Origin of the sequence: Flavicella sp. (assembly GCF_029238425.1) — a bacterium.
Taxonomy (GTDB): Bacteria; Bacteroidota; Bacteroidia; order Flavobacteriales; family Flavobacteriaceae; genus Flavicella.
In genome coordinates this window covers 1-54,312 of the sequence record NZ_JAQWGB010000032.1, presented here as the reverse complement: position 1 = coordinate 54,312, position 54,312 = coordinate 1, and the positions used below count along the sequence as shown (strand labels likewise).

Below are 54,312 nucleotides of genomic sequence, written 5' to 3'. Positions count from 1 at the left end.
GTGAATCACAACTTATAAGTTATTCACTCTTATGTGATCACTTCTTATTCTTTTACTAAACAAGCTTTGCTTGTTAGCGGCTGCAAATCTAAAACCTTTTTTCGTTATAAAAAAATAAAATTTTAATTATTTTTTTAAACCTTAAGTTTTCGATTTAATCAGCATTTAAAAGAACTTTTGCCTTAAAAAAACAACACTAGCTGTTTTCCTTAGCGGATGCAAAACTAGACCTTTTTATCGTTACAACAATGACTTTTTTTGCCTTTTTTGGTTTTATTTTGAAATTCTATTTTACAGCCCTAATAATCTGCTATTTAAAAAGGACAACTAATTTAATAAAAAATCATGAATTAAAAAATAGGGCAAATTTTAGTAGCCAGAAGCATACAACATACTTATAAAAACTAAAAAATCCTTTCTCTTTAAACAGAGAAAGGATTTTAAAATTATTCATATAAAGACTACACTACAAAAGTTGTAATCTTAAGATTTTTATGTTTTTTAGTCATTGAGGAATACGAAATGTCAGTTAATCTGTTTTCTTCTTGAAAGAAACTTCCTTGAAAAAAGCGGGTCATTTTTTTCACAACTTTTTCCAAATCTTGAGTAAGGTCCGTTTTTTTTACAACCAACACTAAATGACGACTCTTTCTTAAAACTTCTTTGAAAGAAACCAAACTATCTTGAATCCAAACTCCTGTTTTTCCTGCCTTTACATTATCACAGTTTAACACTAGAACATCCACGTTATTCAATGCATTTATATCCTTTTCAGAAACGGTATTAAAATAAGGAGTCCCTCTTAAATTAGAATATCTAGTTATAGCCTGTGGAAACAATTCCTCTACTTGACTCATTACATCTTGATTGGATGTTGCTGGAAACACTTTTGTTCCCATTTTTTTCATTTGTCTTTTAAATAATTTCAGCCCACCTGATTTTTCTAAATCTACAAAATCAACTCCTTTTGCTTTCGCCAAACTAATATTCGGCAATACATTTTCATTTTGTCTCATAGCACATGATTTTAAATTTAACTTTTCATAGTAGCAAGTTCTATCAAGGTTTAAACCACCCTACAACCACTTACAATCAGTAAGTTAAAAATAAAAATTTAAAAAAACAAAAATCCTAAATAAAAATCACACTATTCAAGAGATGTCAACCAAGCAAACATTTCTTTAAATGCATTTTCCCTAACCCCTTTAGCTGATAAAAACAAATCATGCATTCCATCTTTTACAGAAACCATCTTCACATCACTTCCTAAGTTTGGACCTATACGCTTCATATCCTCAACATCCAAAACAGTATCTTTAACAAAAACTTCTTTGAAATGCTTTCTAGGCTTTAATGATTCGTTTGAATGCATTAATAAAACCGGCACCTTTACATCAGAATTCACAAGTTTTTTTTGTGCCTCAACAATTGCTGTAAACCATTTAAAATACACAGGAAACCCTGCAGTCGGTTTCCATTTTAGATTGAAATCCCATTCCCCTTGGAATTCACGATGAACACTCTCTGCATATATTGGTGACAAACCTTTGTTTGAAAACCCGTTTGGGAATAGCCAACTCATGGTTTTCACAACACTATACATCACTCCGGTCAAAATACTAGATTGATTCATATCTAGAAACGGGGAATTTAAAATCAGTCCTTTAATATCCTGTTTATTCCTCCCTTCATTCATATAAGAAGCCCCGATCAAACCGCCAGTTGAATGTCCTAACAAATAAATATTTTCATTATTTTTTTTAATTCGATCTATGGCAATATCTATCTCTTTAAAATATTCATTTATGTGTGAACAGAAATTTGGCTTATTTCCTTCTTGCAATGACCTTCCATATCTTCTTAAATCTACAGCATAGAAATCAAAACCAGATTCATGAAACTTATCTGCTACATGAGGGTGAAAAAAATAATCAATATACCCATGTATGTACAAAACAGCTTTCTTGCTTTTATTATTTAATTTTGACTTGATCAAAGTCGCACACAAAACGCCATCATCTTCACTTTCCAAAGAAATGTTCTCAAATTCAAAATCAGTATTCAAATCTAATCCCATATTTTTCCCAATTTTAAATTAATGTTTTTTCAAATGCTTTTCTCGGACTTTTCCTCATTTCAACAATACCTCTGAAAGAATAATTGTGCTTATCAAATAAATGTAACATGGTATCATTATCATAATTAGTGTCAGCTCGAATACTATTGATATTATTTTGTCCAGCAAACACCTCAACCTCTTCCAGAATAATTCCCGCCATTCCCTTTCCTATAAAATTTTCAGAAACTGCCAATCTATGAAACACCACATAATCTTGATTTGAAATCCAGGTCCCTTTTATTTTTTCATAAGCTGGCTCATCGTTAATCATCAAAGCAATATAGCCAGCAATTTCGCTATCTACCACTAGCACAAAGCCAGCATTCTTTATCAAATCTTTTTCAACCACCTGCAAATTAGGATATCCATCTTGCCATTGGTCACTACCTTCCAATTTTCTTTTAGAAATAGAAGATTTCAATATTTCCCAAATACCATCTATATCATTAAGGTTTGCCTTTCTAAACTCTCTCATTCCTTCAAATAAAATTATATTTCTTTACTCAATATTTTATCCATCACCCAAGTTGTTTTTGTTGCACTAGCTCCTGTTGAAGGATGCTTTAATCCATAAATTAAATCTTGTTGTATATTTTTTACATGATGCAATTGTATTGGATCAGGATTCTCAATAAACAAAGTATCTTTTTTTTCGGCTGATTCTATACTGATCTCTTCCTCATTAAAAACTGAAAATCGGATCACTCCTTTATTTCCCAATATCTCAACCCTATCATTACGCTCATTGGCTCCAAAATTCCAAGAACCAGATCCGGTTACACCATTACTATGTTTCCAATAACCAACTACGGCATCCATCGCGGAATATATATTTTGCTGATTCGTTGACATTCCGCTTGCGTTCTCAATATCCCCCAATAAAAACATAAATAAATCTAAAGCATGACTTGCTAAGTCGTCAAAATAACCACCGTAAGCAATTTCCTTGTCTGTTCTCCAGTTATAAGAATCCGACAAATCTAATGGGCTTGCCGTACGTGTATACAAGTAATTTACATGACGCACCTCTCCTATTTCATTAGAATCCAACCATTCCTTAATTTTTAAAAATCTAGGTAGTGACCTTCTATAATAGGCTACATATAAAGGAATAGAAAGTCTTTGAAAAGTATCTGTAATTTCAATACAGTCCTCGTATGAAGGAGCCATTGGTTTTTCAATACAACAAGGTTTCCCTGCTGCTGCAACTTTTAAGGCATAATACTTATGTGTATCTGGCGGAGTTGCAATATACACGGCATCAATCTCTGGATTCTGTATCAACTCATCAGCATTCGAATAAAAGAAAGGCACCGCATGCCTTTGCGCATAATCTTTCGCTTTTTTTAAATCTCTTCGCATCACTGCATGCAATCTAAAATTGTCCGTTTGTTGATACGCCGGACCGCTCTTCTTTTCGGTTACATCCCCACAACCAATTATTCCCCACTTGTACTCTTTCATCTTTGCTTTTCGTATATAAATTATTCTAGAATAAAGTTAAACAATATACAATGATATCTTTTAGAAAAAACGTTCTAAAAACATTTTTAACCTACTTAGTCTATTAATTACTATTTTTGTGACAAATTTTAAGAATGTCCTCAAAAAAAGATTGGTTTACCGATTGGTTTAACACCAAATATTACCACATATTATATCAACACAGAGATGATTACGAAGCGCAGGTTTTTATGACAAACCTTGTCAAGTATCTTGAGATTCCTAAAGGGAATTCTATCCTGGATTTAGCTTGTGGTAAAGGAAGACATTCTATTTTTTTAAATTCTTTGGAGTACAAAGTAACGGGTGCAGATTTATCTATTAACAGCATCAAACATGCAAGCGAGTCTAAAAACGAATCCTTAGATTTTATTGTTCAAGACATGAGGCTTCCTTTTCCTGTAAAAGTAGATGCTGTCTTTAACTTATTTACAAGTTTTGGTTATTTCGCTGATGATACTGAAGATATACGTGTCATTGAGAACATAAAAAACTCTTTAAATAAAAACGGAGTTGCTGTGATCGATTATTTGAATGTGCAAAAAACTATTGAGAACCTGATTCCTAATGAAACTATATTCCTAGATGATATAGAATTTCAAATTAGCAAAGAGGTGAAAAATGATTTTATCATCAAAAAAATTGAATTCACGGTTGAAGGTAAATACCACAATTACTATGAGCGTGTTAAATGCCTGACTCTTGAAAGGTTTGAAAAAATTATTTCGGCGGCAGGTTTAAAAATAAAAAACACTTTTGGTGATTATAATTTACATAGTTACGATCGCGAAAACTCAAACAGATTAATTCTAATTATAGCCGAATGATCTACATATTATTAATCACATCTGTGTTAATTGGGGCTGTTTTAGTAAGTATCTTTAAGCCTAAACAAAATGCTGTTCGGCTTTTACTTTCCTTTAGCGGCGCCTATTTACTAGCCATTACCATTCTGCATTTGGTCCCTGAGGTATTTGGACCAGCTCATATTGGACATGCACACGACGTTGTGGATCCGAAAACAGTAGGTACCTTTATTCTTGCTGGGATTTTAATTCAATCCATCTTAGAATCATTTTCTAAAGGGGCCGAACATGGACACATCCATCATCATTCGAATTCCTCTGAATTTCCATGGTTACTTTTTATCAGTTTAAGCCTTCATTCATTTTCAGAAGGAATTCCAATTAGCTACCAAGAGGACTCTGAACTGCTCTGGGCTATTATCGTACATAAAATCCCAATTAGTATTGTTTTGGCGACTTTTTTATTAAATTCTAAAATATCAAAATCATACAGTTATCTTTTTATTTTTCTGTTTGCTCTTATGAGTCCATTGGGATTATTTGCTTCAGAAAAATTTGACTTTTTTATTCATTATCATAAAGAAATCACTAGTATTACTATTGGAATATTTTTACATATATCAACCATCATTCTTTTTGAGAGTTCAAAAGATCATAAATTTAACTATTCAAAATTTATCGCAATCCTAGTAGGAATGGGAATTGCATTTATTGGTTCGTAAAATTTAAAATGTTTTTTTTATCTTACGTTTAAATTAAACTTGGTTTCCTAAACTTCTTTTTATATATTTGATCTTTATCAAGTAATCTGTAAACTAATATTACCCCCTTGTTAGTACTATGGCACAATACAACACCAACACCTCGAAGGCTTCTTTAAAGCCACTTAAAGCAAATAACCTTTTCAACCAGTATTTATCAATAAAAAAATCCAAGAGAACTCTTATGGATATTTTTCTTTGGTGGGAAAGGAAAAGAATCGCTTTTAATATTATTGTTTTAGCACTTTGCTACACATGTTTTGAAATTCAAAAAATAGCAACACATTCTACCGCTGATCTTTTCACCAAAAGAGAAATGATTTTATTCATCGTGGGTTATAATGTCATCTATTCTAGCTTTTGTGTTTTAGAATTTTTCATCAAAAAAAGTAACAGTTTTGCACCTAACATGTTCAAAAACGCTTTGTTTATTTGTACAGTGGTGGTAACCATTCCTACTTTATTTCATATTTTAGAATCTATCGCTTTTTAAGAACTTACCTTCACTTTTAGGCATTCATTAGAATCTTTTAATTTGTTTCTGATTTATTTTAGGAACAAATTCTAAAATGTATCTTTGCGTTTCGAAAACAAACAAGAAGTTTTCCATAAAACACAAGATCAATCATGTCCTTTTTAGAAGAAATACAACGTAGACGTACCTTTGGAATTATTTCGCATCCAGATGCCGGAAAAACAACTTTAACAGAGAAATTACTGTTATTTGGTGGAGCGATCCAAGAAGCTGGAGCTGTAAAAAATAATAAAATAAAAAAAGGGGCTACTTCCGATTTTATGGAAATTGAACGCCAGCGTGGTATCTCTGTGGCGACTTCTGTACTTGCTTTTATTTACAGAGACAAAAAAATAAACATTCTTGATACTCCAGGACACAAGGATTTTGCTGAAGACACCTTTAGAACACTTACTGCTGTCGATAGCGTTATTGTTGTAATTGATGTAGCCAAAGGTGTAGAAGCACAAACAGAAAAGCTTGTTGAAGTTTGTAGAATGCGTAAAATTCCGATTATTGTATTTATCAATAAACTGGATAGAGAAGGTAAAGATGCTTTTGACTTATTAGATGAAGTTGAGCAAAAACTTGGCTTAACTGTTACTCCAATGAGTTTCCCTATTGGAATGGGATATGATTTTAAAGGGATCTACAATTTGTATGAAAAGAAAATCAATCTTTTTTCAAACGATCAAAAAACAACGGTAGCTGAAGGTATCGAATTTACCGATATAGAAAGTCCTGAGTTGGATGAAATTGTTGGAGAAGACTCTGCAAATACGCTTCGTGAAGAACTTGAAATGGTAGAAGGAGTCTATCCTGCATTTAGCCAAGAAGAATATCTTAGTGGTGATTTACAACCTGTATTTTTTGGATCTGCTTTGAATAATTTTGGAGTCAAAGAACTTTTGGACTGTTTTGTTGATATTGCACCTACTCCACAACCAAAAATGTGTGATACACGCTTGATTGATTCCAAAGAAGACAAACTTACTGGGTTTGTATTTAAAATACATGCCAATATGGATCCGAAACATAGGGACAGACTTGCCTTTATTAAAATTGTTTCTGGTACTTTTAAGAGAAATCAGCCCTATTTACATGTAAGAAACAATAAAAAAGTAAAATTCTCTAGTCCAAACACCTTTTTTGCTGAAAAGAAAGAAATTGTTGATATCTCTTATCCGGGTGATATTGTTGGACTTCATGATACTGGTAATTTTAAAATTGGTGACACTTTAACCGAAGGAGAAAAAATAAACTTCAAAGGAATTCCAAGTTTCTCTCCTGAGCATTTCCGATATGTCAACAACGCTGACCCTTTAAAAGCCAAACAACTTTACAAAGGTTTAGATCAACTAATGGACGAAGGTGTTGCGCAATTATTTACACTAGAACTTAACGGAAGAAAAGTGATTGGTACTGTTGGAGCACTTCAATACGAAGTTATACAATACAGATTAGAGCATGAGTATGGTGCAAAATGTACCTACGAAAACTTACCAATGCATAAAGTTTGTTGGGTTGAACCATCTGAGAACAACGAAGAATTTAAGGAATTCAAAAGGGTAAAACAACGATATCTAGCAAAAGACAAAAGAGGACAATTGGTATTCTTAGCAGATTCTGCATTTACCATTCAAATGACTCAAGATAAATATCCGTCAGTAAAACTTCATTTCACAAGTGAATTTGAATAGAACTATTTAATTTGAAACAACTATTCCTCTTTTTATTTTTTATGTCAAGCCTTTTACTAAAAGGCCAACAAGAGATACACTCTCTTTCAGACCTAAAAGAATATAAATTGACAAATAGTATTAAATTATATCCCTGTAGATATTCAAGCAGGAGAATTAGGTCGATCTGAAATCCCTACGGGAGTTCTAGGCTTGCACTATGATTTTACTCTCAATAAAATTCTGTTACCACTACTAGTTTCGGAAAAATGATTGCTCCATACGGAAATTTGAACTCTACTTTATTCGGTATTGGATTCACATACAACATGGCAAAACTGAACGTAAAAAATCGCTAAAAAACTCTTTTTTTTTCGTATTTACTACTATAAAACATAGAATTTCCTTACAGACATCAACCTTTAACCTATAAGGGCTCATATCCTTATTAGTGTATTGATAATAAGCCTCTTAAGAACTTAATAAATCCATGAAATTTTATCCCAAAACAAGAATATATTTATTTATGTAACTAAATAATTATGATAATGTTATTTCTTTCATATGATCTTGTAAATATTTTTTTTAAATTTAGTTTATCTTTAAATTTGTAAAAAAATAAAACATTATTATCATGGCTATCAAAAAACAATATTTAAAAAGCAAACCTGTTTGTAAAGTAACTTTCGAAGTACCAGCAAAAGAATCAAAAACAGTTTCTGTAGTAGGAGACTTTAACGCATGGGACACGGAAGCATCACCCTTAAAAAAATTAAAAAACGGAAATTTTAAAGCGGTTTTCCCTTTCAAAGCAGGAAACTCTTACGAATTCAAATATATTATTGATGGAGAGTACATCAATGAAGAAAAAGCTGATTCTTTCACTTGGAATGATTTCGCTAATTCTGAAAACAGTGTTTTAGAACTGTAAAACAAATTATATAAAATATTGAAAGCCTGATTCTATTTATTTAGAGTCAGGCTTTTTCTTTTTTAATTTGTTATAAAGAAAATCTATATAAAAATCGATTATTAAAATTGAACAGAGAGCCAAGGGAAACATGGAATAGGGTATATTTGTAATCGAAAAATTAAATCATTTTAAAACATATATATTATGGCAGTATTAGTAGGAAAAAAAGCTCCTCAATTTAGTGTACAAGCAGTTGTTAACGGAGGTGAGTTTGCTGAGAACTTCACATTAGAACAATTCCAAGGAGAGAAATATGTATTATTATTCTTCTACCCGAAAGATTTTACTTTTGTATGTCCAACAGAATTACATGCATTCCAAGAAAAATTAGCTGAGTTTGAGAAAAGAAATGTACAAGTAATTGCTGCTTCTACAGACACAGAACAATCTCACTGGGGATGGTTACAGGTTCCTAAAGACCAAGGAGGAATCCAAGGAGTAACATACCCAATCATTGCTGATACTAACAAAACAATCTCTAAAAACTATGACGTTTTAGCTGGAGATTACTTCTACGACGATAACGAGCAATTACAAGCAGAAGGAGAATTAATCGCTTACAGAGGATTATTCTTAATCGACAAAGAAGGTGTTGTACGTCATCAAATTGTAAACGACTTGCCATTGGGTAGAAATGTAGACGAAGCTATCAGAATGGTAGACGCTTTACAATTCAACGAAGAGCACGGTGAAGCTTGTCCAGCAAACTGGAACTCTGACAAAAAAGGATTGACTACAACTCACGAAGGTGTAGCTAGCTATTTAGCAGAAAACTAAAATTTAATGATAATTTCAAACTCGAGTAGAGCTTTGAAAGTTTATCTTAAATAATTAATAAAACTCTCGAATAACTTCGAGAGTTTTTCTTTTTAATGTATTTTTGAAATCAAATAATAAAAATAAACTATGGCAACTATTACACTTAAAGGAAATCCTTTTCAAACTATTGGTGAATTACCTAGCGTAGGTTCAAAGGCTACAGACTTTTCACTTAGAACAGTAGAATTAAATAATATTTCTTTGGCAGATTTTGCTGGAAGTAAAGTAATCTTAAACATTTTTCCAAGTGTTGATACAGGTACTTGTGCTACCTCTGTGCGAACATTTAATAAAACAGCAAGTGAATTAGAGAATACGAAAGTAATCTGTATTTCTAGAGACTTACCTTTTGCTTTTGCTCGTTTTTGCGGTGCTGAAGGAATTGAAAACGTGGTTAGTGCATCTGACATTTCTGGAGATTTCGCTGCTGACTATGGTCTGAAAATTACGGAAGGTCCACTAGAAGGTTTATGTTCACGTTCTATTGTTGTTCTTGATGAAAATGGAAGTGTTGTGTACACAGAACAAGTTCCTGAAACAGTTGATGAACCAAACTACGAAGCTGCAATCAACGCTTTGAAATAATGACAACTAAAAAAGACAATTTTGTTGTAAACAGAATTAAGAGTTTTTCTTTTGTATTCAAAGGAATATCAATTCTTATTAAATCTGAAAACAGTATAAAAACTCAATTATTCATTAGCTTTTTAATGATAATCTGTGGTTTTGTCTTTCAAATTTCTACCACGGAATGGGCCATTCAAATTTTATGTACAGGAGCTGTGCTAACTGCTGAATCCCTGAATACCGCAGTAGAAAAAATAGCAAATTTTGTTCACCCCGATTATCATAAAAAAATCGGGGTAATAAAAGATGTTGCAGCTGGTGCCGTAGGCTTTGCTGCTCTTGCTGCTTTAATTATTGGTGCGCTTATATATGTTCCAAAAATTATGGCTCTTTAGTCCAAACTAAACCTAATCTTCTAACCTCAGTTATTTTTGAATGAAAAAACCTAAGAAAGAAAAAGAAGTCAAAGAAAAAAAAGAACGCTTTGTAAAAACTAAAGAAATTATACAAAACAGACAGTTCCAGACTTTGGCTGGTGTTTTTACCTTTCTCTTTGGTTTATTTTTATTTATTTCTTTCTTATCCTTTCTTTTTACTTGGCAAGAAGATCAAAGCATGCTTACTGAGTTTGCTGACAAATCTATTGAGTCAAAAAACTTATTAGGGAAAATTGGTGCAAGCATAAGTCATTTTTTTATTTATGACGGTTTTGGAATTGCTTCCTTTATGGTTCCATTACTCATCATGGTAGCAGGGGCTTATATGCTTTTGATGATTCACTTAAAAAAGATTTTCAAATCTCTTAATTGGGCAATCTTAGGAATGATTTGGGTTTCAACATCATTTGCTTTTTTAAGCAAAAAATACAGCATTGTTGCCGGAACTATTGGTATTGAACTTAACGAATATTTAAATACTTATTTAGGAAATACAGGATTGGCTATCATCTTGATTTTTGGGTATAGCTGCTATGCTGTCATTCGTTTTAAAATCACTCCAGAAAAAGTAAAATCTTGGTTCCCTGAAAAACCAATAAAACCTAAAACGGAGGAAGAAAAACAGGAAAACACCGAAGCTACTCCTGAAAAAACAGAAACGACTGAAGCAAATTCTACAGTTGAAGAAAAGCCTGAAACGGAAGAACCTGTGCTAAAGGAAATAGTTACTGAAAAGAAAAAGGAAGCTGAAGAAACCAAAAAATCTGAATTTGAATTATCGGTTGAGAATTTACAACCGACCATAAAAAATCATTCTTCTATCGACAAGGAAGAAACCAAAGAACCGTCTGCTTTGGAAATAATTATTCCAGAAGAGGAAACTGCAAAAGAAGATGTCGCCATCGCTATTGAAGAAACTGCAAAAGAAGAAAAAGTAGAAGAAAACCTTGCAAATAATTTAGTAGAGAAATTTGGCGAATTTGATCCTACTTTAGAGCTTGGAAGTTATACCTTCCCTACTTTGAACTTACTAAAAGAATACAACGAAAGTATTGCTGTAGATGCAGAGGAACTTGAGTTGAATAAAAACAAAATTGTTGATACCTTAAAAAACTACAAAATTGGTATTGCGCAAATTAAAGCCACCGTAGGTCCAACAGTTACCTTATATGAAATTGTTCCAGAAGCGGGAATTAGAATTTCTAAGATTAAAAATTTAGAAGATGATATAGCACTTTCGTTAGCCGCTTTAGGAATCCGTATCATTGCTCCAATTCCTGGAAAAGGAACCATTGGTATTGAAGTGCCGAACAATAAACCTAGTATCGTTTCTATGCGATCTGTTATCGCTTCTACCAAATTCCAAGAATCTAAAATGGCATTGCCAATTGCCTTGGGTAAAAATATCTCAAATGAAACCGTAGTTATTGATTTAGCCAAAACTCCTCACCTACTAATGGCAGGGGCAACAGGACAAGGAAAATCTGTTGGTTTAAACTGTATTCTAACTTCTTTATTATACAAAAAACATCCTGCAGAGGTTAAGTTTGTATTGGTAGATCCTAAAAAAGTAGAGCTTACCTTATTCAATAAAATAGAACGTCATTACCTAGCTAAACTTCCAGATGAAGCAGAAGCTATTATTACTGATACAACCAAAGTTGTCAATACCGTGAACTCACTTTGTATTGAGATGGATGATCGCTATGATCTGCTGAAAACTGCAATGGTTAGAAACATCTCAGAATACAATGAAAAGTTCAAAGCAAGAAAATTAAATCCTGAAAACGGACATAAATACTTGCCTTATATTGTGTTGGTGATTGATGAGTTTGCCGATTTAATTATGACAGCTGGTAAAGAAGTAGAGACTCCAATTGCTCGTTTGGCTCAACTTGCCAGAGCTATCGGTATTCACTTAATTGTTGCAACACAAAGACCTTCTGTAAACGTAATTACCGGTATGATCAAGGCCAATTTCCCTGCAAGGATTGCTTTTAGAGTAATGTCGGCTATCGATTCTAAAACCATACTTGATGCTTCTGGTGCCAATCAATTGATTGGTCGTGGTGATATGCTATACACCGGAGGAAACGAAAGCATTCGAATTCAATGTGCCTTTGTAGACACCCCGGAAGTTGAAAAAATCACAGATTTCATTGGATCTCAACGTGCTTATCCTGAAGCGCATATACTACCAGAATATGTTGGTGAAGAAAGTGGCACAAATCTTGACGTGGATATTGATGATCGCGATAAATTATTTGAAGAAGCGGCTAAACTTATTGTCATTGCGCAACAAGGTTCCGCATCTTTATTACAAAGAAAATTAAAACTAGGATACAACAGGGCTGGTAGATTGATAGACCAATTAGAGGCTGCTGGAATAGTTGGACCTTTTGAAGGAAGTAAAGCCAGACAGGTTACTGTACCTGATTTACCTTCTTTGGATGAATTATTAGCGAACGAAAAGAAATAGTTCTCTTAAACTTAAACACATGAAAAACATAGCAATCTATACCTTTAGTTTTTGTCTTTTATTAATGACAATAAACCTAAATGCACAAAGCAAATCCGAGCAACTTCTAAACGAAGTTTCCGCTAAAATGTCAAGCTTTGAAAACATGTACATAAAATTCAACTATGTCCTAGAGAATAAAGAAGTGGATATGATTCAAGAAGCTTCAGGATCTGTTTACACTCAAGGGGAAAAATACCATCTTGAGTTTATGGATAATATTTTCCTCTATGATGGCAACAATACTTATGTTATTTTAACGGAAGATGAAGAAATCAATGTAATTGATGGTAGCTCAGAAGAGGATATGTTAAATCCATCCAAACTATTATTCTTTTACAAAGAAGGGTTCACTTATCAATGGGATGCTTTAAAAACAATTGAGGGAAATAAAATTCAGTATATAAAATTAACACCTATCGACAGCCAGTCTGAGGCTTCCTATTTTCTACTTGGCGTAAACAATGTGACCAAAATAATTCACAGTATCAAAGAAGTTGGGAACAATGGAACGGTGACTTTATTTAGCATAGAAGAATTCGAAGCAAATCAAGATATTTCGAAAAATCTGTTTATTTTTGACGAATCAAAATATACAGAGCAAAACTTTACCATCAACAAATAAAAACAAGCCACTTCCTTGAGAATTCTTGACCAGTACATCATAAAGAGTTTTTTAAAACCTTTTTTTGCGACATTCTTTATTGTAATGTTTGTATTGGTAATGCAATTTTTATGGTATGCCTTTGATGAAATTGCTGGAAAAGGGATTGACATCGCTTACATCCTAAAATTTTTATGGTATACCTGTCTTAACGTAACGCCTACAGCTTTGCCCATTGGAGTGCTATTGTCCTCCATCATGGCGCTCGGAAATCTTTCTGAAAATTATGAAATGGCGGCCATTAAATCGGCTGGAGTTCCCTTGATCAGAATCATGAGACCCTTGATCATTTTAACGCTTTTTATTAGTTCAATCAACTTTCTATTTTTAAATAACATCTATCCCTACGCCTCCTTAAAGCAAAGGAATTTACTGTTTAATATGAGAAAGCAAAAACCTGCTTTAGCATTGTTAGAAGGTAGTTTCAATACTGAAATTCCTGGTTACAGCATCTATTTTGAAAAAAAATACGGTCCCGAAGAAAACTTATTGAAAAATGTAAGAATTTATGATTTAAAGGGAGGTAAAAAAAATGATGTCTGTATCACTGCTAAAAAAGGAGAAATCACTACCGAGTCTGGAAGTAAATACATGACGCTGCATTTGACAGATGGTTATTATTTTGAAGATCACTCCCAGTCAAAAAAGAAAAAGGCAGATAAAAATAAAATGCCTGCATCTTCTGCAAAATTTGAAACTTACAAAGTAAATATTGATATATCCTCTTTAAGCAGTAATGATTTAGATTTAGAAAAATACAAGAAACATTACATGATGTTAAATGTAAGGCAATTGTATTCTCAATCTGACAGTTTAAAGATGTCGTATGACACTTACATCAATGCCAAAGCTTCTTCTTTTTATATTAGAAACTATGGAGACAAATTATACAAAAGACCGGATAGCTTAATCCGTTCCGACCTAAGTCCAGATATCCTGGAGAACTTTAAAATCGCTGGTAAAGTTTCCATCACTCAAAATGCTTTAAACAGTTTAAAAAAACCTTTGAGAACGATTCAAGTTTTTAAAGAAAGCTATAAAGGAAAGCGAAAAATTTTAAATTTATTTGATTACGAATACCATTTTAGATTTGCATTCTCCCTTTCCTGTATCTTATTATTCTTTATTGGAGCTCCTTTAGGTTTTTTAATAAGAAAAGGTGGATTTGGTTTGCCTATGGTAATGGCTATTCTTATTTTTGTAATCTATTTCTTTATCAATTCTATGGCTAAAAATATAGCCGAAGAAAGTTCAATATCATCCACCGTTGGAGGTTGGCTTTCAAGTATCATTATATTCCCTATTGGAGTATATCTTACAAGAAGAGCTAGTAAAGGAACCGCATCTTTTAATTTCGATGCACTATCACTTGCTGTAAAAGCAATTATCAAACGTTTTAAAAAACAAAAAGAACCGAAAAGGTTATGACACAAGACGACAAACAAACAGATGACATGAAATTGAATACAATTCAAGAAGCTATTGCAGACATACGTGCTGGAAAAGTTGTAATTGTAGTTGATGATGAAGACAGAGAAAATGAAGGTGATTTCATTGCAGCTGCCGAAAAAGTAACTCCAGAAATGATCAACTTTATGGCCAAATATGGTAGAGGGTTGATCTGTGCTCCTCTTATTGAAGAGCGTTGTGAGGAATTGGGTCTTAACATGATGGTTAATGACAATACTGTACTTCACAATACACAATTCACAGTTTCAGTGGATTTAATTGGAAATGGATGTACTACGGGTATCTCAACTCATGATAGATCTAAAACCATCTATGCTTTAACAGAAAAAAACACAAGACCGATTGACCTTGGAAGACCAGGACATATTTTCCCTTTGAAAGCTAAAAAAGGGGGAGTATTGAGACGTACAGGTCATACAGAAGCGGCCGTAGATTTAGCTCGTTTGGCTGGGTTAGACCCGTCTGGAATTTTAGTTGAAATCTTAAATGAAGATGGAACAATGGCTCGTTTGCCTGAGTTAAAAAAGGTTGCCAAAGAATTTGATTTAAAATTGATTTCAATTGAAGATCTAGTTTCTTATAGAATGCAACATGATTCTCTAATTAAAAAAGTAGAAGATTTTGATGTCGCTACTCGTTTTGGAGATTTTAGACTGAGAGCCTACAGTCAAACTACCAATGATCAAATCCATATTGCAATTACCAAAGGTAGTTGGAAAAAGACAGACGAGGTATTAGTAAAGGTTACTCCTAACTCCTTTGGAAATGATATACTAGGAACACTTCAAAATAATATTGACGACAAACTTCAAAGTATTTTTGGTCTGATTGAAAAAGAAGGAAAGGGAGCTGTTGTTTTTATCAACCAAGAAGTGCAATCTTTCAATCTTTTACAAAGATTACAAAATCTAAAAAATCAAAATGCTGAATCTAATTCTAAACCTACTTCTAAAGGTATGGATGATAAAGATTTTGGTATCGGTGCTCAAATATTACATGATTTGGACATCTATAACATCAAACTAATTTCAAATTCAGATACGATCAAAAAACGTGTTGGAATGACAGGATATGGATTAAAAATTACAGATAGAATTCCTTATTAATATTTTACCATAAAAAACAAAAAAGCGATTGAAGTAGATTCAATCGCTTTTTTTATGACTTTCATCAACCTAATGATTCAAGTTGGTTTTCGGACTTACTCGTTTAGGACTTTTGTTTTTTTTGAACAAAACCGCCTCTAGTTCACCATCAAGAGTTATCGTATTCCCTAATACTCGCAACCAACTCCCCTCCTTCAACCCAATCACAGCGGTTTCATTGAATACATGGTATTCTTTGATCCTTGTTTCCCTAGTCTCCCCTTTATGAGTCGAACTTTTATCTGCTTCAATAAAATGTGCGTTGATATTAAAAGGAAACACACCTAAGGTTTTAAAACTTTTAGGCATTTTAATTGGCATATCATTGGTTGTTTGCATTGTCATTCCACATATATTAGATCCTGCACTTGTACCTAAATACGGAATTCCACTCTCAATACAACTCTTTAAATCTTGCATGATTTCCAACTCATATAAGGTTGCTACCAATACAAAGGTATTTCCACCACCTACAAAAATAGCCTTCGCATTTTCTATGGCTGATTTAGGATTGGTAAACTCATGAATTCCTATTACGTCAATTCCTAACTTAGAAAAACCTTTTGCCGCTATCTCAGTATACTCCTCATACGAAATTCCAGAAGGTCTCGCATAAGGAATAAATAAAATCTCCGTCACTCCTGCAAAAAGCACTTTCAGTTCAGGTTCTAAGTATTCCAAATACCCACTTCCATGGACACTAGAAGAACTTGCCAAAATAATATTTTTCATAGTTTACATTTGTTTATTTCTAAGAGAAAATCAAATTTACCTATTAAATATTTCAGAGAAAAACGCATCTTTACTATTAAATTCAATTTTAATGAGATTTGTTAAATTTTTAGCACTAAGCCTTGTCTTAGTTTTATGTTCATTTTCCCTACATAAATATTATATGAGTATCGCTCATGTAAAATACGTTCCTACACAAGAGTCTATTCAAATAACATTGAGGATATTTATTGATGATTTACAACTCGGAATAAATGAATTCAATCAAACAAATATAGAACTGGCAACCGACAGAGAACCTAAAAAAACTGATCGTATTTATGAAAGTTATTTAGCACAAAAATTTCAAGTTGAGATCAATGAAAAAACTCTAAACCACAACTATATCGGTCAGGAGTATAAAGATGATATGGCTGTATTTTATCTAGAAATTTTAAATGTTAAAAACATTGAAAAATTAAAAATAGAAAACAACATTTTATATCATTCCTTCCCAGAGCAGGAAAACATCGTTAAACTGAATATTAACGACAAAAACAAAAGCTTTATCCTAACCAAAAACCAATCAACGGCTTTAATAAATTATTAACGAAGCTTATCTTAATTATTAATACATTTGTTACTACTCAAAAATAATCCAATGAAAAAAATCTATTCTATCGTTACCTTGTGCTTTCTAAGCATTAGTATTTCTGGAATTGCACAAGAGACAGAACCTAAAACAGGACACACCAATACCAACAAATTCAAACAATTAAAAGACGAATTTGCAACACCAAACAGTCAACATACGGCTTCCGGTGCTCCTGGTGTCAATTACACTCAACAGAAAGTGGACTATAAAATGGATATCATCTTAGATGATGCCAATCAAAAATTAAGTGGTGATGAATCTATTGTATACCACAATAATTCTACTGATAATCTTCAATATTTATGGGTTCAATTAGATCAAAATAAAAGAGCATTGGATTCTAAATCTCCCGATATCAAAGGAGGTGGACCTGAAATTTTATACAGTCCAGAAAAATTTGCTGCAGATTTTATAGACAAACCTTTTGATGGCGGGTTTAATATTATCCATGTAAAAGATGCCAAAGGAAATGACCTTAGTTATAAAATCAATCAAACTATGATGAGAATTGAATTACCAAAACCTTTGGCTTCTGGTAAGAAATTCCAATTTCAAATCAAATGGTGGTATAATATCAATAACCATGTTCCGCAAAGAGACCGATCTGGTTATGAACATTTTGACCAAGACGGTAATAATTTATATGTAATTGCACAGTTCTATCCTAGATTGGCTGTTTACAATAATGTTGAAGGTTGGCAAAATATGCAGTTCTGGGGAAGAAGTGAATTTGCCTTGGAATTTGGAGACTTTTTGGTAAATATTACAACGCCTAAAGATCATATTTTAAATGCTACTGGTGTTTTAACAAATGCTAAAAAGGTTCTTACAAAAACACAACTAGAAAGATTAGAGCAAGCTAAAACCTCTTTTGACAAACCTGTGATTATTGTTTCTCAGGAAGAGGCTATAGAAGCTGAAAAGAAAAATAGCACAGAGACCAAAACGTGGAGTTTTGACGCAAAAAATGTAAGAGACTTTGCTTTTGCTTCCTCAAGAAAATTTATTTGGGACGGAATGGCTGTTGACATAAATGGTAAAACCGTTATGGCTTACTCGTTGTATCCCAAAGAAGGAAATCCTTTATGGGAAGAGTATTCTACAAAAGTTGTTGCCCATACTTTAAAGGAATATTCATCTTATACTTTTGACTACCCATATCACAAAGCCATTTCGGTACATTCTAAAAATCAAGGAATGGAGTACCCTCAAATTTGTTGGAATTACGGAAGACCAAGACCTGATGGAACTTATGATGATAGAACCAGAGATGCCATGATTGGAGTAATCACACATGAGGTAGGACATAACTTCTTCCCAATGATCGTAAATTCTGATGAGCGTCAGTGGACTTGGATGGATGAAGGTTTGAATTCTTTTGTTGAGACTTTGACTGAGATTTCATTTGATGAAAACTTTAACACAGGTAATCTACCAAAGGATATCATTCCTTATATGGATGGAGATCAAAGCAACATCTCTCCTATCATGACTCAGGGAGATAATGTACATCAATTTGGTCCAAATGCTTATACAAAACCAGCAGCGGGTCTTTATTTATTGAGAGAAACAATTATGGGACATGAATTGTTTGATTATGCATTTAAAACCTATGCAAATAGATGGAAATTCAAACACCCAACACCAGAAGACTTTTTTAGAACGATGGAAGACGCATCGGCAGTTGATTTAGATTGGTTTTGGAGAGGATGGTTCTATACTACAGACTTTAATGATATTGGTGTAAAATCTGTAAATCAATACAGAGTTACAAGCAAACCTACTCAGGACATTATCAAATTGGCAAAAAAATACGGTATCCCTGTAGAACAAATTAGGCCAGGTATTTACCTGTCAACGGATCCAGAAACAGAAGGAGAACCTAAAACTCCAATGGATATTGCTTTGTTGAAAGATTATATTGACACTAACTATGAAAATGTTGCAGATGCTGAAATCCCAGGTTATTTTTATGAAATCACTTTCGAAAAACCAGGAGGATTGGTAATGCCTATTATTGTAGAGTATACCTATGAAGACGGCAGTAAGGATTCTAAAACATATCCTGCTCAAATCTGGAGTAAAAACGATAAAGAAGTGAACAAAGTAGTCGCTTCAAAAAAAGCAATTGCAAGTATTCAAATTGATCCTAATTTAGAAACTGCAGATGTAAATGTGGAAAACAATGTTTGGCCAAGAGCTGAGCAATCTGAATTTGACAAGAAAAAAGAAGAATTAGCTAAGGAATAGCAGTTTATAATCTGATAAAAAACCGACCCTTTAGGTCGGTTTTTTTTGCTCTCATAACACTTTACAAGTTTGTTAACATCTTACCTTTTATTAACTCATAATTAATCGTATTTTTGATTTTTATAATATCATATTTGAATGGGAAAAATCATTGCTATTGCTAATCAAAAAGGGGGCGTTGGAAAAACAACTACAACAGTTAATCTAGCCGCTGCTCTTGGTGTTTTAGAAAAGAAAATTCTACTGATCGATGCTGATCCTCAAGCAAATGCTTCTTCAGGACTTGGTGTGGATATTGAAACGATTACAGCGGGTACCTACCAAATTTTAGAACATACCGTATCTGCAAAAGAGGCGATTCAAACAACAACCTCACCTAATGTAGATATTATCCCTGCTCATATTGATCTTGTGGCTATTGAAATAGAACTTGTTGATAAGCAGAACAGAGAGTATATGTTGAGAAAATCCCTGGAGGAAGTAAAAGACGATTATGATTTTATTTTGATCGACTGTGCTCCATCTTTAGGTTTGATTACGTTGAATGCATTGACGGCTTCAGATTCTGTAATCATCCCTATTCAGTGTGAATATTTTGCCTTAGAAGGTTTAGGAAAATTACTAAACACGATTAAAAGCGTGCAGAAAATTCACAATTCAGATTTAGATATTGAAGGACTTTTACTTACTATGTTTGATTCTAGGTTACGTTTGTCTAACCAAGTAGTAGAAGAAGTTAAAAAGCATTTCAATGAAATGGTTTTTAATACAATTATTCAAAGAAATACTCGTTTAGGAGAAGCACCTAGTTATGGCGAAAGCATTATTGCATATGACGCTACCAGTAAAGGTGCCGAGAACTATATCAGTTTGGCGAATGAAGTATTAAAAAAGAACTCGTAATGGCAAAAGCAACTAAAAAACAAGCATTAGGTCGTGGACTTTCTGCTCTTTTAAACGAAAACTCTACTTCCAATGCATCTGCAGGAAATACTGTCGGTAACATCATTGAATTAGGTTTAAATAACATAGAAGTAAACCCTTTTCAACCGAGAAGTTATTTCAATGAAGAGGCTTTAACAGAATTATCAAATTCGATCAAAGAATTAGGAGTCATTCAGCCAATTACTGTGAGAAAACTAGAAGACAATAGTTTTCAATTGGTCTCTGGTGAACGTCGTTTTAGAGCTTCAAAACTTATTGGAAATCAAACCATCCCGGCTTATATTAGAACTGCCAACGATCAAGAAATGTTGGAAATGGCTTTGGTTGAAAATATCCAAAGAAAAAACCTTGACCCTATTGAGGTAGCATTGTCGTATCAAAGACTTGTTGAAGAAATAAAACTAACTCAAGAAGAACTAAGTACTCGTGTAGGAAAAAAAAGATCTACCGTTACCAACTATCTTAGGTTGTTAAAACTGGACCCTATCATTCAAACAGGAATGAGAGATGGATTTTTATCTATGGGACATGGTAGAGCGCTTATCAATATTGACTCTATAGAGGAACAACTTGTTATTTATGAGAAAATTCTAAAAGACAAACTCTCTGTTCGTCAAACAGAAGAGTTGGTAAAAGAATTAAAAACAGGAACACCAACAACAAAAAAAGAAACTAAATCTTCTGTTCCTTCTTTTGTAAAATCTGGTGTACCCACTATCAGTGAGTTTTTCGGACATAAAATATCAGTTTCTGTAAATGCAAAAGGAAAAGGAAAAATATCTATCCCCTTCCATTCAGAAGAAGATTTCAATAGGATCAAAAAACTTCTGGAATAGGTGTTTACAAAATACACATACATTGTTATAATTTTACTTTTAACTTCTTTTGGGACAGTTAAAGCTCAGGAGGCAACACCTCAGATTACTAGTGAAGATATCATTAAGTCTGAAGGTTATAATCCGTTGACTCCCGCAAGAGCATCTTTTTACTCTGCAATACTTCCTGGACTTGGACAAGTGTATAACAAGCAAGCTTGGAAAGTTCCTTTTGTCTACGGTGCGATGGCAACAAGTATGTATTATTTTACAATCAACAATGAATCCTACAAACGGTATCGTACAGCTTTTAAAATTAGAGAAGCTGGCTACCAAGATGAATTTACAAATGATGACGGTACTACTAGAATTTCTAGGGAAGGTTTGATAAGTGCCCAAAAAACATTGAAACAAAATAGAGAAACATCGCTTCTTCTATTTATTGGTTTTTATGTTTTGCAAATAGTAGATGCGAGTGTTAGCGCGCATCTTTTACAATTTAACGTCAATGATAAAATATCATTTGACCCACAAATTTACAGTGATCCCAACGACAACAAACCTTTTGTTGGACTTACTTTTAATTATAATTTTTAAGATGAAAATAGCTTTATTAGGATACGGAAAAATGGGACAAACAATTGAAAAAATTGCTTTGGACAGAGGACATGAAATAGTATTAACAATCGACAAAGACAGTCCTGAATATGATATCTCTGTCGCTGACGTAGCTATTGACTTCAGTATTCCAGATTCTGCAGTATCAAATATCAGTAACTGTTTGAATAATCAAGTTCCTATTATTTCTGGAACTACAGGTTGGTTAGACAGCTTTGAAGAAATGAAAAACTTATGTGCTGAAAAAGAAGGTGCGTTTATTTATGCATCTAATTACAGTCTAGGTGTAAATATCTTTTTTGAATTGAATCAACAATTGGCCAAAATGATGTCTAATTTAGATCAATACAATGTTTCTATGGAAGAGATTCATCACAAACAGAAATTAGATGAGCCAAGTGGAACAGCAATAACTTTAGCGGAAGGCGTAATAGAGCATACGAAAAACACACAATGGGAATTGGACAAAGCAACTCAAGAAAACAGCATTCCTATTTCTGCAATAAGAAGTCCTGAAGTACCAGGAACGCACTTAATTACGTATGATTCCATTGTAGATAAAATAGACATCAAACATACTGCACACAACAGACAAGGATTTGCTTTGGGAGCAGTTGTTGCAGCTGAATGGATTATTGGAAAAAAAGGAGTCTTTTCTATGAAAGATGTTTTAGGAATTTAACAGTCCAATAACAAACTAACTCCGAATATTTAAGCACCTTTGAAAAAAAACTAACATATGACTTTTACGGCATGGCTAGTGGTAATCCTTGTAATTCAAGGAATTCACTTTTTAGGAACATGGAAATTATACCAAAAAGCAGGACGAAAACCTTGGGAAGCGATAGTTCCTATTTATAACGGAATCGTTTTAATGCAAATTATAAATCGACCTAAATGGTGGGTGATTTTACTTTTTATACCGGTTATTAACTTAATTATGTTTCCGGTAGTATGGGTAGAAACATCTAGAAGTTTTGGTAAAAACAGTACTATTGACACTGTGCTAAGTATATTTAGTTTAGGATTCTATGCCTACTATTTAAACTATGCTGCCGATGTAACTTATATCGAAGACCGAAGTCTTACTCCGAAAACAGAAGTTGGAGAATGGACTAGTTCTATTCTTTTCGCTATAGTAGCCGCTACATTAGTACATACCTATGTGATGCAACCTTATACGATTCCTACTTCTTCTTTAGAGAAATCTTTGTTAGTAGGTGACTTCTTATTTGTAAGTAAATTCCATTATGGAGCGAAAACACCAACATCTTTGATTGCCGCACCAATGGTTCATGATACTTTGCCTTTTGTAAAGAAAAAATCTTATGTGTATAATGATGACCCTAATGACAAAAATTCCTTCTTAAATAAATTCCAGTTACCTTATTTTAGGCTACCTGGATTTCAAGATATCAAAAGAAATGAAATTGTTGTTTTTAACTGGCCTGCTGATACGGTAAGACAATTTTTTACTCAGGACAGGAAGTTTGCAAAACCAATCGATAAAAAATCAAACTATGTAAAACGTTGTGTTGGTATCGCTGGAGATTCCTTAGAAATCAGAGATGGTCATATCTTTATCAATGGAGAACGTTCTATTTTACCTGAACGTGCCAAACCACAATTCTATTATACTGTAGATACTGATGGAAAAAACATGAGTGATAACATGATTTACAACACCTATCATGTTCGTCCTGGGGAAGCAAGAACTACTTATAAAGAATATGTTTTACCCTTGGCTTATGAAAAGCAATTGTATAACAAATTTGGAAAAGACTATCTTCAGAATAGAAAGTACTTGTTAAATTTAGACGAAAAAAATGCGTCTAAATTGAAAAAGAACAAACAAATCAAAAGTGTCTCAAGAAACATTCAGCCAAAAGGAGAAGCTGAAGGTGTATTCCCTTCGATGCAGATGAATTGGAACAAAGATAATATGGGACCTATTTATATCCCTGAAGAAGGTAAAACGGTTTCTTTAGATATACAATCTTTACCTTTCTATAAAAAAATAATTACGGAGTATGAGCACAACACACTTGCTGTTGAAGGGAATTCTATTTTTATAAATGGCCAAAAAGTAACTTCCTATACTTTCAAGCAAAACTATTATTGGATGATGGGAGACAACCGTCATAATTCAGAAGATTCTAGATATTGGGGATATGTTCCTTTTGATCATGTTGTAGGGAAACCTGTTTTTGTATGGTTTAGCTGGGATACCTACGGAAAAGGGTTGGATAAAATCAGATGGGAAAGACTATTTACAACAGTTCATGGTGAAGGCCCTTTGAAATCTTATTTCTATTATTTCCTTGGTCTTCTTGTTCTTTATATTGGCTATGGGCAATACAAAAAAAGAAAATCATAAAGAGATTCAATGAAACTCTTTCAGCCTACATACTTCTCTCCTATTTCGCAATATGCTGCTATATATGGAGAGAAGCACATTGCATTTGAATTCGAAGACAATTACCAAAAACAAACCTATCGAAATAGATGTTATATCGGTGGTCCAAATGGTAAGCAACTTCTCAATATCCCTGTGAAGCATGGTACCTCTTCCAGAAAAACTAAGGATATTGAGATTGACTATGATGGTTCAAGGTGGTATGACAATCATATCAAATCCCTGCAAGCTGCATATCGATCTTCCCCATATTATGAATTCTATGAGGCAGATATAATTGACATCTTTAAAAAAGAATACAAGTACCTTATTGAATTAAATATTGCTTTTCATAATTTTATTATGGACGCACTTCAAGAAGATACATTGTATACTAAAACATCGCATTTCAATTTTGAGGAACAAGATAACGATTACCGATATTTAGCCAATGCAAAACAAAACTTGACTTGGAAATTCCCTGCCTACATACAAATGTTTGATGGCAAACATGGATTTCAAAACAATTTAAGTATTCTTGATTTACTATTTATGGAAGGACCAGCTTCTTATAAATATCTGCTATCCATAAACAAAATGAATCCGTAGGTTAAGCTTTTGTAAAACAACAGCTTGTTTATTAATAAATATTATAATTTTTCTATATATTTATAAATTAACAAATGTTATCAGAATCAACCCTAAAGATTTACGAATGAACGAATTACATCAATTCATGAACAACATATCTCCACTATCTGAGGAGTCTTTTCGGATATATATGGATATGTGTGAGGAGAAAACATATAAAGCGGGTACAGTATTGACTGAAATTGGGACTGTTCCGGATCATCTTTACTTTATTCAAACTGGAGTAGCACGTTCTTATAGCGAAACCGAAAAAGGCGTTGAATACATTCGATCACTAATTAGCACATACAACATTTTAGCAGCCACTGAAGCTTTAATTACAAGACTGCCAAGTAAGATTGCTTGTCAATGTTTGACAGACTGTACTGTCCTTAGAATCAATTATAATGTACTTGTTCAAAAATGTAAGGAGAACCAAGAAATCGCTGCTTGGTATACTAGAACTGTAGAATTACACTATGCTCATTTACAAAAAACAAATGATGAATTGTTGACTTTAAATGCTACACAACGTTATTTAATTCTTCAAAAAAGAATTCCAAATATCGATAATTTAATCAACCAATATCATATCGCCTCAAGATTGGGTATCACGCCGATTCAGTTGAGTAGAATTAGAAAAAAACTATATAGCAAATAATAAAAAAGCCGTTACTAAATGTAACGGCTTTTTTTATAAGTTATCTTATCAACTTTTTATACTTGATTCGCTTAGGCATCAAGTCACCACCCAAACGTTTCTTTTTATTCTCTTCATATTCAGAAAAACTTCCTTCAAAGAAATAAACCTGAGAGTCTCCCTCAAAGGCTAATATATGAGTACATACTCTATCCAAGAACCATCTATCATGCGATATTACTACGGCACAACCCGCAAAGTTATCTAATCCTTCTTCTAAGGCTCTTAGTGTGTTTACATCTAAATCATTCGTAGGCTCATCCAAAAGTAAAACATTCCCTTCTTCTTTAAGCGTCATAGCCAAATGAAGCCTATTACGCTCACCACCCGATAAGGTATTTACCTTTTTATTTTGCTCAGATCCACTAAAGTTGAAACGACTCAAATAAGCTCTAGAATTCACCATTTTTCCTCCCATCATAACCAAATCTTGCTCATCAGCAAAGTTTGCCCAAATCGAACGCTCTGGATCAATATCAGCATGAGATTGATCTACGTAAGCAATCTTTGCAGTTTCTCCAACAGTAAATTCACCTCCATCGGCTTTTTCTTCTCCCATGATCATTCTAAAGATCGTTGTTTTACCAGCTCCATTCGGTCCAATAATACCAACAATTCCATTGGGTGGCAAACTAAACTCTAAATTGTCATACAGTAATTTATCGCCAAAAGCTTTTGACACACCTTTTGCGTCAATTACATTGCTTCCCAAACGAGGACCATTTGGAATGTATATCTCAAGCTTTTCTTCTTTTACTTTTTGATCTTCGTTCATCAATTTATCATAACTCGCCAAACGCGCTTTAGATTTAGATTGACGCCCTTTTGCTCCTTGGCGAACCCAGTCAAGCTCACGTTCCAATGTCTTCTGACGTTTAGAAGCGGTCTTGTCTTCTTGAGCCATACGCTGCGATTTCTGATCTAACCATGAAGAATAATTTCCTTTCCATGGAATACCTTCTCCACGATCCAATTCTAAAATCCAACCTGCAATATTATCCAAAAAGTATCTATCATGCGTTACTGCAATCACGGTTCCTTTGTATTGAGCTAAATGATGCTCTAACCAATGTACAGATTCTGCATCCAAGTGGTTGGTAGGCTCATCTAGTAACAATATATCAGGCTGTTGCAATAACAAACGACATAACGCAACTCTACGTCTTTCACCTCCCGATAATACAGAAATTAATTTATCCGGCTCTGGAGTACGCAAGGCATCCATAGCTATCTCCAACTTAGTATCTAATTCCCAAGCATCAGAAGCATCTATTTGATCTTGTAACTCTGCCTGACGGTTCATCAATTGTTCCATCTTATCAGCATCAGAATACACTTCTTCTAACCCGAATTGATCATTGATTTTATTGTATTCATCTAAAACAGCTACTGTTTCTGCAACTCCTTCTTTAACGATGTCTAATACAGTCTTTGTTTCATCTAAAATTGGCTCCTGCTCCAAGAAACCAACAGAATACCCAGGTAAAAAATTAATATCTCCTTGGTAATTTTTATCTACACCTGCAATAATTTTTAATAGAGAAGATTTACCTGATCCATTCAAACCTAAAATACCAATCTTGGCACCATAGAAAAAACTTAAGTGAATATTTTTTAATACTTGTTTTCCTGTACTTTGGTAAGTTTTACTTAACCCTGACATGGAAAAAATGACTTTTTTATCGTCTGACATATAATGTGTTTTTTACTTGTTATTTTTTTCTTAACCCATTCAAATGAAATTCAATTGAAGCTAAAAATTAAGGTATACAAATATCGTAAAATTGAACGAAAGTTTGCTGTTACTCCTTGAAAATAAATCTTCAGCAACAGCAGGATTATCTATAGTGAATAGCTAACATTCTTATAACATTGTATTATTTTTTTCAAAACAATATTGTTTATATTTATTCTAAATAAATTAAAAACTATGAAAAACCTAAAGTTAATGGGATTACTGATGTTAGTCCTCACTTTAAATTCTTGTTGGCAGATAGAAGAACCTTGTTGTACCGCACCATTTAGAGAATCGGAATATCAAGCCATAACTCTTCAACGAGAAGTTTTTGAAAGCACAGTACAATTGTTAGAGCCTAAAACTTTAATAGAAAATGCTGGCAAAATATATATCAAGGATAATCTCCTATTCATTAATGACAAATACAAGGGATTTCATGTATATGATAATACGAACCCTGAGACTCCTAAAAAAATAAATTTCATCAACATTCCTGGAGCTACAGATATGGCCATTGGTAATAATATAATTTTTGTGAACCAAGCTACTGATTTAATCAGCTTAGAATATCTCTTTTCTGAACAAAGTATGACGGTTGCAAAAAGGATAAAAAACGTATTCCCTGAACTTTATTCACCTGATGGCTATCACGAATACGGCATAAACGACGATGAAATAGTAGTTGATTGGAAATTAAAAAACTAACAAATGAAAAATTATATTTTACTTATTACTACCCTCTTATTTTTTGCCTGCTCTAGCGATCAAGATTCGGTTGGGGCGAATGAACAGAGCAATGATGGCCAAGGAGGTTCATTAGCGACTTTTGCCCTAAAAGGAGATTATTTATATACCGTAGACGACAACGATTTAAATGTTTTTAGCATCGTTGATCCCAAAAATCCAACACTAGTAAATACGGTATTCATCGGTTTTGATATTGAAACCCTATTTGGACACAAAGACTATTTATATATAGGTTCTCAAAACGGAATGTTCATTTATGGAGTCACAAACCCAGAGTTTCCTGAAAAGCTTTCAAGTGTAGAACATTTTACAGCATGTGATCCTGTAGTAGCAAATGACACGCATGCTTATGTCACGTTACATTCAAATTCGTTCTGTGGCAATAACATCAATACATTAGAAGTCTATGATGTCACAACCGTTACGGAACCGATACTCATAAACACAAGAAACTTATCAGCTCCGAAAGGTTTAGGTTTATATCATAACTACCTAATTGTTTGCGATGATGAGATAAAAATATTTGATATTTCAGATCCTCAAAACTCAATTTTAGTCACCAGTATTAATAAAGAAGCATTTGACGTTATTATCTCCAATGACCTATTAATTGCCATAGGTTCTGAAAGTCTACATCAATACAAATTAAACTCAAATAACATGGCAGCAATTGAACATTATAGCTCTATACAATTTTGATAAAAAAGAAAAAGGGATTATTCTTAAATAATCCCTTTTCAATATCATAAATGATTTTTATGCTTGGCCAGTTGGTCCAAAATTCATTGGAATCGGCGTTTCTTCAGGTTCATTAATTTTTCCATTCGCTGCTTCAAATCTTTTGATATTCTCAGCTAAAGCTTTGGTCAACCTTTTTGCATGCTCAGGTGTTAAAATAATTCTTGATTTTACTTTTGCCTTGGGAGTTCCTGGCATTACATTGATAAAATCTACTATAAATTCCGATACCGAATGATTGATAATTGCGAGGTTAGAATAAGTTCCTTCCGCTACTTTCTCATCCAATTCAATATTCAATTGTCCGTCTTTTTTCTGTTCTTCATTCATAAGTTAAAGATATAAAAACTATTTCAAAAAAAGATTGGTTCACAATTTCTCGTGAACCAATCTTAGTATATTTAAAAATTAACTAGGTTAATCTTAATTCAAACTTTCTTCGATTTCCTCTTTAGGACCAACGATTAAGTTATTGTAAGAACGCATACCTGTACCGGCAGGAATTCTCTTACCAACAATAACATTTTCTTTCAATCCTTCTAAGTTATCAACTTTACCACTTACAGCAGCCTCATTCAATACTTTTGTAGTTTCCTGGAAAGAAGCTGCAGAGATGAATGATTTAGTCTGTAACGAAGCTCTAGTAATACCTTGTAAGATTTGCTCTGCGGTTGCAGGTCTAGCCTCTCTTGCTACTACTAAGTCTTTGTCTTCACGACGTAATAAAGAATTCTCATCTCTAAGTTTACGAGCAGAAATAATTTGTCCAGCTTTCAACTCTTCAGAGCCTCCAACTTCTTCAACAACTTGCATACCGTAAATCGCATCATTTTGCTCGATAAAGTCATTTTTATGAACCAATGCATTCTCCAAGAATAATGTATCTCCAGAATCAATAATTCTAACTTTTCGCATCATTTGACGTACAACTACTTCAAAATGCTTGTCATTAATTTTTACCCCTTGTAAACGGTATACTTCTTGAATTTCATTTACCAAGTACTCTTGTACTTTTGCTGGTCCTTGAATTTTAAGAATATCATTAGGAGTTGTAGCTCCGTCTGATAATGGCATACCTGCTTTGATAAAGTCATTCTCTTGCACTAGGATTTGATTAGAAAGCTTTACTAAGTACTTTTTAATATCCCCTAATTTAGATTCAACGATAATCTCACGGTTACCACGCTTAATTTTACCGAAAGAAACAACACCATCCGTTTCAGCAACCACTGCTGGGTTTGAAGGGTTACGTGCTTCAAATAATTCAGTTACACGAGGTAAACCTCCTGTAATATCCCCTGCTTTACCAGATTTACGAGGAATTTTAACTAAGACCTTACCAGCCTCAACTACATCACCGTTGTCCACCATTAAGTGAGACCCTAAAGGTAAACTGTAAGAACGCAATATTTCTCCATCTTCACCTTCAATAATCAATGCAGGAATGATTTTCTTATTTTTAGATTCAGTAATTACTTTCTCTTGGAATCCTGTTTGCTCATCAACTTCTACCGTGTAGTTAATTCCTCTTTCAACATTGTCAAAGACGATTTTACCACCAAACTTAGAAACAATTGTACCGTTAAAGGCATCCCATTGACAAACAACTTCTCCTTTTTTGATCTTCTTCTTTCCTTTTACGAAAACATGAGAACCATAAGGAATATTGTTTGAACTCAATACCAATCCAGTTACTTCATCAACAATTTTAATTTCAGAAGTTCTAGAAATTACGATATCAACCAAGTTACCTTGTCCATCATCACCTCTTACAGTATCAAGATCTTCAATTTCTATTTTACCGTCAAACTTAGCGATCAACTTGTTGTCCTCAGAAATATTTCCGGCAACCCCACCAACGTGGAATGTTCTCAATGTTAACTGAGTACCAGGCTCTCCAATAGACTGTGCTGCAATTACACCAACAGACTCTCCTCTTTGAACCATTGTACGAGTTGATAAACTTTGACCGTAACAACTAGCACAGATACCTGTTTTAGCTTCACAAGTCAATGGAGATCTTACTTCCACAGAATCAACACCAGACAATTCAATTTCTTTAGCTAATTCATCAGAAATCAATGTTGAAGCACCTAAAATAACCTCTTTAGTTACTGGGTGAAGTACATCGTGCAACGTGAAACGTCCAACAATTCTTTCGCTTAATGATTCAACGATTTCATCATTTTTCTTCAGTGGAGCAACTTCCAATCCTCTTAATGTACCACAATCATCCTCATTGATAATAACATCTTGAGATACATCAACCAAACGACGTGTTAAGTAACCAGCATCTGCCGTTTTCAAGGCAGTATCGGCAAGTCCTTTACGCGCACCGTGAGTTGAGATAAAGTATTCCAAAATTGATAGACCTTCCTTAAAGTTAGAAAGAATCGGGTTTTCAATAATTTCTCCACCAGAAGCTGTAGATTTTTTAGGCTTCGCCATCAATCCACGCATTCCTGTTAACTGACGAATTTGCTCTTTCGATCCACGGGCTCCAGAATCAAGCATCATGTATACTGAGTTAAATCCTTGTTGATCTTCTCTCAAACGTTTCATTGACAATTCAGTCAAACGGTTGTTCGTTGATCCCCAAATATCAATAACTTGGTTGTAACGCTCTTTGTTCGTTAGCATACCCATGTTATAGTTCGCCATAATTACATCCACTTCTTCATTCGCAGCATCAATCATGCCTTGTTTTTCAGCAGGGATAATAATATCTCCTAAACTAAATGATAGTCCACCTTGGAATGCAAAGGTGAATCCCATTGTTTTGATATCATCTAAGAATTTTCCTGTTGTAGGAATATCAGTAGCTTTTAAAATTCCACCAATAATATCTCTTAAATTCTTTTTAGTCAATACTTCATTAATGTATCCAGCTTTTGCAGGTACTACTTCATTAATTAAAACTCTACCAACAGTAGTTTTAATAATTTTAGTTACCTGATCACCATTTTCATCAATGTCTTGAGTTCTTACACTAATTCCAGCATTTAAGTTTACTTGCCCTTCGTTATAAGCAATGTTCACTTCTTCCGGAGAGTAGAAAGTCAAACCTTCACCTTTAATAGGCACTTCAGGAGTTGAAATTCTCTCTTTCGTCATATAGTACAATCCAAGTACCATATCCTGAGAAGGTACAGTTACTGGAGCACCATTGGCTGGATTCAAAATATTGTGTGATGCTAATAATAACATCTGAGCTTCTAAAATAGCTTCAGGTCCTAATGGCAAGTGAACGGCCATCTGATCCCCATCAAAATCGGCATTAAAGGCCGCACAGGCTAATGGGTGCAATTGAATTGCTTTACCTTCAATTAATTTAGGTTGGAAAGCTTGGATTCCCAAACGGTGCAACGTAGGTGCACGGTTTAGCAATACTGGATGTCCTTTTAAAACATTCTCCAAAATATCCCAAACTACAGGCTCTTTTTTATCTATAATTTTCTTTGCAGATTTTACAGTCTTAACAATTCCTCTTTCAATCAACTTACGGATTACGAAAGGCTTGTATAATTCTGCTGCCATATCTTTTGGCAATCCACATTCAGACAATTTCATTTCTGGTCCAACAACAATTACAGAACGCGCAGAATAATCAACACGCTTTCCTAATAAGTTTTGACGGAAACGACCTTGTTTACCTTTTAATGAATCTGATAAAGATTTTAATGGCCTGTTAGACTCAGTCTTTACAGCAGAAGCTTTACGTGTATTGTCAAATAATGAATCCACAGATTCTTGCAACATACGTTTTTCATTACGTAAAATAACCTCTGGCGCTTGAATTTCCATCAAACGTTTCAAACGGTTGTTACGAATAATTACTCTACGGTATAAATCATTCAAATCAGAAGTCGCAAAACGACCACCATCTAAAGGAACCAACGGACGTAATTCTGGCGGTATTACTGGAATCGCCTTCATAATCATCCATGCTGGATTGTTTTCTCTATTTTTAGCAGAATCTCTAAACGCTTCTACAACATTCAAACGCTTTAAAGCCTCTGTTTTACGTTGTTTAGAAGTTTCAGTATTTGCTTTATGACGTAATTCATATGATAAACCATCTAAATCAATACGGTCTAACAAATCAATCAAACATTCAGCTCCCATCTTAGCGATGAACTTTTCTGGATCTGAATCATCAAGATATCTGTTTTCCATTGGAATTGTTTCCAATATATCCAAATACTCTTCCTCTGTTAAGAAGTCCATTTTATTCAATGGAGTTCCATCTAAATTAGAAGCAGCACCTGCTTGAATTACTACGTAACGCTCGTAGTAAATGATCATATCTAACTTTTTAGAAGGCAAACCTAAAAGGTAACCCATCTTGTTAGGTAATGATCTAAAGTACCAGATATGAGCAATAGGAACCACTAAATTGATATGTCCAACTCTGTCTCTACGTACTTTTTTCTCCGTTACTTCAACACCACAACGGTCACAAACGATTCCTTTATAACGGATTCTTTTGTATTTTCCACAAGCACATTCAAAATCCTTGATAGGACCAAAAATACGCTCACAAAATAAACCATCTCTTTCTGGTTTGTGTGTACGGTAATTTATTGTTTCTGGCTTTAACACCTCTCCTTTTGAGATATCTAAGATAGACTCTGGAGATGATAAACCAATTGATATTTTACTGAATTTTTTTACAGTGTATTTATCTTCTTTTCTTGCCATGGTAAATGGATTCGAATTTAAAATGTAAATATTATTTTCCCGATCTGACTTTATATAATGGCTAGCAAATATTTCTTTTTACTAGCCGATAATATTTAGTCCTCTAATCTAACGTCTAATCCTAAACCTTTCAGTTCATGCATTAATACGTTAAATGATTCAGGTAAACCTGGCTCTGGCATTTGCTCTCCTTTTACGATAGCCTCGTAAGTTTTAGCTCTTCCCATTACATCATCAGATTTAACTGTTAAGATTTCTCTCAAGATACTAGAAGCACCATATGCCTCTAATGCCCATACTTCCATCTCTCCAAAACGTTGACCTCCAAATTGAGCTTTACCTCCAAGTGGCTGTTGCGTAATTAATGAGTAAGGTCCGATTGAACGAGCATGCATTTTGTCCTCAATCATGTGACCTAACTTGATCATATAAATAACACCAACTGTTGCTGGTTGATCGAAACGCATTCCTGTTCCACCATCATACAAGTAAGTATGTCCAAATCTTGGTACTCCTGCCTCATCAGTCAATCCATTGATTTCATCTAAAGATGCACCATCAAAAATTGGTGTTGCATATGTTTGACCTAGTTTTTGACCAGCCCAACCTAATACAGTTTCATAAATCTGACCAATATTCATACGAGAAGGTACGCCTAATGGATTCAATACAATATCTACAGGTGTTCCGTCTTCTAAGAATGGCATGTCCTCAGCTCTTACGATACGAGCCACAATACCTTTATTTCCGTGACGTCCCGCCATCTTATCTCCTACTTTCAATTTACGTTTCTTAGCAACATAAATTTTAGCAAGCTTTAAGATACCTGCTGGTAACTCATCCCCTACACTGATCGTAAATTTACTACGACGTAATATTCCTTGTAAGTCACTTACTTTAATTTTATAATTGTGAATTAACTCACTAATCATATCATTTAAAGCTTCATCTGTAGTCCAAGATCCTTTCGTTAAATGCGTATAATCATTTACAGAGTTTAACATTTTCAATGTGTACTTTTTACCTTTAGGGAATACATCTTCACCTAAATCATTTTGTACACCCTGAGAAGTTTTTCCAGTAACAAGGTTGAAAAGTTTTTCAATTAATGAATCTTTCAACGCTTCAAACTGAACTGCAAATTCATTTTCTAATTTTGCAATTTCCTCCTTATCACGAGTTCTCTTAGATTTATCTTTTACCGCTCTCTGGAATAATTTTTTATCAATTACTACCCCTCTTAATGATGGAGAAGCTTTTAATGATGCATCTTTTACATCACCTGCTTTATCACCAAAAATAGCACGTAATAATTTTTCTTCTGGTGTTGGATCAGATTCACCTTTTGGAGTAATTTTACCAATTAAGATATCTCCCGGCTTCACTTCAGCACCAATACGAATCATACCATTCTCATCCAAATCTTTTGTAGCTTCTTCAGAAACGTTAGGGATATCATTAGTCAACTCTTCGTTTCCTAATTTAGTATCTCTTACATCTAATGAATACTCATCAATATGAATAGAAGTAAATATATCTTCTCTTACAACTCTTTCTGAAATTACAATCGCATCCTCAAAGTTATACCCTTTCCAAGGCATAAAGGCTACTTTCATATTTCTACCAAGAGCTAATTCTCCTTTTTGTGTAGCATACCCTTCACAAAGAACTTGACCTTCTTCTACTCTATCACCTTTTCTTACAATAGGCTTCAAGTTGATGTTTGTTCCTTGGTTTGTTTTTCTAAACTTAATCAAATCGTATGATTTCTCATCCGTGTCAAAACTTACAAGTCTTTCTTCGTCCGTTCTATCGTACTTGATTGTAATTTTATTAGAATCCACATATTGAATCACACCAGCTCCTTCAGAGTTGATTAAAATTCTAGAATCTTTTGCTACTCTTCTCTCTAATCCTGTTCCTACAATAGGAGCTTCAGGACGTAATAATGGTACCGCTTGACGCATCATATTCGATCCCATCAATGCACGGTTGGCATCATCATGTTCCAAGAAAGGAATTAAAGATGCTGAAATAGAGGCAATCTGGTTTGGAGATACATCCATATAGCTTACTTCTGTTGGAGCAACTACTGGGTAATCCGCTTCCTCTCTAGAAATAATTTTTTCAGCTACAAAGTTTCCTTCATTATCTAACGGTAAGTTAGATTGTGCAAACTTATGTCCTTCTTCTTCTTCCGCACTTAAATAAATAGGCTCATCTTTGATGTTTACAACACCATCATTTACCTCTCTATAAGCTGTCTCAATAAACCCAAGGTGATTTACTTTTGCATATACTGCTAAAGATGAAATCAAACCAATATTTGGTCCCTCTGGAGTTTCAATTGGACATAAACGTCCGTAGTGTGTATAGTGTACATCACGCACCTCAAACCCTGCTCTTTCTCTTGAAAGACCACCTGGTCCTAAGGCAGATAATCTACGTTTGTGTGTAATCTCTGCTAATGGATTCGTTTGATCCATAAATTGAGATAATTGGTTTGTTCCAAAGAAAGAATTTATCACTGAAGATAAAGTTTTTGCATTGATCAAATCAATAGGAGTAAATACCTCATTGTCACGTACATTCATTCTTTCACGAATTGTACGAGCCATTCTTGATAAACCTACTCCAAATTGGCTAGCTAATTGCTCTCCAACTGTTCTTACACGACGGTTCGATAAGTGATCAATATCATCAACTTCTGCTTTAGAGTTGATCAATTCAATCAAATACTTTACGATTGTAATAATATCATTTTTAGTTAAAACTTTTGCGTCTAACGCTTCATCAAGTTGTAACTTCTTGTTCATTCTATAACGACCAACTTCACCTAAATTATAACGTTGTTCTGAGAAGAACAATTTGTCAATAATTCCACGTGCAGTCTCTTCATCAGGCGGTTCAGCATTACGCAATTGACGGTAAATATGCTCAACAGCTTCTTTTTCAGAGTTAGTTGGATCTTTTTGAAGCGTATTATGAATAATAGCATAATCTGCCATTTCATTATCCTCTTTATGCAATAACACAGTCTTTGCCCCAGAGTCAATAATTTCTTCGATATGCTCTTTCTCAAGAATAATATCTCTATCCAATACAATCTCGTTTCTTTCAATAGATACTACTTCACCAGTATCCTCATCAACGAAATCCTCATGCCATGATTTCAATACACGAGCCGCTAATTTACGACCCAATATTTTCTTTAAACCACTTTTAGAAACCTTTACTTCTTCTGCAAGGTCAAAAATCTCTAAAATATCTTTATCTCTTTCAAATCCGATTGCACGGAATAAAGTAGTAACTGGTAATTTTTTCTTTCTATCAATATAAGCATACATTACTTGATTGATATCTGTTGCAAATTCAATCCAAGATCCTTTAAAAGGAATAACTCTTGCTGAGTATAACTTGGTTCCATTTGCGTGGAATGATTGCCCAAAGAACACACCAGGTGAACGGTGTAACTGAGATACTACCACACGTTCTGCACCATTGATAACAAAAGTACCAGAGTCAGTCATGTAAGGAATAGTTCCTAAATAAACATCTTGTACTATTGTTTCGAAATCCTCATGTTCAGGATCCGTACAATATAATTTTAAACGTGCTTTTAAAGGTACACTGTGTGTTAAACCTCTTTCGATACACTCTTGAATAGAATATCTAGGTGGATCTACAAAGTAGTCTAAAAATTCTAATACAAAGTTATTTCTTGTATCTGTAATTGGGAAATTGTCCAAGAAGGTTTTATACAAACCTTCATCACTTCGCGAATCTGCTTTTGTTTTTAACTGGAAAAAATCTTGGAAAGATTTGATCTGGATATCCAAGAAATCTGGATAGTCCGTAGCTAATTTTGCCGACGCAAAGTTTATTCTTTCAGTACTATTTTTCGTTGCCAAAGGAGAAAAAATTTTAGTTAAAATTCTGTGATAAATAAAGAATAAATATAAATGCAAAAAAGGGTCTAGATCAAAAGGAGACTCCTTCTGACCTAAACCTTAATTTAATTGTTGGGTGAAAAGCTTACTTAAGCTCTACTTCAGCTCCAGCTTCTTCTAAAGATTTTACAAGACCTTCAGCCTCATCTTTAGCGATTCCTTCTTTGATTGGTGCTGGTGCACTATCAACGATTCCTTTAGCTTCTTTCAATCCTAAACCAGTTAATTCTTTAACTAATTTTACAACTGCTAATTTAGAAGCTCCTGCAGATTTCAAGATTACATCAAACTCAGTTTTTTCTTCTGCTGCGTCTGCTCCTCCTGCTGCTGGTCCTGCTACTGCTACTGCAGCTGCAGCTGGCTCGATACCATACTCATCTTTTAATATTGTAGCTAATTCGTTTACTTCTTTTACTGTTAAGTTAACTAACTGCTCTGCGAAATCTTTTAATTCTGCCATTTTGTGTAATTTTAATGTGTGTTATAATAATTTATTTGTGCGCGTATTCTATCTTTCTGATAACGTCTTAACGATACCTGAAAGTGTTTGACCTCCTGATTGTAATGCTGAAACAACATTCTTAGCAGGCGATTGTAACAATCCAATAATATCTCCAAGTAACTCCTCTTTCGATTTGATGTTTACTAGATTCTCTAATTGATCATCTCCTAAGTAAACAGCTTCCTCGATGTAAGCTCCTTTCAATACTGGTTTGTCAGATTTTTTTCTAAACTCTTTGATTATTTTCGCTGGAGCATTTCCAGTTTCTGATAATAAAATAGATGAGTTTCCTTTCAATGCTGAAGGCAATTCTCCAAATTCTTTTGAAGAATTTTCCATTGCCTTAGCAAGCAATGTATTTTTAACTACAGCCAATTTTACGTCAGCTTTAAAACAAGCTCTTCTTAAATTAGAAGTAGCTTCTGCGTTTAAACCTGAAATATCAGCTACATAAATGATACTGTTATCAGTTAATTGGGCAGTTAAAGCATCGATTACTTGCGATTTTTCTTCTCTTGTCATAATTTACGATTTAACTTCCTATTAATTTGATTTGATATCTAGTGCCAATCCAGTACTCATTGTACTTGACATGTAACTACTTTTGATATAAGTTCCTTTAGCAGCAACTGGTTTCATCTTAATAAGCGTCTGAATTAATTCATTTGCGTTATCAGCAATTTTCTCAGCATCAAAAGATACTTTTCCAATTGCAGCATGTACAATTCCCGTTTTATCAACTTTAAAGTCGATTTTACCAGCTTTTACTTCAGTAACAGCTTTTGCTACATCCATAGTTACCGTACCTGTTTTAGGGTTAGGCATTAAACCTCTAGGTCCTAATACACGTCCTAATGGTCCCAATTTACCCATAACACTTGGCATCGTGATAATTACATCAACGTCTGTCCAACCTCCTTTTATCTTTTGTAAGTACTCATCTAATCCTACATAATCCGCTCCTGCTTCTTTCGCTTCAGCTTCTTTATCTGGAGTAACTAATGCAAGTACTTTTACATCTTTACCTGTACCGTGTGGTAAAGTAACAACTCCACGAACCATTTGGTTAGCTTTTCTAGGATCAACTCCTAAACGAATAGCTAAGTCTACTGATGCGTCAAAGTTTACTGTTGAAATCTCTTTCACTAATGCAGATGCTTCTGATAAAGAATATACTTTAGAACTGTCTACCTTAGCTTGAGCTTCTTTTTGCTTTTTTGTTAATTTTGCCATTTCTTAAAGTTTATTGTGGAGCATCTCCTTTCATCGTAATTCCCATAGAACGAGCCGTACCCGCAATCATCTTCATTCCAGACTCAATAGTAAATGCATTTAAATCTGCCATTTTGTCTTCTGCAATTGCTTTTGCTTGATCCCAAGTGATACTCGCAACCTTGTTACGGTTTGGTTCACCTGATCCTTTCTTAATTTTTGCTGCTTCTAAAATTTGAACAGCTGCTGGAGGAGTTTTGATTACAAAATCAAAAGACTTATCCTTGTATACAGTAATTGCAACAGGTAATACTTTTCCTTGTTTATCCTGAGTTCTAGCATTAAATTGCTTACAGAACTCCATGATGTTAACTCCGGCAGCACCTAAAGCAGGACCTACTGGTGGAGACGGGTTAGCCGCTCCCCCACGTACTTGTAATTTTACTACTTTACTTACTTCTTTTGCCATTTTCTAATTATTTATTTACATATAGTGGAAGCCATGTGTAACAGATAATATTGTGTGTTACAATTAAGAGATCTTGTCTACTTGCATGTAACTTAACTCTAATGGTGTTTTTCTTCCAAAAATCTTCACCATTACTTCTAATTTTCTCTTTTCTTCGTTTACGTTTTCAATGACACCATCAAAACCATTAAACGGTCCATCAACAACTTTTACAGTTTCTCCAACCGTATAAGGAATAGCCACGTTTTCGTTTTGAACCGCTAGTTCATCAACTCTACCTAACATTCTATTGATTTCACTTTTTCTCAATGGAACCGGTTCACCTCCTTTAGTTTCACCTAAAAACCCAATAACACCTGTTACCGATTTGATTACGTGAGGAACTTCACCACTTAAATTTGCTTCCACCATAATGTAACCCGGAAAATAAATTCTTTCTTTATTTATTTTCTTCCCGTTACGTATCTGAATAACTTTTTCAGTAGGAACTAATACTTGTTCTACAAAATCAGAAAGTCCTAATCTAGAAATCTCTGTTTCTATATAAGACTTTACTTTATTCTCTTGTCCTCCAATAGCTCTAACTACGTACCACTTTTTAACAGAATCAGCCATCAGTCTTAGTTAAACATGTTAAAAAATCTATCCAAACCATTTTGAAATACTGAATCTACAGCAAATACTGCTACCGCAAATATTATTGTAAATATTGCTACTACAACAGTAGATTTCTGAGCTTCAGCTTTTGGCAACCAAGTCATATTGGTATTCAATTCTTCAAATGATTCTTTGATATAATTTATAACACTCATTCTATTATCTTTTTAATTGCACGGGCGGAGAGACTCGAACTCACGACACCTGGTTTTGGAGACCAGTGCTCTACCAACTGAGCTACGCCCGTAAAAACGGAGTGTCCTACACAAAGTAAAACACTCCGAATAAACTTATTTTGTATTTCTTACAAGATTTCAGTTACCTGACCTGCACCTACAGTTCTACCTCCTTCACGGATTGCAAAACGTAAACCAACATTCATTGCAATTGGTTGGTGTAAATCAACAGTAATTGTCAAGTTATCTCCTGGCATTACCATTTCAACTCCATCAGGCAAGTTAATTGTTCCTGTTACATCAGTTGTACGTACGTAGAACTGTGGACGGTAGTTGTTATGGAATGGAGTATGACGTCCACCTTCTTCTTTTTTCAATACATACACCTCAGCTTTAAATTGAGCGTGTGGAGTTACAGAACCTGGCTTACAGATTACCATTCCTCTTTTGATATCTTCTTTTGCAATACCTCTTAACAAGATACCTGCATTATCTCCAGCCTCACCTCTATCTAAGATTTGACGGAACATTTCAATACCAGTAATTGTAGAAGCTAACTTCTCAGCACCCATACCAATGATATCAACAGCATCTCCAGTATTAGCGATTCCAGTTTCGATACGTCCAGTTGCTACTGTACCACGACCTGTAATAGAGAATACATCCTCGATAGGCATTAAGAAATCTTTATCAACTTCTCTTAATGGCTCTTGGATCCAAGTATCACAAGCGTCCATTAATTCCATAATCTTTTCAGACCATTTAGCATCTCCGTTCAATCCACCTAATGCAGATCCAGCGATTACCGGTCCATTATCACCATCATAGTCATAGAAAGAAAGCAATTCTCTTACTTCCATCTCAACTAATTCTAATAATTCTTCATCATCAACTAAATCCACTTTGTTCATGAAAACAACAATTCTAGGAATTCCTACTTGTTTTCCTAACAAGATGTGCTCTCTAGTTTGAGGCATTGGTCCATCAGTTGCAGCAACAACTAAAATTGCACCATCCATCTGAGCAGCACCAGTAACCATGTTCTTTACGTAATCCGCGTGACCAGGACAGTCAACGTGAGCGTAGTGACGATTAGCAGTTTGATACTCAACGTGAGATGTGTTAATTGTAATACCTCTTTCTTTTTCTTCCGGAGCATTATCAATTTGATCGAAATCTTTCACTTCTGAAAGTCCAGCAGCAGCTAATACAGTTGTAATAGCAGCAGTTAATGTAGTTTTACCGTGATCTACGTGCCCAATTGTACCAATATTTAAATGTGGTTTCGAGCGGTCAAAAGTTTCCTTAGCCATGATTATTAATTTTAATTCTTAGTTTATATACTTATTTTATTATACTCTTATATTTTTTCTTTGAGCCAATGACGGGAATTGAACCCGTGACCTCTTCCTTACCAAGGAAACGCTCTACCTCTGAGCTACACCGGCCAAGATTTGACATAGAGCGAAAGACCGGGTTCGAACCGGCGACATTCAGCTTGGAAGGCTGACGCTCTACCAACTGAGCTACTTTCGCATTCTAATTATCAAATTCCCTTTTAGCATTTCTGCTAAAATCATTGTGGTGAGAGTAGGATTCGAACCTACGAAGCTTGCGCAGCAGATTTACAGTCTGCCCTCGTTGGCCACTTGAGTATCTCACCATTATTCAAAGAACAAAGTTTTTAAATTCTCATCTAAAAACCCCAACCTGTCTTTTGTGTTTTTGCTGTAAGTTTAACTTACTTTAGAGCCGATGGAGGGACTCGAACCCACGACCTGCTGATTACAAATCAGCTGCTCTAGCCAGCTGAGCTACATCGGCATTCCTGCACAAAAAAACAGTCCATTATTTCTAACGGACTGCAAATGTATAAAGTTTTTTTCATCACAACAAACTTTTTGTTGTAATTTTTATTTTTTTTTAATGTTGTAATTCCCTTTCCTTTTCTTTTGATTTCTTCAATTGACGCTTCATAGTATCAGCTGCAGCAGAAGCCCCTTCTTCAAAAGATTTTGTTTCTTTTTTTACAATCAACTCACTACCAGGGATGTTTATTTTTACTTCAGTGATTTTATTCTCTTTTTCGCTCGTTTTTTGAACTTTTAGAAACACTTCAACGTCAATTATTTTATCGTGGTACTTTTCAAGTCCCATCACCTTCTTCTCTACGAAATCAACTAATTTTTTATCTGCGTTGAAATTTACAGACTGTACAAATACTTTCATGTAATATTATTTTTTACTCCTAGGGTGAGCTTGGTTATACACTTCCTTTAAATGATCTAAGCTGGTATGAGTATAGATTTGAGTTGACGCTAAACTGGAATGCCCTAGTAACTCCTTAACCGAATTCAAATCTGCCCCCTCGTTTAACATATGCGTCGCAAAAGAGTGACGAATCACATGAGGACTTTTCTTTACCTTCGTAGATTCCCTACTAAAGTATAATTTTATTATTCTATAAACAAGCGTTCCATACAATTTATTTCCCTTATTCGAGACCAAAAGATACTCTGTTGTACCAAACTCTTGCTCCTTTATCTCTAAGTAATCAAGTAGTGTTTTTTTAACCGATTGAAGCAAGGGAACATAACGCTCCTTATTTCTTTTTCCTAAGACTTTTAAAGTGTTATTGTGTATATCCACAGAGGTTTGTTTCAAACCAATCAACTCTTCCCTTCTCATTCCCGTTGAATACAATAGTTCTACCAATAACTTATCTCTTACCCCTGCAAAACCATCCAACTCTATCCCTTCTATTACAGAAACAACTTCGTTCTCCGAGAAAGGTACTTGTAATCTTTTAGCAACTTTTAAAGCCTTATGACCAGATAACGGATTCGCTTCAATCTCTTCAATTCGCTGCAGGTATTTGTAAAAACTATTTAAAGAGCTTATTTTTCGATTCACTGTTCTATTTGAGACTCCCTCATTGACTAAGGCAACTATCCAAGAACGGATTTCTCCATAGCTTGATTTGACTATATCAGATGTCCCACACTCAGAATTACTAAAAACCTGAAATGTTTCCAAATCCTTCTTATACGCTAGTGCCGTATGCTTCGAATACTGCTTTTCTAAACTTATATAATCAATAAACCTTTCAACCATGTAATTTAATTATGCCTCTTAACAAAGCTAAAGAAATATAAGGCCATAAAAAAACCTGTTTCAAAAAATGAAACAGGTTTTATATTTTCAATACTCTTAGATTAACTTAACTCTTCGTTTGTTCTTAATCTTTGGATGTATTTCGCTTTGATGTTTTGTTTACGGTTTGCCACAGATGGCTTCGTGAACTGCTGACGCTCTCTCAATTGTCTCATCGTCTTCGTGCGATCGAATTTTCTCTTAAAACGTTTTAGCGCTCTATCGATATTTTCTCCTTCTTTTATAGGTATAATTAACATAGGGTATCACCTCCTCTCATCGTACTCTCTTTAATATGTTTGAATTGAAACTTAAATAGTTCAATTATAATGTCATTTTAGGACTGCAAAAATACAATTTATTTCCGATTGACAATCTTTTTTTAGTCTTTTAATATTTTTCTTGAAATCACTACTTTCTGAATCTCTGTAGTTCCTTCACCAATTGTACACAATTTAGAGTCTCTATAAAACTTTTCTACAGGAAAATCTTTGGTATAACCATAACCTCCGTGTACTTGAACTGCCTCGTTCGCAATCTTCACACAAGCCTCAGAGGCATACATTTTAGCCATCGCTCCAATTTTAGTCATTGGTTTTTTATTGTTTTTCAAGTAGGCCGCTTTATGAATCAACAATTCTGAAGCTTCAATTTCCGTGGCCATATCAGCCAATTTAAATGAAACTCCTTGAAATGAAGAAATAGGTTTACCAAATTGCACACGCTCCTTAGAATATTTTAAAGCTGCTTCATAAGCACCTTTAGCGATTCCAACAGATAAAGCTCCGATAGAGATTCTACCTCCATCCAACACTTTCATAGATTGGATAAATCCTTCTCCTATTTCACCTAATATATTTTCTTTTGGAACACGACAGTTGTCAAAAATCAATTCTGCCGTTTCCGAAGCACGCATTCCTAATTTGTTCTCTTTCTTTCCAGAACTAAATCCAGGCGTCCCTTTTTCAATTACAAAAGCGGTCATTCCATGCGAATCACCTTTCTCACCCGTTCTCACGATTACCACGGCAATATCACCGCTAATAGCGTGCGTTATAAAATTCTTTGCACCATTTAACATATAATGATCTCCGTCTTCTACCGCTGTTGTACTCATTCCACCAGCATCAGAACCTGTATTATGTTCCGTCAACCCCCAAGCACCGATACTCTCACCAGAAGCCAATTTAGGCAACCATTTTTGTTTTTGTTCTTCACTACCGAATTGCAAAATATGTCCCGTACACAAAGAGTTATGTGCCGCAACTGAAAGACCAATAGAGCCATCTACTTTAGAAATCTCTTCTAAAATGGAAATGTATTCATGATATCCTAAACCAGATCCACCATATTCCTCAGGAACTAATATCCCCATAAAACCCATTTCGCCAATTTTCTTAAACAGTTCAATCGGAAAAATTTGACTCTCATCCCATTCCATTACAAATGGTTTGATATGTTGTTGTGCAAAATCCCTTACGGATTCTGCAATCATCTTTTGTGTTTCTGTATATTCGAAATTCATGAAAAATACTTTGTTTAATCTTTTGCTTAAATTATTAAACAAAAATACGACCTATTTATTCAGCTCGCAAATATAATGCTATTCTATGATATTTTTCAATCGGAAAACCTTGTATTTTTTTTATTTCTTCTAAGTTCTTCAACTCTCCTACAGAATCTCTATACCTGAATAATAATTTAGTCGTTGGATAGTCCATATAGACAATGGATAAAATTTCCTTAAAACTGGCGGTGTTTATATTATGTTTTTCCAAAACAGGGGGTTCAAAAACTTTATAATACTTAAGAATCTCTTTGACCACCTTTGACTCTAACCGATACACTTCTTGCAATTGACTCATCTCTGAAAATCCACCCAAGCGATTTCGATATTTTATAATTCTTGCTGATAATTTTTCTCCGATACCATAAATTTTTCGCAACTCTATTGCTGTCACCTTATTAATATCTTTTTTCACAATACTTTTATAGACTCTTAACTTAGCGGAAGTTGTTTTTATCGATTTCTTTTTAGCTGGAAACAAAAACAAAGGAGATAACACCCCTAACAAACTATCTGATACTTTTGTAACCTCTTGAAATTCTCTAGAAGAGTTTACCCATTTATACTCACTTCTAAAAGCAAGCAACCGATCTATTTCTAAAACTGACATCCCCAAAGCATATCCTTTTTCATCCGTTATAAAATTAGGGTTGAATGGATACCTCATTTTTGTCGCGGACTTCAATAATTTCAAAGAATCAATCTTTTTATTTAGGAAGGCAACTTCATTTACATCCAACTCTATTCTTCGGTTGCGATTTACATATAAATAATACCCCACTTGGATACATACCAATAACAACATAAAACAAAAAACCCCATTTCGTTGTCTTTTATTATAAACGAAATGGGGTCTTAATTTTCTCATAGAAGCATCAACTTTTTATTGCACTCAAATATCTTTTCAATTCGTCTTTCACTTTAGGAGCTAATATCAACAATCCTAAAACATTTGGAAACACCATTGCAAAAATCATAGAATCTGAAAATTCTACTACTGAATTTAAACTAGAGGATGCACCTATTATAATCACAAACAAAAACAATGCTTTGTATGTTAAATCTGCCACACGTCCTTTTCCAAACAAATATTTCCAACCTTGAATCCCATAATAGGACCATGATAACATCGTTGAAAAAGCAAACAATATAACCGCTATTGTTAAGATAATAGAAAAATTTGGGATTGCCGAATCAAACGCCACTGAAGTTAAATCTACTCCCCCAACGCTTTCTCCTGAACTATTTAAAATTACACTGCTACCATCTAGGTTTCCATAGGTAAATAAATTACTTCTAATGTTTGTAATTACAATGACCAATGCAGTCATGGTACAAATTACAACCGTATCAACAAAAGGCCCTATCGAAGCTACAATTCCTTCACTTGCCGGAAATCTAGTTTTCACTGCTGCATGAGCTATCGATGCAGATCCAACTCCAGCTTCATTTGAAAAGGCTGCTCTTCTAAACCCTTGAATCATCACACCTATAACACCACCAACAACCGCTTCATTTCCAAAAGCACTTGACCAAATCTCACCAAAACCTTGAGGAATGATATCAAAATTCATAAAAATTATCACAAAGGCCGCACCTATATATAAGATCCCCATAAAAGGAACTATTTTCTCTGTAACCTGACCAATTCTTTTGATTCCTCCAATAATTACGACACCAACAAGTATCGCCATTACAACACCAAACCAAAAACCATTTTCAACATGAAATAATTCTTTCATTTGACTGGCTGCTTGATTTGCTTGAAACATATTTCCTCCACCAAAAGATCCACCTACTACAAAGACGGCATAAATCCCTGCCAAAAACTTACCTAAACCGGCTAAGTTGTTTTCCTTCAATCCTTGTTTTAAATAATACATAGGACCTCCATAAATTTTACCATCTTCTCCAACTTCACGGTATTTCACCCCTAAAGTAGCTTCAACTAATTTTGTAGACATTCCTAAAAACCCAGCTAAAATCATCCATAAAGTAGCTCCTGGACCTCCGATCGCAATAGCTACCGCAACCCCTGCAATATTACCAAGTCCAACCGTTGCAGACAAGGCTGCTGTCAAGGCTTGAAAATGAGTAACCTCACCAACAACTCCTTCCTTTTGAATAGTCTCTCTAACATCTCCACCAGGTGTAGGGTCTCCCGCAACTACGTCCACTTCATGATGATCTACGGCATCATACTTCCCTTTGGCTGCATTGATAGCGACACCTAACAAACGTACATTCGCAAATTTAAAATATAGAGTAAAAAACAAAGCTCCTAGTAACAACACAATAAGTACTATTGGCACGCTAATCCCTACAATAGAAACCGGATAAAAAACAATGGAACCGATCCAATCGGCAAAAGGTTTGAATTCTTCTTCAATTTCCTGATCAATAGATAGCTCCTTGGCAAATCCAAAAAATGGAATTATCATTACAGCAAGGCTCATGAGTAAATTACGCTTCATAAAAATTTAGGTTCTTTGTTAATTTTGATGCAATATAGGGACTTCTAAGGAAATTTGATTCTTCGCAAAAAAAACAACCCTGTACATACAAGTATCTAGGTTAAAATAATTTTTTAATTTTTGCAATTTGGTCTGGTCTCCCTAACAAGATTAAATTCGACTTTGCTTCCAAAATCATATCAGAAGATGGATTGATAATATATTCTCCATTTCCTGAAATAAATCCAATCACGCTGCAGCCTGTTGTTCGTCTTAAATCCAATTCCCTTATAGATTTATTTAAATATTTACTTGGTAAATCCTCTACAGAAATCTCTTCCAAGTTCGCATAGCTTTCCCCGTCCAAAGAAATTCTATTGACAAACTCAACTAAATCTGGAGTCACTACGAGAGAAGCCATATGATCTCCACCTAATTTATCAGGCATGATCACATTATCAGCGCCCGCAATTTTTAATTTTTTTTGTGAGGATTCATTATTAGCCCTACTTACAATATTCATCTCAGAATTCAGCTGTCTAGCAGATAAAACCACATATAAATTGTCCGCATCCGACGGCAGCGCAGTGATTAAGTTTTCTGCATTTTTAACACCGGCCTCCAACAACGAATCATCATCTGTTGCATCTCCTTCTATAAATAAAAAACCTTCTTCTTCAATTTCTCTTAAAAGCTCAGGAGATTTTTCAATAACTACACAAGACTTTTTGAAATTATTCAATTTCGAAACTGCCTGCCTACCGTTTCTCCCATAACCACAAACAATGGTATGATTTTCAAGTGCATTTATTTTTTTTAACATCTTATTCTTTTTAAGTTCTTCCATCAAAGTACTGTTAGACAAAAATTCCGAGACCACTGTAACCACGTAACCATAAATACTAATACTTGTAAGAATTAAAAATATAGTAAATAACTTGGCTTCTTCACTCAAAGGATTGACTTCACTAAAACCTACTGTAGTAATCGTAATGATGGTCATGTACAAACCATCCACAAAAGAAAAGTCAAACAAATAAGTATACCCTAAAACACCTATTAAAATAGCAGCTAAAAAAAGGACTACAGCTTTGTAAATTCTAGACGACAAATATTTCTTTTTTGGTTGTTTATAAATCAAAAACAGAGGTTCTTTTGGTATACACCATATCCTTTAGTTTTAGAAAAAAAGCCAATATCAGATAAACTGCAAAGGAAATCCCAAAAGTCACAAAGGAAAGATATATGAATAACAAACGTATATTTTTCACCCCAATTCCCAATCGTTCCGAAAAACGAGTGGAAACATCGAAACCATGTCTCTCAAAATAATGACGAATCTGATGAATCACTTTCATAGCTTGTATATTCTAATTTAATGCAAGATAGCAAAACCAATGTAATTTTTCAATCTAAGCGGGTCTTTCTCTAAAATTTGCGTGCTAAAAAGCTTTGCCTTTAAAACTTTCACAAAAGCATTGAAAAGTATATTTTTGCGATTCAAAATTTAGGGCAATGACAAAACAACAATTAATAGAACAGATCCAACTTAAAAAATCATTTTTATGTGTTGGTTTAGACGTAGATATCAATAAAATCCCAAAACATTTATTGGATACTGAAGATCCTATTTTTGAATTTAACAAACAAATTATTGATGCCACACATCATTTGGCTGTTGCTTACAAGCCGAACACTGCTTTTTATGAATGTTACGGACTAGAAGGTTGGAAATCTTTAGAGAAAACTATTGCTTATATCAACGAAAAACATCCTGAAATTTTTACAATTGCCGATGCTAAACGTGGGGATATTGGGAACACCTCAACGATGTATGCCAAAGCATTCTTTGAAAATTTAAATTTTGACTCTGTTACTGTTGCTCCTTATATGGGAAGTGATTCTGTAGAACCTTTTTTAGCTTTCAAGGATAAATTTACTATTATGCTTGCTTTGACCTCTAACAAAGGTGGATTGGATTTTCAAGCACAGCAAGTTACCGAGGATGAAAAATTATACCAGAATGTATTAAAGCAATCTTTGACTTGGGACAATAATGAACAGTTAATGTATGTTGTTGGCGCAACGAAGGCTGAATATTTTAAAGGGATCAGAGAGATCGTACCGAACCATTTTTTATTGGTTCCGGGTGTAGGTGCGCAAGGAGGTAACCTGCAAGACGTCTGTAACTATGGATTGAATAAAGACTGTGGATTATTGATCAACTCTTCAAGAGGGATTATTTACGCAAGTAACGGAGAAGATTTTGCTCAAGTAGCTCAAAAAAAAGCACAAGAATTACAAAGTGAAATGGAAGTTATTTTAAACAAAATATAATAGCTTCATTAACAATAGAACTATTAATAAAACAAAAAAGGTTTGACATTGTGTCAAACCTTTTTTTATTCTAAAAAGAATTAATGTACTCGGACAGGTTTTCTGTACGTTCCAAACCTAACTTCTTTCTAAGTCTATATCTAGAGGTATGAATGCTTTCCACTGATATACCTAGTAATGGCGCCATTTCTTTACTTGAGAAATTCAACCGAATTAAGGCACATATTTTTAGATCCGCAGATTTTAACTTAGGGTGTTTCTCCTTTAAGTTTTCATAAAAACTTTGGTTTATAGAGGTAAATCTTGCCTCAAATTCTTTCCAATTACTAGAAGAACTACCTTGGATCGTTTTCACCATTCTACTAATTGTTTTTACATCCACCGTATCTTTTTGCTGAGATAACTTTGAGTTTAAACTATTTAAAAACTCCTCCTTTTCAATCAATCTAAGAGCTGAACTAGTCAATTCTTTATTTTTCATCTCCAAGATCTCTTCTTGACGTTTTGTTTCCGCATCTTGACGTTCCCTGATCACCTGCTTTTCAGCCCTATGTTTTTGTCTCAGATTTCTTATAAAGAAAAACGTAAATACCAGTATCCCTACAATTGAAAAAATTAAAAATATAGTTTTTAGATGCCAAATATCCTCTTCATGCTCTAGAACTTTCAAACGTTGCTCATTCTCTTGATCCTCTAATCTCTCTTTGGTCAACCTAAATTTATCTTTGATATCAAATAAAGGAAGATTGTTTTTGTTTTTTATTCCGAAAACTTCATCGTTTAATTCTTTCTCTTTTTCTAAATAATAAAAAGCCTTCTCATAGTCTTTTTTCAAAAGCTGAAGTTCTTTTAAAGCTTTAAAATCTTTGATTTTATAATTTGAATGACTTCGATATTTTTTTGACACCTCTAAAGACTTCAAATAATACATCTCTGCTTTCTCTCTATTACCTGACTTTCTATAAGCATCACCATACATATAATAGATTAACACTAAGTATGATGGATCATTCTCTTTAAAATAATCCTCCGCCGATTCAAGTTCATCTAAGCCTTTAGCTTTATCGCCACGCATACATTTTAAGTATCCAGATTCTGCTTCTAAATAAAAGTTTTTTGAATTCAACAATATATTATTCTTTGCAGTAATACTACTATCCAAATATTTTTGTGCAGTTTCATACTCACCTCTAACTCTATGAAAACTTGTCAATGCAAAGTAATCACTCAACATATACACCTCCGTCAAGATAATATTACTACGAAACATCTCCTTATTTAAATCTAGAGACATGTTCAAATATTTCAATGCTTCGTCATCTCTTTCAAAAAAGCTATACAACCAACCTAGCCCCTTGTAAATCCTACCAACACGTGTGGTTACTTTTCCATCCTCCAACAACAAACCACGCCAAAAACTATCATAGGCTTTACTATAATTTACATGATGAGAATATATATCTCCTACCTCAATAAGTCCTTCTACAGCTCTTATCGTATCATTTTTCTCTAAACTCAATTCGATAGATTTATTATAGCTATCAATAGCTTTATCTGGTTGCATAAAAGTCAGTTCTCTCGCCAAATAAAACAAAGAATCTCTTTCATTCATCTGTTGAGAATTCACAAAATAAAACCCAAAAAACATTAAAATAAATAGACGTATTCCAAATTTAATATGAACATTCATTAATTTTTCCAACATAATCTTTTTTCTAAAAAATGATATTAAACAATAGATACAGAATGATAATGACCGACATTACCGATTTGAACTGATAAGATATAAATAAACATTCACATCTCAGCAACAAGACAAACAAATCAACAAATAATTTTTCAAATAAACCATTTACTAAAGTCAAAATATAGTCCAGTTTAATTATTGTCTATATAAAAACGAGATATCAAATCCGTTTTTTACGGATAGGTCAAGTTGAAGTCAATGTTAAAAACAAGGAATCAACCTTCAAAAAGAATAAATTTACTTCTAAGGTGTTTGAAGCGATTGAATTGCTTGTCGTTTTAAACGATCAAATTTTCATTATAAACAAATACTATGAAATCTTTAAAAAAAACATTGATTCTTGCTTTAGGAGTTTCCTTTGGTAGTTATGCACAAAATATTACTTGGAAAAACAAAATCGATAGCTTTCAAGCTACCGACACTGTTACGATGCACTTAAATTATGATGCAAGACCACTGAGCTTTCTATACCTTGACGCTAAATTATTAGAAGTAGACGCTAAAGGGAATGTTGTGAACACCTACAACAATTCACAGCCGATGCTAAAAACCGTCAATAACAATGCTTTTGGAACTATTAATTTTAAATACATAGCATCAGAAGCAAATCCAACAATAAAACAAAAATTACCTAAAGGACATTTCTATAAACTTACTGCCTTTATGATTCTTAACAACTCCAGTGAGTTTGAATATAAAAGTGATTATTCTATCATTAAGCTAAAAAAATAACAAATAAAAAAGTGCCTTTCGGCGCTTTTTTTTTATCATTAAGCTAGTTTCCTAATACCTAAGCTCTATTTTCAATCCAATTAAAAAGACCGATTCTCTAATATTCAACTAGAAGAACCGGTCTTAAACCTAAAATCACCAACTGTATGCTATGGACGTAACGGTGTTTTTGAAACACTTATATTATCCATATAAAACTTAAATTGCTCTGTGTTTTGAGCATTATTTCCTCTTATCATAAATGATATAGCTCCTGCGGAATTAAATTGAGCATTTGCTGAAGTATAAACCCATTCACCAGTTTTAAAATCAGATGTAAACAAAGCGTGAGAACCAACTCCCCAATTTGTATCAGGATTCCAATAAACTCTTAAATCTGGAGCTCCTGGTAAGCTCGGTATTGTTCCTTCAACATACACCCATACTCCTATTTCATAATTTACATTCGCCTCAACATCAAACCTGATAAAATCTGAACCATCTGCAAGTTTATGACCTAAGATCATTCCATTACCGCCTTGCATTACAGCATAACCACTTTTGGAACCGTCTTGAGCTTGGACACTGGATAGATCAAATGTAAATGTTTCAAATCCACCCCACGAAAGATTCTTCCATGTATCCAATGCACTATTTTCAAAACTGTAGTCATAAGCTGAACCAATCAAAATATTAGATTTCTCATAAACTAAAACATGGTCTGTAATATTATCTACTTGCACAAAATCTGTAGAACTCAAATCACCTTGTGTATAGGACACCTTAACAAGATCGTCACTGTACACATTTTCAGTCCCTAAATTCAATACTACAATATTTGCTTCATCCTCATTTATTTCAGCACTTACAATTGTAGGATTCATAATAGTTCCATTTTCAATACTAACAGAAAAATCATCCTTATTCAAAGTGTTCACATCTATCTCCCTACTAAACTCAAGTGCTATTGCATTCTCCAATTGATAAACTTTATCCAAAGTAACCGGTTGTGAAGACGGAATTATCGAAACCAAATTAGCTACGGTTACTGTATCAGCGCTAAAAGGTCTTTGACGATTTGCGATAAAGTTCACTCCGAACTGACCGATTTTTTTATACTTCACATCTATTTCAACATCTGAATCTGATGTCAAAGGGTCTCCACCTCCAAATACCCAATTAAAACCCGCAGGTTCACCAATTGCAGCATAAGAATACCTTACTGTACTTCCGGCTTCTACCTCTTCTAAAGCATTATCTACAACATTCAATTCTCTCATTACATTTCCATCAATATCTAACAAACTTGCCTTCACTTCTGCCTCAATAAATGGCAATACTTGAACAACTATAGTGGTATCTAAAACACTACTTTTTAGAATTTCACCATCATATGCATCTTTATAAAACTCCTGATGTAACTTGATGTCATGAGACCCTACAACTGTAAATTGTGTTTTAAAAGTTGAAGCAACTGAAACCGTATCATTATCTGTTCCTTCAATGTCCCCAATTCCTTTAGGCAAGGTCCATTTTCTTGAAACCACACCCGCAGACACATCTCCAAAAGAAATAGTTCCATTGATATTCACTCTATTTTCAAAATCCATTTCCGATGTTACAATTACTCTGTGACTCGGAATTATTAAGTTTACTTCCTCCTCCTCTTTACAAGCTGTAAAAACAGTTGCAACGACAAGCAATAAACTACATATATATTTATAATTCATAATTTAAGTTTTAGTTTATAGTTCTTCATT

The 54,312-nt window shown here is 34.0% G+C and carries 51 protein-coding genes and 5 tRNA genes; 25 read left to right on the top strand and 31 right to left on the bottom strand.

Going from position 1 to position 54,312, the window contains the following annotated elements; genetic code table 11:
• Positions 1–461: 461 nt before the first annotated feature.
• The 4 genes from P8H68_RS02355 to P8H68_RS02340 form a co-directional block, all read right to left on the bottom strand.
• Positions 462–1,016 carry a hypothetical protein gene (locus tag P8H68_RS02355; protein WP_300321124.1) on the bottom strand — a complete coding sequence of 185 codons (555 nt, stop codon included), beginning with the start codon at positions 1,014–1,016 and terminating at the stop codon, positions 462–464.
• Between the two features lie 131 nt (positions 1,017–1,147).
• Positions 1,148–2,077 (bottom strand): alpha/beta hydrolase, encoded by a 930-nt coding sequence (locus tag P8H68_RS02350; RefSeq protein ID WP_300321121.1) that lies wholly within the window; start codon positions 2,075–2,077, stop codon positions 1,148–1,150.
• 13 nt (positions 2,078–2,090) lie between these two features.
• Positions 2,091–2,594, bottom strand: a complete 504-nt coding sequence (locus P8H68_RS02345; RefSeq protein ID WP_300321119.1) for a GNAT family N-acetyltransferase — start codon at positions 2,592–2,594, stop codon at positions 2,091–2,093.
• A gap of 14 nt (positions 2,595–2,608) precedes the next feature.
• The gene (locus P8H68_RS02340) at positions 2,609–3,583 is read right to left on the bottom strand and encodes a Gfo/Idh/MocA family oxidoreductase (RefSeq protein ID WP_300321117.1); all 975 of its coding nucleotides are present in this window, start codon (positions 3,581–3,583) and stop codon (positions 2,609–2,611) included.
• A 134-nt stretch (positions 3,584–3,717) separates the two neighbouring features.
• Here P8H68_RS02340 and P8H68_RS02335 point away from each other — a divergent pair, with 134 nt between their 5' ends.
• The 12 genes from P8H68_RS02335 to ribB all read left to right on the top strand — a co-directional run bounded on the left by P8H68_RS02335 (position 3,718) and on the right by ribB (position 15,936).
• Positions 3,718–4,449, top strand: coding sequence for a class I SAM-dependent methyltransferase (locus tag P8H68_RS02335; protein WP_300321115.1), 732 nt, complete (start codon positions 3,718–3,720; stop codon positions 4,447–4,449).
• Complete coding sequence (locus tag P8H68_RS02330; RefSeq protein ID WP_300321113.1) at positions 4,446–5,150, top strand: ZIP family metal transporter; 705 nt, start codon at positions 4,446–4,448, stop codon at positions 5,148–5,150. Before P8H68_RS02335 ends, P8H68_RS02330 begins: the two co-directional genes overlap by 4 nt.
• 223 nt (positions 5,151–5,373) lie before the next feature.
• Positions 5,374–5,682: a hypothetical protein gene (locus tag P8H68_RS02325; protein ID WP_300321112.1), complete on the top strand. Its 309-nt coding sequence runs from the start codon at positions 5,374–5,376 to the stop codon at positions 5,680–5,682.
• A gap of 134 nt (positions 5,683–5,816) precedes the next feature.
• Positions 5,817–7,403, top strand: coding sequence for a peptide chain release factor 3 (locus P8H68_RS02320; RefSeq protein ID WP_300321109.1), 1,587 nt, complete (start codon positions 5,817–5,819; stop codon positions 7,401–7,403).
• Positions 7,404–8,016: 613 nt separating this feature from the next.
• The gene (locus P8H68_RS02315) at positions 8,017–8,313 is read left to right on the top strand and encodes an isoamylase early set domain-containing protein (RefSeq protein ID WP_300321107.1); all 297 of its coding nucleotides are present in this window, start codon (positions 8,017–8,019) and stop codon (positions 8,311–8,313) included.
• A 186-nt stretch (positions 8,314–8,499) separates the two neighbouring features.
• Positions 8,500–9,132 carry a peroxiredoxin gene (locus P8H68_RS02310; RefSeq protein WP_300321105.1) on the top strand — a complete coding sequence of 211 codons (633 nt, stop codon included), beginning with the start codon at positions 8,500–8,502 and terminating at the stop codon, positions 9,130–9,132.
• Between the two features lie 129 nt (positions 9,133–9,261).
• Positions 9,262–9,759 carry a thiol peroxidase gene (gene tpx, locus P8H68_RS02305; protein WP_300321103.1) on the top strand — a complete coding sequence of 166 codons (498 nt, stop codon included), beginning with the start codon at positions 9,262–9,264 and terminating at the stop codon, positions 9,757–9,759.
• A complete protein-coding gene (locus P8H68_RS02300; RefSeq protein WP_300321101.1) occupies positions 9,759–10,136 on the top strand; it encodes a diacylglycerol kinase family protein in 378 nt (125 codons plus the stop codon). Before tpx ends, P8H68_RS02300 begins: the two co-directional genes overlap by 1 nt.
• A gap of 40 nt (positions 10,137–10,176) precedes the next feature.
• Positions 10,177–12,657: a DNA translocase FtsK gene (locus P8H68_RS02295; RefSeq protein WP_300321098.1), complete on the top strand. Its 2,481-nt coding sequence runs from the start codon at positions 10,177–10,179 to the stop codon at positions 12,655–12,657.
• Between the two features lie 19 nt (positions 12,658–12,676).
• Complete coding sequence (locus tag P8H68_RS02290; RefSeq protein WP_300321096.1) at positions 12,677–13,321, top strand: outer membrane lipoprotein carrier protein LolA; 645 nt, start codon at positions 12,677–12,679, stop codon at positions 13,319–13,321.
• 15 nt (positions 13,322–13,336) lie between these two features.
• On the top strand, positions 13,337–14,788 hold the full coding sequence (locus P8H68_RS02285; protein ID WP_300321094.1) for an LptF/LptG family permease: 1,452 nt from the start codon (positions 13,337–13,339) through the stop codon (positions 14,786–14,788).
• Positions 14,785–15,936: a 3,4-dihydroxy-2-butanone-4-phosphate synthase gene (gene ribB / locus P8H68_RS02280; protein ID WP_300321092.1), complete on the top strand. Its 1,152-nt coding sequence runs from the start codon at positions 14,785–14,787 to the stop codon at positions 15,934–15,936. Before P8H68_RS02285 ends, ribB begins: the two co-directional genes overlap by 4 nt.
• Before the next feature lie 69 nt (positions 15,937–16,005).
• Here the strand turns inward: ribB and pepE are convergent, their stop codons facing one another.
• The gene (pepE, locus tag P8H68_RS02275) at positions 16,006–16,707 is read right to left on the bottom strand and encodes a dipeptidase PepE (RefSeq protein WP_300321090.1); all 702 of its coding nucleotides are present in this window, start codon (positions 16,705–16,707) and stop codon (positions 16,006–16,008) included.
• A 91-nt stretch (positions 16,708–16,798) separates the two neighbouring features.
• Between pepE and P8H68_RS02270 the strand changes: the two genes are divergently transcribed.
• The 9 genes from P8H68_RS02270 to P8H68_RS02230 all read left to right on the top strand — a co-directional run bounded on the left by P8H68_RS02270 (position 16,799) and on the right by P8H68_RS02230 (position 25,655).
• Entirely contained in the window at positions 16,799–17,296 is a 498-nt protein-coding gene (locus P8H68_RS02270) for a DUF6702 family protein (RefSeq protein ID WP_300321088.1), read from the top strand.
• A gap of 51 nt (positions 17,297–17,347) precedes the next feature.
• On the top strand, positions 17,348–19,591 hold the full coding sequence (locus tag P8H68_RS02265; RefSeq protein ID WP_300321086.1) for a M1 family metallopeptidase: 2,244 nt from the start codon (positions 17,348–17,350) through the stop codon (positions 19,589–19,591).
• Positions 19,592–19,729: 138 nt separating this feature from the next.
• Positions 19,730–20,494: a ParA family protein gene (locus tag P8H68_RS02260; RefSeq protein WP_300321084.1), complete on the top strand. Its 765-nt coding sequence runs from the start codon at positions 19,730–19,732 to the stop codon at positions 20,492–20,494.
• A complete protein-coding gene (locus P8H68_RS02255; RefSeq protein ID WP_300321082.1) occupies positions 20,494–21,372 on the top strand; it encodes a ParB/RepB/Spo0J family partition protein in 879 nt (292 codons plus the stop codon). The genes P8H68_RS02260 and P8H68_RS02255 overlap by 1 nt, the downstream gene beginning before the upstream one ends.
• A complete protein-coding gene (locus tag P8H68_RS02250) occupies positions 21,373–21,948 on the top strand; it encodes a DUF5683 domain-containing protein (RefSeq protein ID WP_300321079.1) in 576 nt (191 codons plus the stop codon).
• Position 21,949: 1 nt separating this feature from the next.
• Positions 21,950–22,651 (top strand): 4-hydroxy-tetrahydrodipicolinate reductase, encoded by a 702-nt coding sequence (dapB, locus tag P8H68_RS02245; RefSeq protein ID WP_300321077.1) that lies wholly within the window; start codon positions 21,950–21,952, stop codon positions 22,649–22,651.
• 57 nt (positions 22,652–22,708) lie between these two features.
• Positions 22,709–24,346, top strand: a complete 1,638-nt coding sequence (gene lepB, locus P8H68_RS02240) for a signal peptidase I (protein WP_300321075.1) — start codon at positions 22,709–22,711, stop codon at positions 24,344–24,346.
• A 9-nt stretch (positions 24,347–24,355) separates the two neighbouring features.
• On the top strand, positions 24,356–24,973 hold the full coding sequence (locus tag P8H68_RS02235) for a WbqC family protein (RefSeq protein WP_300321073.1): 618 nt from the start codon (positions 24,356–24,358) through the stop codon (positions 24,971–24,973).
• 106 nt (positions 24,974–25,079) lie between these two features.
• A complete protein-coding gene (locus P8H68_RS02230) occupies positions 25,080–25,655 on the top strand; it encodes a Crp/Fnr family transcriptional regulator (protein ID WP_300321071.1) in 576 nt (191 codons plus the stop codon).
• Positions 25,656–25,695: 40 nt separating this feature from the next.
• On the opposite strand, the gene ettA is transcribed toward P8H68_RS02230, so the two are convergent.
• Positions 25,696–27,387 (bottom strand): energy-dependent translational throttle protein EttA, encoded by a 1,692-nt coding sequence (gene ettA / locus P8H68_RS02225; protein ID WP_300321068.1) that lies wholly within the window; start codon positions 27,385–27,387, stop codon positions 25,696–25,698.
• 237 nt (positions 27,388–27,624) lie between these two features.
• On the opposite strand from ettA, the gene P8H68_RS02220 reads away from it, so the two are divergent.
• Complete coding sequence (locus P8H68_RS02220; protein WP_300321066.1) at positions 27,625–28,137, top strand: hypothetical protein; 513 nt, start codon at positions 27,625–27,627, stop codon at positions 28,135–28,137.
• Between the two features lie 3 nt (positions 28,138–28,140).
• Positions 28,141–28,878 carry a hypothetical protein gene (locus tag P8H68_RS02215; protein ID WP_300321064.1) on the top strand — a complete coding sequence of 246 codons (738 nt, stop codon included), beginning with the start codon at positions 28,141–28,143 and terminating at the stop codon, positions 28,876–28,878.
• Between the two features lie 57 nt (positions 28,879–28,935).
• Here the strand turns inward: P8H68_RS02215 and P8H68_RS02210 are convergent, their stop codons facing one another.
• From P8H68_RS02210 to P8H68_RS02100, 23 genes are all read right to left on the bottom strand, one after another.
• Positions 28,936–29,247: a DUF3467 domain-containing protein gene (locus P8H68_RS02210; RefSeq protein WP_300321061.1), complete on the bottom strand. Its 312-nt coding sequence runs from the start codon at positions 29,245–29,247 to the stop codon at positions 28,936–28,938.
• A 93-nt stretch (positions 29,248–29,340) separates the two neighbouring features.
• Entirely contained in the window at positions 29,341–33,618 is a 4,278-nt protein-coding gene (gene rpoC, locus P8H68_RS02205; protein ID WP_300321058.1) for a DNA-directed RNA polymerase subunit beta', read from the bottom strand.
• A 95-nt stretch (positions 33,619–33,713) separates the two neighbouring features.
• On the bottom strand, positions 33,714–37,529 hold the full coding sequence (gene rpoB / locus P8H68_RS02200) for a DNA-directed RNA polymerase subunit beta (protein WP_300321055.1): 3,816 nt from the start codon (positions 37,527–37,529) through the stop codon (positions 33,714–33,716).
• A gap of 124 nt (positions 37,530–37,653) precedes the next feature.
• A complete protein-coding gene (gene rplL / locus P8H68_RS02195) occupies positions 37,654–38,028 on the bottom strand; it encodes a 50S ribosomal protein L7/L12 (RefSeq protein WP_300321053.1) in 375 nt (124 codons plus the stop codon).
• A gap of 48 nt (positions 38,029–38,076) precedes the next feature.
• A complete protein-coding gene (gene rplJ / locus P8H68_RS02190; RefSeq protein WP_300321051.1) occupies positions 38,077–38,592 on the bottom strand; it encodes a 50S ribosomal protein L10 in 516 nt (171 codons plus the stop codon).
• A gap of 21 nt (positions 38,593–38,613) precedes the next feature.
• Positions 38,614–39,303: a 50S ribosomal protein L1 gene (rplA, locus tag P8H68_RS02185; protein WP_300321050.1), complete on the bottom strand. Its 690-nt coding sequence runs from the start codon at positions 39,301–39,303 to the stop codon at positions 38,614–38,616.
• Positions 39,304–39,313: 10 nt separating this feature from the next.
• Positions 39,314–39,751 carry a 50S ribosomal protein L11 gene (gene rplK / locus P8H68_RS02180; RefSeq protein ID WP_300321047.1) on the bottom strand — a complete coding sequence of 146 codons (438 nt, stop codon included), beginning with the start codon at positions 39,749–39,751 and terminating at the stop codon, positions 39,314–39,316.
• A 63-nt stretch (positions 39,752–39,814) separates the two neighbouring features.
• A complete protein-coding gene (gene nusG / locus P8H68_RS02175) occupies positions 39,815–40,366 on the bottom strand; it encodes a transcription termination/antitermination protein NusG (protein ID WP_300321044.1) in 552 nt (183 codons plus the stop codon).
• 5 nt (positions 40,367–40,371) lie between these two features.
• Positions 40,372–40,563: a preprotein translocase subunit SecE gene (gene secE, locus P8H68_RS02170; RefSeq protein ID WP_300321041.1), complete on the bottom strand. Its 192-nt coding sequence runs from the start codon at positions 40,561–40,563 to the stop codon at positions 40,372–40,374.
• 19 nt (positions 40,564–40,582) lie between these two features.
• Positions 40,583–40,655: transfer RNA gene (locus tag P8H68_RS02165), tRNA-Trp, on the bottom strand.
• A gap of 57 nt (positions 40,656–40,712) precedes the next feature.
• Positions 40,713–41,897: an elongation factor Tu gene (gene tuf, locus P8H68_RS02160; protein ID WP_300321037.1), complete on the bottom strand. Its 1,185-nt coding sequence runs from the start codon at positions 41,895–41,897 to the stop codon at positions 40,713–40,715.
• 63 nt (positions 41,898–41,960) lie between these two features.
• Positions 41,961–42,032, bottom strand: a tRNA-Thr gene (locus P8H68_RS02155).
• Between the two features lie 15 nt (positions 42,033–42,047).
• Positions 42,048–42,120: transfer RNA gene (locus P8H68_RS02150), tRNA-Gly, on the bottom strand.
• Between the two features lie 46 nt (positions 42,121–42,166).
• Positions 42,167–42,247, bottom strand: a tRNA-Tyr gene (locus P8H68_RS02145).
• An 87-nt stretch (positions 42,248–42,334) separates the two neighbouring features.
• Positions 42,335–42,408: transfer RNA gene (locus P8H68_RS02140), tRNA-Thr, on the bottom strand.
• 99 nt (positions 42,409–42,507) lie between these two features.
• Positions 42,508–42,813 (bottom strand): ribosome-associated translation inhibitor RaiA, encoded by a 306-nt coding sequence (gene raiA / locus P8H68_RS02135; RefSeq protein WP_300321034.1) that lies wholly within the window; start codon positions 42,811–42,813, stop codon positions 42,508–42,510.
• A 6-nt stretch (positions 42,814–42,819) separates the two neighbouring features.
• Positions 42,820–43,698 carry a tyrosine-type recombinase/integrase gene (locus tag P8H68_RS02130; RefSeq protein WP_300321032.1) on the bottom strand — a complete coding sequence of 293 codons (879 nt, stop codon included), beginning with the start codon at positions 43,696–43,698 and terminating at the stop codon, positions 42,820–42,822.
• 101 nt (positions 43,699–43,799) lie between these two features.
• Positions 43,800–43,997, bottom strand: a complete 198-nt coding sequence (gene rpsU, locus P8H68_RS02125; protein WP_300321031.1) for a 30S ribosomal protein S21 — start codon at positions 43,995–43,997, stop codon at positions 43,800–43,802.
• Between the two features lie 122 nt (positions 43,998–44,119).
• Complete coding sequence (locus P8H68_RS02120) at positions 44,120–45,262, bottom strand: acyl-CoA dehydrogenase (RefSeq protein ID WP_300321028.1); 1,143 nt, start codon at positions 45,260–45,262, stop codon at positions 44,120–44,122.
• Between the two features lie 55 nt (positions 45,263–45,317).
• Positions 45,318–46,172 carry a helix-hairpin-helix domain-containing protein gene (locus tag P8H68_RS02115; protein ID WP_300321025.1) on the bottom strand — a complete coding sequence of 285 codons (855 nt, stop codon included), beginning with the start codon at positions 46,170–46,172 and terminating at the stop codon, positions 45,318–45,320.
• A 7-nt stretch (positions 46,173–46,179) separates the two neighbouring features.
• Positions 46,180–47,778, bottom strand: a complete 1,599-nt coding sequence (locus P8H68_RS02110) for an alanine/glycine:cation symporter family protein (RefSeq protein ID WP_300321023.1) — start codon at positions 47,776–47,778, stop codon at positions 46,180–46,182.
• A gap of 100 nt (positions 47,779–47,878) precedes the next feature.
• Positions 47,879–48,868 (bottom strand): potassium channel protein, encoded by a 990-nt coding sequence (locus P8H68_RS02105; protein ID WP_300321020.1) that lies wholly within the window; start codon positions 48,866–48,868, stop codon positions 47,879–47,881.
• 19 nt (positions 48,869–48,887) lie between these two features.
• A complete protein-coding gene (locus tag P8H68_RS02100; RefSeq protein WP_300321018.1) occupies positions 48,888–49,115 on the bottom strand; it encodes a PspC domain-containing protein in 228 nt (75 codons plus the stop codon).
• 157 nt (positions 49,116–49,272) lie between these two features.
• Between P8H68_RS02100 and pyrF the strand changes: the two genes are divergently transcribed.
• A complete protein-coding gene (pyrF, locus tag P8H68_RS02095) occupies positions 49,273–50,094 on the top strand; it encodes an orotidine-5'-phosphate decarboxylase (RefSeq protein ID WP_300321015.1) in 822 nt (273 codons plus the stop codon).
• 70 nt (positions 50,095–50,164) lie between these two features.
• Here pyrF and P8H68_RS02090 read toward each other — a convergent pair whose 3' ends face one another.
• Complete coding sequence (locus tag P8H68_RS02090) at positions 50,165–51,799, bottom strand: hypothetical protein (protein WP_300321013.1); 1,635 nt, start codon at positions 51,797–51,799, stop codon at positions 50,165–50,167.
• A 354-nt stretch (positions 51,800–52,153) separates the two neighbouring features.
• Here P8H68_RS02090 and P8H68_RS02085 point away from each other — a divergent pair, with 354 nt between their 5' ends.
• Positions 52,154–52,573 carry a hypothetical protein gene (locus P8H68_RS02085; RefSeq protein ID WP_300321011.1) on the top strand — a complete coding sequence of 140 codons (420 nt, stop codon included), beginning with the start codon at positions 52,154–52,156 and terminating at the stop codon, positions 52,571–52,573.
• Positions 52,574–52,722: 149 nt separating this feature from the next.
• On the opposite strand, the gene P8H68_RS02080 is transcribed toward P8H68_RS02085, so the two are convergent.
• Positions 52,723–54,282, bottom strand: a complete 1,560-nt coding sequence (locus tag P8H68_RS02080; RefSeq protein ID WP_300321009.1) for a hypothetical protein — start codon at positions 54,280–54,282, stop codon at positions 52,723–52,725.
• Between the last annotated feature and the right edge of the window lie 30 nt (positions 54,283–54,312).

Excerpts from the sequence above, each read along its gene's own strand:
- P8H68_RS02255 (WP_300321082.1), top strand. The coding sequence starts at position 20,494 with ATGGCAAAAGCAACTAAAAAACAAGCATTAGGTCGTGGACTTTCTGCT.
- P8H68_RS02210 (WP_300321061.1), bottom strand. The coding sequence starts at position 29,247 with ATGAATGAAGAACAGAAAAAAGACGGACAATTGAATATTGAATTGGAT.
- P8H68_RS02235 (WP_300321073.1), top strand. The coding sequence starts at position 24,356 with ATGAAACTCTTTCAGCCTACATACTTCTCTCCTATTTCGCAATATGCT.
- P8H68_RS02085 (WP_300321011.1), top strand. The coding sequence starts at position 52,154 with ATGAAATCTTTAAAAAAAACATTGATTCTTGCTTTAGGAGTTTCCTTT.
- pepE (WP_300321090.1), bottom strand. The coding sequence starts at position 16,707 with ATGAAAAATATTATTTTGGCAAGTTCTTCTAGTGTCCATGGAAGTGGG.
- rplK (WP_300321047.1), bottom strand. The coding sequence starts at position 39,751 with ATGGCAAAAGAAGTAAGTAAAGTAGTAAAATTACAAGTACGTGGGGGA.
- dapB (WP_300321077.1), top strand. The coding sequence starts at position 21,950 with ATGAAAATAGCTTTATTAGGATACGGAAAAATGGGACAAACAATTGAA.
- rplA (WP_300321050.1), bottom strand. The coding sequence starts at position 39,303 with ATGGCAAAATTAACAAAAAAGCAAAAAGAAGCTCAAGCTAAGGTAGAC.
- P8H68_RS02330 (WP_300321113.1), top strand. The coding sequence starts at position 4,446 with ATGATCTACATATTATTAATCACATCTGTGTTAATTGGGGCTGTTTTA.
- pyrF (WP_300321015.1), top strand. The coding sequence starts at position 49,273 with ATGACAAAACAACAATTAATAGAACAGATCCAACTTAAAAAATCATTT.
- ettA (WP_300321068.1), bottom strand. The coding sequence starts at position 27,387 with ATGTCAGACGATAAAAAAGTCATTTTTTCCATGTCAGGGTTAAGTAAA.
- P8H68_RS02100 (WP_300321018.1), bottom strand. The coding sequence starts at position 49,115 with ATGAAAGTGATTCATCAGATTCGTCATTATTTTGAGAGACATGGTTTC.
- P8H68_RS02220 (WP_300321066.1), top strand. The coding sequence starts at position 27,625 with ATGAAAAACCTAAAGTTAATGGGATTACTGATGTTAGTCCTCACTTTA.
- P8H68_RS02325 (WP_300321112.1), top strand. The coding sequence starts at position 5,374 with ATGGATATTTTTCTTTGGTGGGAAAGGAAAAGAATCGCTTTTAATATT.
- secE (WP_300321041.1), bottom strand. The coding sequence starts at position 40,563 with ATGAGTGTTATAAATTATATCAAAGAATCATTTGAAGAATTGAATACC.
- P8H68_RS02320 (WP_300321109.1), top strand. The coding sequence starts at position 5,817 with ATGTCCTTTTTAGAAGAAATACAACGTAGACGTACCTTTGGAATTATT.
- P8H68_RS02110 (WP_300321023.1), bottom strand. The coding sequence starts at position 47,778 with ATGAAGCGTAATTTACTCATGAGCCTTGCTGTAATGATAATTCCATTT.
- lepB (WP_300321075.1), top strand. The coding sequence starts at position 22,709 with ATGACTTTTACGGCATGGCTAGTGGTAATCCTTGTAATTCAAGGAATT.
- P8H68_RS02120 (WP_300321028.1), bottom strand. The coding sequence starts at position 45,262 with ATGAATTTCGAATATACAGAAACACAAAAGATGATTGCAGAATCCGTA.
- P8H68_RS02340 (WP_300321117.1), bottom strand. The coding sequence starts at position 3,583 with ATGAAAGAGTACAAGTGGGGAATAATTGGTTGTGGGGATGTAACCGAA.
- P8H68_RS02130 (WP_300321032.1), bottom strand. The coding sequence starts at position 43,698 with ATGGTTGAAAGGTTTATTGATTATATAAGTTTAGAAAAGCAGTATTCG.
- P8H68_RS02310 (WP_300321105.1), top strand. The coding sequence starts at position 8,500 with ATGGCAGTATTAGTAGGAAAAAAAGCTCCTCAATTTAGTGTACAAGCA.
- nusG (WP_300321044.1), bottom strand. The coding sequence starts at position 40,366 with ATGGCTGATTCTGTTAAAAAGTGGTACGTAGTTAGAGCTATTGGAGGA.
- P8H68_RS02355 (WP_300321124.1), bottom strand. The coding sequence starts at position 1,016 with ATGAGACAAAATGAAAATGTATTGCCGAATATTAGTTTGGCGAAAGCA.
- tuf (WP_300321037.1), bottom strand. The coding sequence starts at position 41,897 with ATGGCTAAGGAAACTTTTGACCGCTCGAAACCACATTTAAATATTGGT.
- tpx (WP_300321103.1), top strand. The coding sequence starts at position 9,262 with ATGGCAACTATTACACTTAAAGGAAATCCTTTTCAAACTATTGGTGAA.
- P8H68_RS02215 (WP_300321064.1), top strand. The coding sequence starts at position 28,141 with ATGAAAAATTATATTTTACTTATTACTACCCTCTTATTTTTTGCCTGC.
- P8H68_RS02090 (WP_300321013.1), bottom strand. The coding sequence starts at position 51,799 with ATGTTGGAAAAATTAATGAATGTTCATATTAAATTTGGAATACGTCTA.
- P8H68_RS02230 (WP_300321071.1), top strand. The coding sequence starts at position 25,080 with ATGAACGAATTACATCAATTCATGAACAACATATCTCCACTATCTGAG.
- P8H68_RS02290 (WP_300321096.1), top strand. The coding sequence starts at position 12,677 with ATGAAAAACATAGCAATCTATACCTTTAGTTTTTGTCTTTTATTAATG.
- P8H68_RS02265 (WP_300321086.1), top strand. The coding sequence starts at position 17,348 with ATGAAAAAAATCTATTCTATCGTTACCTTGTGCTTTCTAAGCATTAGT.
- rpoC (WP_300321058.1), bottom strand. The coding sequence starts at position 33,618 with ATGGCAAGAAAAGAAGATAAATACACTGTAAAAAAATTCAGTAAAATA.
- rpsU (WP_300321031.1), bottom strand. The coding sequence starts at position 43,997 with ATGTTAATTATACCTATAAAAGAAGGAGAAAATATCGATAGAGCGCTA.
- P8H68_RS02295 (WP_300321098.1), top strand. The coding sequence starts at position 10,177 with ATGAAAAAACCTAAGAAAGAAAAAGAAGTCAAAGAAAAAAAAGAACGC.
- P8H68_RS02345 (WP_300321119.1), bottom strand. The coding sequence starts at position 2,594 with ATGAGAGAGTTTAGAAAGGCAAACCTTAATGATATAGATGGTATTTGG.
- P8H68_RS02115 (WP_300321025.1), bottom strand. The coding sequence starts at position 46,172 with ATGAGAAAATTAAGACCCCATTTCGTTTATAATAAAAGACAACGAAAT.
- P8H68_RS02260 (WP_300321084.1), top strand. The coding sequence starts at position 19,730 with ATGGGAAAAATCATTGCTATTGCTAATCAAAAAGGGGGCGTTGGAAAA.
- P8H68_RS02335 (WP_300321115.1), top strand. The coding sequence starts at position 3,718 with ATGTCCTCAAAAAAAGATTGGTTTACCGATTGGTTTAACACCAAATAT.
- P8H68_RS02315 (WP_300321107.1), top strand. The coding sequence starts at position 8,017 with ATGGCTATCAAAAAACAATATTTAAAAAGCAAACCTGTTTGTAAAGTA.
- P8H68_RS02080 (WP_300321009.1), bottom strand. The coding sequence starts at position 54,282 with ATGAATTATAAATATATATGTAGTTTATTGCTTGTCGTTGCAACTGTT.
- ribB (WP_300321092.1), top strand. The coding sequence starts at position 14,785 with ATGACACAAGACGACAAACAAACAGATGACATGAAATTGAATACAATT.
- raiA (WP_300321034.1), bottom strand. The coding sequence starts at position 42,813 with ATGAAAGTATTTGTACAGTCTGTAAATTTCAACGCAGATAAAAAATTA.
- P8H68_RS02300 (WP_300321101.1), top strand. The coding sequence starts at position 9,759 with ATGACAACTAAAAAAGACAATTTTGTTGTAAACAGAATTAAGAGTTTT.
- rplJ (WP_300321051.1), bottom strand. The coding sequence starts at position 38,592 with ATGACAAGAGAAGAAAAATCGCAAGTAATCGATGCTTTAACTGCCCAA.
- P8H68_RS02350 (WP_300321121.1), bottom strand. The coding sequence starts at position 2,077 with ATGGGATTAGATTTGAATACTGATTTTGAATTTGAGAACATTTCTTTG.
- P8H68_RS02270 (WP_300321088.1), top strand. The coding sequence starts at position 16,799 with ATGAGATTTGTTAAATTTTTAGCACTAAGCCTTGTCTTAGTTTTATGT.
- rplL (WP_300321053.1), bottom strand. The coding sequence starts at position 38,028 with ATGGCAGAATTAAAAGATTTCGCAGAGCAGTTAGTTAACTTAACAGTA.